This is a genomic window from Herbaspirillum frisingense GSF30, assembly GCF_000300975.2.
GTDB lineage: Bacteria > Pseudomonadota > Gammaproteobacteria > Burkholderiales > Burkholderiaceae_D > Herbaspirillum > Herbaspirillum frisingense.
This window is the reverse complement of record NZ_AEEC02000022.1, coordinates 1-57,671: the sequence shown is the minus strand read 5'-3', so window position 1 is coordinate 57,671 and position 57,671 is coordinate 1. Positions and strand designations below refer to the sequence as shown.

The following is a 57,671-nucleotide window of genomic DNA, read 5'->3' as shown; positions in this document are numbered from 1 at the left end:
CTGGAATCGCTTGTGCCGCGAGACCGGCGGCTTCGGGCGCATCTTCTATCGCCACCGCCGCCGCCGCGTCAAGCGCAAGAGCGGCAATCTGGACGACTTCTGCCGTCGCTGGGGTGCCGATTACCGCTACATGGTGGTGCTGGACGCCGACAGCGTCATGACCGGCGAATGCCTGACCAAGCTGACCCGCCTGATGGAAGCCCATCCCGGCGCCGGCATCATCCAGACCGCACCGCGCGCGGCCGGACGTGACACGCTGTATGCCCGCATCCAGCAGTTCTCGACCCGCGTCTATGGACCGCTGTTCACTGCCGGCCTGCATTACTGGCAACTGGGCGAGTCGCACTTCTGGGGGCACAACGCCATCATCCGTCTGCAGCCCTTCATGAAGTACTGCGCGCTGGCGCCGCTGCCGGGCAAGGGCAACCTGTCCGGGCCGATCATGTCGCACGACTTCGTCGAGGCCTCGCTGATGCGGCGCGCCGGCTGGTCGGTGTGGATCGCCTACGATCTCGACGGCAGCTACGAGGAAATGCCGCCCAACCTGCTCGACGAACTGAGCCGCGACCGTCGCTGGTGCCAGGGCAATCTGATGAACTTCCGCCTGTTCCTGGCGCGTGGCATGCACGTGGTGCACCGTGCCGTGTTCGTCACCGGTGTGATGGCCTATGTCTCGGCGCCGCTGTGGGGGCTGTTCCTGATCCTGTCCACGGTATTGCTGGCCGCGCATACGCTGATCGACCCGCAATACTTCACGGCGCCGCGCCAGCTGTTCCCGATCTGGCCCGAATGGCATCCGGAGAAGGCCCTGGCGCTGGTCTCGGCCACTGCCACCATCCTGTTCCTGCCCAAGATCCTGGCGGTATTGCTGTTCGCAGTGAAGGGCGCGCGTGGCTTCGGCGGCGCGCTGGCCCTGTTCCTGAGCATGGTGATCGAACTGCTGTTCTCGATGGCGCTGGCGCCGGTGCGCATGCTGTTCCACACCCGCTTCGTGCTGGGCGCCTTCCTGGGCTGGAATGCCGGCTGGAAGTCGCCGCCGCGCGCCGACAATGAAACCGGCTGGGGCGAGGCGCTGCGCCGCCATGGCTGGCATTCGTTGCTGGGCGTGGCCTGGGGCGCGCTGGTGTACTGGCTCAACCCGTCCTTCATCTGGTGGCTGATCCCGATCGCCGGTTCGCTGGCGGTGTCGGTGCCGGTGTCGGTGCTGTCCTCGCGGGTCAGCTTTGGCCGTGGCTTCCGTCGCGCCGGTCTGTTCAAGATTCCCGAAGAGACCTCGCCACCCTTCGAATTGCGCGAGACCGTGCGCCACCATGAAGAAACACCGGCGTTGCCGGGCTTCGTGGAAGCGGTGGTCGATCCCGCCTTCAATGCCCTGGTGTGTGCCACTGCGCATGCCCATCCGCAGGTGCCGCAACTGACGCAGCACCTGCGCGAGAAGCTGGTGCGCACCGCGCTCAAGGACGGGCCGGACGCGCTCAACGACAAGCAGAAGAACAGCATCCTGGAAGAGCCGGGTCTGCTGTCTCAGCTGCACCAGGCGGTCTGGAGCGGCGTCCCGGAAGTCCACCCGGACTGGCGCGTCGCCCTGGCCCGGCAGGACGCACCGATGCTGGCCGCCTGAGGGGGCGGACAGGACCGGAGACGGCCGATGAAATTCGGCCGTCATCATTTTCTGACATCATCTTTCGCGTTTGCCACGAGCGACCATGACCGAGCCGCAAGATCAACTGCCCCACGCCATCCCGACTTCGCACGCCCCTGCACGACAGAAGGCGTGGTGGAGCGGGCTGGCGCTGGTACTGGTGCTGGGCGGTGGTTACTGGCTGTATTCGCGCCAGCAGCCGCCGCCAGCGGCGCCCAAGCCGATTCCGGTCAAGCTGGAGACGGTCACCGTCGAACGGGCCGACCTGGAACAGGTAGTCAATGCCACCGGCAATGTGGTGGCGCAGGATTATGTGGATGTCGGCTCCAAGGTGGCTGGCCAGTTGTCGGATGTCGATGTGGTCATCGGTGAAGCCGTCAAGGCCGGTCGCCTGCTGGCCACGGTGGCACCGGCCGTGCAGAGCAGTCGCATCGAGAACAACCGCGCCACGCTGGCGCGCCTCAAGGCCGAGCTGGCCGGACAGAACGCCCAGCTGGACTTTGCCCAACTGCAGTTCCAGCGCCAGACCCAGCTCAAGGCCGAGAACGCCACCCGCGAGGAATCCTATGAATCCAGCCGCATGAACATGTATGCGGCGGCGGCCCGGGTGGACGCCACCAACGCGCAGATCCAGCAGACCGAGGCCTCCATCCGCGAGGATGAGGCGGTGCAGAAACAGACCCGCATCGAAGCGCCGGTCAGTGGCACCATCGTCACCCTCAACGCGCGGCCGGGCCAGATGGTGGGCGCCAACCAGGAAGCCCTGATGCGCATTGCCGACCTCTCGCGCATGACGGTGCAGGTGCCGGTATCGGAAGAAGACGTCACCCGCCTGCAAAAGGGCATGACCGCCTACTTCACCACCCCCGGTTATCCCGGCAAGCGCTGGAGCGGCAAGCTGCGCCAGATCATGCTGCTGCCCACCGACGACTCCGGGCGGCAGGGCAAGAAGGCCTTCTACACCGTGCTCTTCGATGTCGCCAATCCCAGCCGGGAACTGATGAGCGGCATGAGCGCCGATGTCTATTTCGTGCTGGCGCGGGCCGAGCGTGTGCCCACCATCCCACGCTCACTGGTGACCAAGCCCGGCATGGATGGCACCCAGACCGTGAAGGTGGTACTGGAGGACGGCAAGCTGGAGAGCCGCAAGATCAAGATCGGCATCCGCGATGGCGAGCGCGCCCAGGTGCTGTCGGGCCTGAAGGAAGGCGAGCAGGTGCTGTTGCCGGCCAATCCGCCGGCCCCTGCGGCCACCGCCGGCGCAGCGTCACGCTAGCCGCCAGGCATGTTGTACAGTAGAGGCTGCGCCGGGGAGGGCGGCCTCTTTTTCCTGTTTCGATGCACATGACCCATGAGATTGCCTAGCCCCACTCCGCCTGTTTCCGATCTGCTGCCCCGCCTGGCGCGGGTGGCGCTGGCCGTCTCGCTGGCGCTTGCCGTGGGGGCCTGCGTCACGCCCCAGGTGCAGACCGATCCCATCCTCGAAATGCAGGTGCCCGACAAGTGGGGCGGTGGTGCTTCCGCCGATGTGGCCCACGCAGAACAGCTGTGGCCCGATACCGACTGGTGGAAGCAGTTCGGCAGTGGCGAATTGTCCGAGCTGGTGCAGGAAGGCCAGCGCAACAACTACGAAATCGCCGCCGCCTTTTCCCGCATCAAGCAGGCCGAGGCCCAGGCCCGCATCGCCGGTGCGCCGCTGTTGCCCAATGTCAGCCTGAATGCCGGGGCCAGCCGTGAAATGCCGATCTCAGGCGGAACGCCGGCTAATGCCGCCAACGCCAGCCTGCAGATCAGCTACGAGATCGACTTCTGGGGCAAGAACCGCGCCGGGGTCGAAGCGGCCGAAGCCACCCTGCGGGCCAATCGCTATGACCGCGAGACGGTGGCCCTGACCGTCACCAGCGGCATCGTCTCCACCTATCTGCAAGTGCTGTCGCTGCGCGACCGGCTGGAGATTGCGCGCCAGAACGTCAACAACGCCGAACGCGTGCTGCGTCTGGTGGAAGCGCAAAGCCGCGCCGGCTCGGCCTCGCCGCTGGACCTGGCGCGCCAGCGTTCGGCCCTGGCCAACCAGCGACAGCTGATCCCCGACCTGCAACAGCAGGAGCAGGACGCCCAGACGGCGCTGGCCATTTTGCTGGGCCGTCCGCCCCAGAATTTCAAGGTCGAGGAAAAAGGCCTGGCCGGCATCCAGATGCCGCGCATCTCGGCCGGCCTGCCTTCCGAATTGCTGACCCGCCGGCCCGACATCCGTCGCGCCGAAGCCAACCTGGCGGCCGCCAATGCCAACGTCGCCGTGGCCCGGGCGTCGCTGTTCCCCAGCATCACGCTGACCGGCTCCACGGGCGCGCAGAGCAATGCCTTGCTGTCCCTGTTCGATGGTCCCAACCTGTTCGCCAACCTCGGCGCCGGCCTGATCGCGCCCATCTTCGATGGCGGCAACCTGCGCAACCAGCGCGCCCTGGCCGAGGCCCAGAAGGAAGAACTGGTGCAGGTCTACCGGCAGCGGGTGATCACCTCGCTGTCCGAGGTGGAAAAGGCCCTGGGCGCGATTCGCAGCCTGGAAGAGCGGTACCGCCTGAAGGTGGGGGAAGTGGACCAGGCCCGTTTCGCCTTCGAGCTGGCCGAGATTCGTTATCGTGCCGGTGCCGAAGACCTGCTGGTGGTGCTCGATACCCAGCGCACCCTCTCTGAAGCCCAGAACCAGCTGGGCCAGATCAAGCTGCAGCGGCTGCAGGCGACCGTCTCGCTGTACAAGGCCCTGGGCGGCGGCTGGCAGGACAAGCAGGTGCCGGGCGACACCGGTACCGCCACCGGCACCGTATCCTGAACGGAGTGGCTCAGGCCGTGGCCTGCCACTCCTGCACCAGCACCTGGACCAGCTCGGCCACGGTCAGCCCGTCGCGGATGAGCGCCGCAGCTTGTCCGGCCCAGTGGGCTCCGAATTCGTGCACATCCCTGGCCACAGCCATCGCATTGAGCTGCTTGCCGGCGTCGTAGGCGGCCGGATAGGCTGGAATCGGCGGCGCGCCGGGTGTATCGATTTCCTGCATGAAACGATTGACGATGCCGCGTGCGCGGCGGCCTGAAATGGCGGCCGTCACACGCGTGTGCTGGGCGCGCTCGCTCTTGAGCAGGGCCCGATAGGCGGCATTGGCGCCGGATTCGCGGGTGAGCAGGAAGGCGGTTCCCATCTGCACCGCCTGCGCGCCCAGTTGCAGGGCGGCGGCAATTCCCTTGCCATCCATGATGCCGCCGGCTGCGATCACCGGCAGGCAGCTATGCTGCGCCAGCAGGCGCACCAGGGCGAAGGTCCCGATTTCCTCATCCCTGTCCTGGTCGAAGATGCCGCGATGGCCACCGGCCTCGATGCCTTGCGCGACGATGGCGTCGATCCCGGCGGCCTCGATCTGGCGTGCCTCGTCCAGGCAGGTAGCGCTGGCCAACAGGAACACCCCGGCCTGCTTGAGGGACTGGATCACCGCAGCCGATGGCAGGCCGAAGTGGAAACTGACCACCTTGGGCGGCTGTTCCAGCATCAGTTGCTGCATCCCGGTATCGACCTTGAAACTCTGGTAGATCTCCTTCAAGGGCAGCGTGATGCTGCCGCCGAATTCATCCAGATGGCCTTGCAGGTGCTGCAGCCAGGCCGCATCCCGGGTCGCATCCAGCTGCGCCGGTTGATGGCAGAAGAAATTGACGTTGAAGGGCTTGGCCGTGAGCGCCTGCAACTGTGCCAGCGCCTCGCGGGCCTGCGCCACGCTGGAGGCGCCCAGCGCCAGTGAACCCAGGGCGCCGGCATTGGAGGCGGCAGCGGCCATGGCCACGGTGGAACTGCCAGCCATGGGGGCCTGGATGATGGGATGGGCCAGGCCCAGTCGTTGCAGCAGGGGGGTAGGCATGCATTTCTCCCGAAGCGCGCACCGGCCGGCGCACTGCCGGTGGCGGCATGCGCAGGTGGTTCAGACCGCCATGGGGGCGGTCAGGGGGGCGTGGTGCTGGTAGTTCTCCAGCGAGAAGTCGGATGGCTCGATCTGTTCCAGCCATTGCGGTGCGTACTCGCCGGTCTTGGCGAAGTCCGGTACGCGGTCGGAAATGAGCAGTTGCGGCAGCGGGTAGGGCTCGCGGGTCAACTGTTCCTTGACCATCTCGATATGGTTTTCGTAGATGTGGGCATCGCCCACGAAGTAGCTGAACCAGCGCGGCTTGTAGCCTGTCAGGCGCCCGACCAGATGCAGCAGTGCCGCCGCTTCGGCCAGGTTGAAGGGGGTACCCAGGCCGATGTCGTTGCTGCGCACGTACAGGCAGAGCGAGATTTCGCCGGTGTTCTGGTTGGGCAGGAACTGGTACAGCAGGTGGCAGGCGGGCAGGGCGATTTCGTCCAGCACCGCGCAATTCCAGCCATGGAACAGGATGCGGCGGCTGCCGGGGTTCTTGACGATGGTGTCCAGGCAGTCGCGCAGCTGGTCCACCGCCTTGTACAGCAGCACCTTGTCCACGCCGTCATCCTGCAGCGTGGAGACGATGCTGAAGCCCTTGCTGCGGGCCGCGTCGATCTGCGCGCTATGCGCGGCATCGATCAGCTTGTAGGCCGGCCACTGGCGCCATTGCACGCCATAGACCGGGCCCAGGTCGTCGGTGCCGGTACGGAAGGGATTGGCCAGCCAGTCGGCGTTTTCATTGGCGTTCTGGTCCCAGACCTTGCAGCCCAGGGCGCGGAAGTCGGCGGCGCTGCGCGTGGCGCGCAGGAAGCCGCACAGTTCGCCCACCACCGACTTGAATGCCAGGCGTTTGGTGGTCACCGCAGGGAAACCCTTCTGCAGGTCGAAGCGCATCATCGCGCCGGGGATGCTGAGGGTGCGGATGCCGGTGCGGTTGTCTTGCCAGGAGCCGTTCTCGAGGACGTCCTGGATGAGGTCTTGGTATTGTTTCATTGCAATTTTTCGGGTGCTGGCCACTGGCCGAGGGATGCGGGATTGTAGCGCATCGACAGGGCAAGCACCCGACCGGCGGGAAGCCTTGGCATGGGGTCAATGACGAAACGCCAAGGCCTGCCCGCTGCGGGCGGTGGCGCTCAGAAGCCGACGTTCTGGCCGCCCTTGAGTTTCAGCATGGCGCGGGCGTCGTCGGGGCTGGCCACTTCCAGGGAGAGCGCTTCGATGACGGTGCGGATGCGGCGGACCTGGTCGGCATTGCTCTTGGCCAGGTTGCCGGGGCCGTCCCAGAGCGAGTCTTCGAGACCCACGCGGGTGTGGCCGCCCATGGCCGCCGACATGGTGGCGATCGGGATCTGTCCGCGGCCGGCGCCCAGTACGGACCAGAAGTAGTCTTCGCCGAAGAGGCGGTCGGCGGTGCGCTTCATGTGCATCACGTCTTCGACGTCGTTGCCGATGCCGCCGCGCAGGCCGAAGACGGACTGGATCAGGAAGGGGGGCTTGATCAGGCCTCGGTCGATGAAGTGGGCGGCGGTGTAGAGGTGGCCGATGTCGTAGCACTCGATTTCGAAGCGGGTCTGGTTGGCGCTGCAGGATTCGAGGATGTAGGCGATGTCCTTGAAGGTGTTGCGGAAGATGCGGTCGTCGGAGCCTTCGAGGTAGGGGCGTTCCCAGTCGTATTTGAAGTCCTTGAAGCGGTTCAGCATTTCATACAGGCCGAAGTTCATGGAGCCCATGTTGAGGGAGGCGACTTCGGGTTTGAGCTGCAGTGCGGGTTGCAGGCGTTCTTCTACGCCCATGGTGGGGGCGCCGCCGGTGGTGAGGTTGATGACGACGTTGGAGCGGGCTTTGATCTGGGGGAGGAATTTGCGGAATTCGTCGGGGTCCTGGGTGGGTTTGCCGTTGTGTGGGTCGCGGGCGTGGAGGTGGACGATGGCGGCGCCGGCTTCGGCGGCGGCCAATGCTTCGTCGCGGATCTGCTCGGGGGTGATGGGCAGGTGGGGGGACATCGAGGGGGTGTGGATGGCGCCTGTGACTGCGCAGGTGATGATGACTTTCTTGGGCTTGGCCATGGGGTGTGCTCCTTTGATGTTGGTTGTGCTTTTGGGGGTGCTGTGCTGTCTTCTGTCTTGTTGCTTTGCTTCGTTTTGTGTTGTTTTGTTTTTTGGGTAGTCTGGTCTTGCTGACTATTTTCGCTCTAGCTTAATGCTTTTCTCTCTCCGGTCGCAGGGGAGCGCCGGGGGCGGCCCGGCAGCCGCTCACTTTCTTTGGCCCGCCAAAGAAAGTAAGCAAAGAAAACGGCCCCCAAGAGCCAGCCCTCCTGCGGAGGGTGCCCGCCGGAGTGAAGCAGCAAGTGGGAAAAATAGAGTCGCTTCGCTCCCACTATTTTTCTGATCCACTTGCCGCTTCACTCCGGCGGCTGGCTCCCAAGGGGGAAAGCGTGTCCGGCTCGCCTTCGGCCTCGCGGGGGGCTCGCCTTCGGCTTCGTGGTGCTCTTGCTTGCTTCGTTTTTGCCTTTGCTTTCCTTTTCTTTTCTTTTCTTTGCTTTGCTTTGCTTCTTTGTCGCTTCTTTGTTTGCTATTTCTGCTTGCGCTTGTGCGCAATCAGTCCCATCAGTCTGTTGTCGCGCCAGCGGGCGCGCTCGCCTAGCTGGTCTGCGGGTAAGGCGGCGCGTCGCTCTGCTTCAATGCGCTCCAGGGTCTCGCTGTTCCATTCATTGGGAGCTTGTGTCTTCGCTACGTCGCGGTAGGTGTGGCCGTAGCGGCGGGCATAGTCCAGTACGCCTTCGGGGGCGTTCAGGTCGATGGTTTCGAATGGGCCCATGAAGGACCAGCGCAGGCCGAGGCCGTCCTTCAAGACCTTGTCGAGATCGGCAGCAGTGGCGTAGCCGTTTTCGTAGAGGTTGAGGGCTTCGTTCAGTACCGCGCCCTGGATGCGGTTGAGCAGGAAGCCGGTGATTTCCTTGTTCAGGACCACCGGGGATTGGCCGGCGCGGGTGTAGATGTCGCGGGCGCGTTCGACCGTGGCGGCGGAGGTCCAGGGGGCCGGGGCGAGTTCGACCAGGGGGACCAGGTAGGGCGGGTTGACAGGGTGGGCGACCAGGATGCGGTCGCGTCCGGGCAGGTGCTCCGAGAAGGCGGAGGTGGGGATCCACGAGGTGGAGCTGGTGAGGATGGTCTGCGGGGCGGCCAGGCTGTCCATCTCGGCGAAGATGGCGCGTTTGACGTCTACCGTTTCCTTGACGTTTTCCTGGACCAGGATGGCATCCTGCAGGGCGGCGGCGAGGCTGTCTGCCGTGTGGATGCGGGCCAGTACGGTCTGCGGTGTTTCGTCGATCAGGCCATGACTGGCGAGGTCGGCCAGGTTGTCCTGCAGCAGTTGCCGGCAACCCTGCAGGGCTTGCGGGACGGCGTCCCACAGGTCCACCCGGTAGCCGGCGCGGGCAAAGACGATGGCCCAGGCGCGGCCGATCAGGCCGGCACCGATGACGGCGATCTTTTCACTCATGGTGGCTCCTCAGCTCAGTACTTCGACATTGCCACACACCGACAGGCTGCGTCCGCTGATGGAGGCGCCGGCCGGGGAGCAGATGAAGATGATCTGGTTGGCGATGTCTTGCGCCGTGACCATCTTGCGCAGCGAGACCTTGGAGAGCAGGCGCTGGCGCATTTCTTCATGTTCGATGCCATAGGCCTCTGCCTTGGCGGCGACGATGCGCTCCTGGCGGGCTCCTTCGACCACGCCCGGCAGCACGGCATTGACGCGGATGTTGGACGGCCCCAGTTCGATGGCCCAGGTTTCGGTCAGGCCGATGACGCCGTACTTGGAGGCCGAGTAGGGCGTGCGCAGGGCAAAGCCCAGGCGGCCAGCCACCGAGGAGATGTTGACGATGGAGCCGCCGCCGTTCTTCTTCAGCATCGGTACGGCGCGCCGGGTGCAGAGGAAGGGGCCGGTAAGGTTGACGGCAATGGTCTGGTCCCAGCCGGACAATTCGACGTCTTCCACCGGCAGGGTGGGGCCGGCGATGCCGGCGTTGTTGACCAGTACATCCAGTACACCGCCCCAGCGCTGGCTGAGGTCGGCGAACATGGCGTCGACCTGGGTCTCGCTGGTGACGTCGGTCAGGCTGTAGCTCACGGGGGCGCCGGCGAACTGGCTGCGGGCGCTGGCGAGGAAGTCTTCGCTGACGTCGCAGATGTGGACGTGGGCGCCGGCCTCGACGAAGGCGGCGGTGATGGCCAGGCCGATGCCCTGGGCGCCGGCGGTGACGATGACTTTCTGGTCTTTCAGATTCAGGTCCATGGTGCAGTGTCCTTGTTGCGGGAGGGAGAGTGCTGGCTCAGAGCCAGAGGATTTTCTTGCGATAGGTAAGATCGTTGAGCAGCGGTTCGGCCGGTCCGGTGTGGAAGACGGCGCCGCGCTCCAGGGCGAAGACGCGGTCGGCCAGGGCCAGCACCAGGTCCAGGTTGTGTTCGACGATGACGATGGAAACCTCGCGCCGCAACTGGTCGAAGACGGTGAACAATTCCTGCACCACGGCCGGGGCCAGGCCTTCGAAGGGTTCGTCCAGCAACAGCAGCTTGACGTTGCCCGACAGCGCCCGGGCTACCGCGACCATCTGCTGTTCACCACCGGAGAGGAAATCGGCATGGGTGTGCAGACGTTCCTTCAGGCGCGGGAAGTATTGCAAGATCTTTTCTTCACTCCAGGCCACGCCGTTGCTGCTGTCGTTCTTGCGCGCCAGTCGGCCCAGCGCCAGGTTCTCGGCCACTGTCATGCCGGCGAACAGGCCGCGCCCCTGCGGTACATAGCCGATGCCCAGGCGGGCGATATCGGGGGCGGACAGTCCGGCGATGTCGCGACCGTCATAGCGGATGGTGCCGGAGGCTGGGCGCAGCAGGCCGGTGAGGGTCTTGAGCAGGGTGGACTTGCCGGCGCCATTGCGGCCCAGCAGGGCAACGATCTCGCCCTGCCGTACCTCCAGGCTGGCGTCATTGAGGATGTGGCTCTTGCCGTAGTAGGCATTGACGCCCTCGAAGGCCAGCAACTGCGCCCGCTCCTGCGCATCGCCGCTGCTGCGGCCGGTGACCGGCGGGGTGCCGTGACCGGTGTAGATTTCCTGCACGCGCTGGTCGGCGCGGGCCTGTTCGGGTGTGCCGGCCATCAGCACGCTGCCCTGGTTCATCACGGTGACCTGCTGCGAGAAGCCCAGCACGCGGTCGATGTCGTGTTCCACGATCAGCACCGGGATGTTGGCGGCGATGATCTGCACCAGCCGCGAGACCCGTTCGCGTTCGGCAGCGGCCAGGCCGGCCAGAGGTTCGTCCATCAGCAGCACCTGGGGCTTGGAGCCCAGGGCGATACCCAGGTCCACCAGCCGTTGCCCGCCGTAGGAGAGGGCGCCGCCTTCGATGTCGTCGATGCCCTTGAGCCCGAGGAAGCGCATCAGTTCGGCGGTCTCGGCATGGATCTCGGGATAGCTGTCGATGTCGCGCCACATGTTGTAGCGCGCCGCATGCCGCGCCTGCAGAGAGAGCCGCAGGTTTTCGTAGATCGACAGGCCCTTGAAGAGATTGGTGATCTGGAACGAGCGCGCCAGGCCGCGCTGGCAAATCTCGCTGGGCGGCAGGCCGTGGATGGGCTGGCCGTTGAGCAGCACGCTGCCGCCATGCGGGGCGAACATGCCGGAGATCAGGTTGAAGGTGGTGGTCTTGCCGGCGCCGTTGGGGCCGATCAGGGCGTGGATTTCACCTGCATGCAATGCGATCTGCGCATTCTTGACCGCCTGGATGCCGCCGAAGCGGATTTCGATGTCGCGGGCTTCCAGTACCACGCCCTGCCGAGGGGGCGGTTGCAGGAAGTCCGGCAGCGGCAGGCCATCGACGATCTGGCGTGCGCTCATCGCGGCGCCCACTTCGGCCGGCGGCTTGAGGCGGCGCAGCAGCTGGCGCCAGATGCCGACCAGCCCGGTGGGCGAGAACAGGATGAAACCGACGAAGGCCAGGCCGAACCAGAGCAGCCAGTTCTCGGTCCAGATCGACAGGCATTCGCGGAACAGGATGTAGAACAGCGCACCCAGCGCCGGCCCGAGAAAGCTGCGCATGCCACCGATCACCACCATCGCCAGCAGTTCGCCGGAGAAGGCCACCGAGGTCGGCTCGGCCGAGGCGAAGCGGTGGTGGAAGGCCAGCAGAGCACCGGCCAGGCCGGTGACGGTGGCCGAGATGATGAACATCTGCAGTTTGTAGACGATGGTGGCGTAGCCCTGGAAGCGCGCCCGCTGCTCGTTCTCGCGGATGGCCACGATGGTGTGGCCGAACGGCGAGCGGATCAGCCGGTGCAGGCAGTAGAGCACGGCAAAGGCGATCAGGCTGACGAAGACCAGGTAGGCCAGCGACTGGTCCAGGTCGATGCCGGCGACCACCGGTCGCACGATGCCGCCCAGCCCCGATTCACCGCCGGTGAAGTCGGTCCAGCGGAAGGCCACCGCGAAGGTCAGCGCCGACAGGGCCAGCGTGAGCAGCGAGAAATACACGCCGCGCCGGCGCAGGATCAAAAAGCCCACCAGTGCCGCGCAAACCGCGATGAAAGCGATGGTGAACAGCAACGGCAGCACGATCTGGCCGGGGAACCAGTATTTCTGCGACAGCGCGGCGGCATAGGCGCCCACCCCGAACCACGCACCGTGACCGAACGATGTCAGGCCGGTATAGCCCACCAGCAGGTTCAAGCCCATGGCGGCAATGGCGTAGATGACCACGTCGGTGGCCGAGGTGGTGGTCAGGCCCAGCAATGGCAGCAGCAGGGGCGTGATGACCAGCGCGGCGGCGCCGATCCACAGGGATTGGTGTTTCGGATTCATGGAGAGCATAGGGTTCATGGCCGCGGTCTCATTCGAAGCGTTCGATGCGCTCGCCCAACAGGCCGCGCGGACGGAAGATCAATACCAGCAGCATCAGCAGGTACATCGAGGCCTCGCCGGCCGGGGCGTAGAACTGGATGGTGATGCCGCGTACCACGCCCACCAGCACGGCGGCCAGCACCACGCCCCAGAAGCTGCCCAGGCCGCCGATGACCACCACCACGAAGGCGGCCGTCATGATCTCGGCCCCCATGGCCGGCTGTACCCCCGAGATCGGCGCGAACAGCACCCCGGCCAGTGCGGCCAGGCCGACGCCCAGCATGACGATGGCCGTCATGTAGGGCTGCAGGCGGATGCCCAGTACCGCCACCATGTCGGGCTTCTGCACCCCGGCACGCACCACGCGGCCGAAGGAGGTCTTGTTGAGCAGCAGCCAGATCAGCGTCAGCGCCACGATTACGATGGCCAGCATCAGCAGGCGATAGCGCGAGTACATGAAGTCACCCACCATGATCTGGCCCTTGAAGGCCGCCGGGATCGAAGCCGGGAGTGGCGATGCGCCCCACAGGATACGGATCAGCTGTTCCGCCACCATCGACAGGCCGAAGGTCAGCAAGAGTCCCAGGATGGGATCGGCCGAATAGAAACGGCGCAGCAGGAAGCGTTCGAACAGGATGCCCAGCAGCGCCACCAGCAGCGGCGAGATGAAGACCGCCCCGGTAAATCCCAGATGCCTGGTGATCTCCACGGCGAGATAGGCGCCGATGGCATAGAAGGCGCCGTGCGCCAGGTTGACGATGCCGCCCAGGCTGAAGATCAGCGACAGCCCCAGCGCGATCAGCAGGTAATAGCCGCCGACCAGCAATCCGTTGAGGATTTGTTCCAGCAGGAAAACGATTTGCATTGCAACTCCGGCCCGAGGCCTTGCGAAAGTGAGGCGACTGGCGGCCACGCCCGGGTCTCAGGCATGGCCGCGTGGCGGTATGGTCCGGGGAAGTTCAGCTGAACTTGCAGGCGTTTTCCTGCATGGTCGGCGCGATCGAATCCAGCGGTGCGTTCGGTCCCGGCACGGCCGCGCCCAGTTGCAGGAAGTCCCACTGATCCTTGGCGCGCCCCTTGGGTTTGGGCGAGAGGGTGTACATCTCCTGCATCAGCTGGTGGTCCCAGTCGCGATAGACGCCCTTGCGGCCCTTGAGGATGTCGATCTGCGCACCTTTCTCGAAGTACTCGATCAGTTTCATGGTGTCCAGCGACTTGGTCTCGGCGATCGCCTGGGCGACCGAGCGGAAGCCCACGTATTCGCCCCAGGCCTGGTTCTCGGGCGGCTTGCCGTACTTCTTGATGAAGGCCGCCACGAAGGCCTTGGAGGAAGGACTGTCGACATCGTGGTGCCAGGTGGTGGGCCAGGTGCCGGCGAAGTTGTCTGCGCCCGCACCCCAGGCTGCCACCGTATCGAAGCCGAAGCCGGCGATGGGGAAGGGCAGGCCGAATTCGGAATACTGCTTGATGAAGTTGGTGATCTGGTTGCCAGCCAGGTTGGAGATCACCAGGTCCGGTTTGGCCTGGCGGATCTTGAGCAGGTAGGGGCTGAAGTCGGTGGCATCGGTGGGCACCAGTTCGTCGTTGGCAATCGTGCCGCCATTGGCGCCGACGAATACCTTGGCGGTGCGCAGCAGGTCATGGCCGAAGGCATAGTCGGCGGTCAGGGCATACAGCTTCTTGCCCTTGATCAGGCCGTTCTGCAGCAGTTGCTGGCCACAGGCCTTGACGTAGGTGGAGTTGGCCGCCTCGATGTGGAACATGAACTTGTTGCAGCTCTTGCCGCGCAATTCGTCGGAGTTGCAGCCGGTGTTCATGAAGAGCTTCTTGTTGCGCTGGGCGACCTGGGCGATGCCCAGCGCCGAGGCCGAGGAAATCTCGCCGATCAGCAGCGCCGCTCCATCGCGCTCCAGCAGGCGCTGTGCCTTGGAGGAGGCGGTGGGCGGATTGACCGAGTCTTCCGACAGCAGGGTGAGCTGGCGCCCCAGCAGGCCGCCGGCCTTGTTTTGTTCTTCCACGGCCAGGTTGATGCTCATGACCGCGTATTCGCCCATGGGACCGAGAAAGCCCGTGCGCGGCGTCAGGTGGCCGATGATGATCTTGTCGGACTGGGCGCGCACGATGGCCGGAAAGCCCATAGTCGAGGCGCCCGCGATGGCGGCAGCGCCGGCTTGCAGGATGCGGCGGCGGCGCGGGGAGGCGGGACTTGCAGTGCTGCTGGTGGTGCTGTCGCTGTTGTCGCTGTCGTGGTTGATGCCGTTGTTGCCGGACGTGCTCTGGTCTTGCTCCATGGTGCGATCCTCCTAAATATCCGGCGGGCGCCGGTGTCTCCTGGGAACTGCGTTCTTTGTATCGAGCAGGGTGACCGGGGCGGTGGACTGGGATGGCGGCCGTCGGTCGTGTTCGCAGCAACATGCGCAGCGGCCGGGTGGGCCAGCGCCGAGAACCGGAGATGGGCGAAGTGTGCAGCGGCGAGCGGGCAGGGCAGGCAAGCCTGTCCTCACGAGGGGGATAGATGACGCAGGCGCTGTTGTCTGCGCTGTGCATGCATCCGGTGCAACTGTCTCCTGGTGGCCGTCACCGCTGCGGGCCGACCACCGCCGCAAGACTGTTGGCTGTGGGATGGCGCCGCGCTGATCCGATTTTTGTTCTGCCGATGTCATTTATTTGACATGTGATCAAATGTATTCGATAGAATCGGTAGCGTCAACCGATCATGCAAGCAGCGAAATGGGTGACGGGATCAGGAACGGATAGCTGTCGTCCTCTTGCCAGTCGCCCCGTTAAGGTTGCATGCGCCCTGCCTTGAGCAGCATCGGTCAGCAATGTGGGGCGCGTCCGCAGCTTGTGCCGGAGTGCTCCTGGACAGTGCTCGCCGGAAGTGCTCCGCTATAATCCGCAAAAAATTTTCATCTATCGCCATGGACCAGACACTGATTGCCGACCTCTCCACCGTGCGCAAGATCCAGCACGCCACGCTGTCCGAGCGGGTCTATCAGGACCTGTGCGAACTGATCCAGGCCGGCCAGGTGCGGCCCGGCCAGAAGCTCACGCTCAAGGGGCTGGCCGATGCGCTGGGGACCAGCCCCATGCCGGTACGCGAGGCAGTGCGTCAACTGGCCGCAGAGGGGGCGCTGGAAATCCTGCCCAACCGCGCCATGCGCGTACCGCTGATGACCAAGGGCAAGTTCAGCGAACTGCTCAAGATACGGCTGGCGCTGGAGGGCCTGGCGGTGGAACACGCGGCCAGCCACATCCGACCGGACGAGCTCGATGAAGTCGCCCGTCTGCACGAAACCCTGTCGGTGGAAATGCAGCGCAAGAAGCCCAATGTCGATGTGATCATCCGCCTGAACAAGGAACTGCATTTCGCCGCCTACCAGGGTTCGGGCATGCCAACCCTGGTGGACCTGATCGCCGGCCTGTGGCTGCAGGTGGGCCCGGTGATCAACCTCGACCTGCGCGCCGGTTCGCGCCGCCTGGCTGAAGCGCCGGCCCTGAAGCATCATGCGATCCTGCTGGAAGGCCTGCGCGAGGCCTCGCCGCAAAAGGCGCGCGAGGGGCTGCAGGGTGACCTGTTGAGCGCAGCCGAGATGATCCTGGCCGGCGATGGCCTGCCGGATTGACGCACACCCGGGAAGCTGAGCGCAGCTAGCCAGCGTGCATGCGGCGCTGCGTCAAATTTGGCGGGGATGGCTCAGGCTGTTGGTACAATGCCCACTTTCCGCCACTTCCCTTGCAGGCCTTATGGATATTCTCTTGTTCCTGGTCGATTTCATCGTCCACATCGACCGTCACCTGGCCGAGCTGGCCGCTTCCTACGGACCCTGGTTGTTCCTGATCCTGTTCCTGATCATCTTCTGTGAAACCGGCCTGGTGGTCACCCCCATCCTGCCCGGCGATTCGCTGCTGTTCGTCACCGGCGCGCTGGCTGCTACCGGTGCCTACGATATCCACCTGATGCTGCTGACCCTGATCGTGGCCGCCATCCTGGGAGACAGCACCAACTACCAGATCGGCAAGATGCTGGGCATCAAGGTGTTCGACAAGCCCAATTCACGCATCTTCAAGAAGGAGTACCTGGACAAGACCCATGCCTTCTTCGAAAAGCACGGTGGCAAGGCCATCATCATTGCCCGCTTCGCACCCATCGTGCGCACCTTCGCGCCCTTCGTGGCCGGCGTGGGCGCGATGACCTATCCGCGCTTCTTCCTCTACAACGTCATCGGCGGCATCGCCTGGGTGGCCAGCTTTGGCTATGCCGGCTACTTCTTCGGCAACCTGCCCATCGTGAAGCAGAACCTGAGCCTGTTGATCGTGGTGATCGTGATCCTGTCCATCCTGCCGGGGATCATCGAATACATCCGTCACAAGCGTCGTCCGGGCTGATGGGTTGAGCCTGATCCGGAGCAGGCAGACCCTGCTACGGATTCCATGAAAAATGCTGCCCGGTCGACACCCGACCGGGCAGCATTTTTCTTTTTATCCACAGGAAATCTCAGTCGGCGTTGCGCCCGTACTGCACATCCGGTCGCAGCGGTGTCTTGCTGGAGGCGGCGCGCACGTATTGCGGCGGCCAGGCGATGTCTTCACGCAATTGCTGTGCCGCCTGCATGGGCCAGTAGGGGTCGCGCAGCAGTTCGCGCGCCAGCAGCACCAGGTCGGCCTGGCCGGTGCGCAGCACGTGTTCGGCCTGGATGGCGTCGGTGATCATGCCCACGGTACCGGTGGCGATACCGGCCTCGGCCTTGACGCGGGCGGCAAAGCCGGTCTGGTAACCGGGGCCGACCGGAATCGGCGCCGACGGCAGGTTGCCGCCACTGGAAACGTCCACCAGGTCCACACCCAACTCACGCAGGCGGGCTGCCAGGGCCACGGTGTCGTCCGGCGTCCAGCCGCCTTCGGCCCAGTCGGTGGCCGACAGGCGCACCAGCAGCGGCAGCTCGTCCGGCCAGACGGCACGGGTGGCGCGCACGGTTTCCAGCAGGAAGCGGATGCGGTTCTCGAAGGAGCCGCCATAGTGATCGCTGCGACGATTGCTCAGCGGGGACAGGAACTGGTGGCCCAGGTAGCCATGGGCGCCGTGCAGTTCGATCAGCTTGAAGCCGGCCGCATGGGCGCGTCGGGCGGCATCGGCGAAGGCCTGCACCAGGGCGGCGATGTCCTCGACGCTGAGTGCCTGCGGTTCGGTGTAGCTGGTGTCAAAGGGCAGCGCGGATGGGGCCCGCGGCAGCCAGCCGCCCTCGGCCACGGCGACACTGCCGGCCGGGCCGTCCCAGGGGCGCAGGGAGCTGGCCTTGCGGCCGGCGTGCGCCAGTTGCACGCCCGGCACCGCGCCTTGCTGTTCGATGAAGCGGGTGATGCGGCGCAGGGGGGCGATGTGCTCGTCCTTCCAGATACCGAGGTCGGCCGCGGTGATGCGGCCTTCGGGGACCACCGCCGTGGCCTCCATGATGACCAGGCCGGCGCCGCCCACGGCGCGGCTGCCCAGGTGCACCAGGTGCCAGTCGTTGACGAAGCCATCCTCGGCCGAATACTGGCACATCGGCGACACCGCGATGCGATTGGGCAAGGTGATGCCGCGCAGGCTCAGCGGCGAAAACAATTGGCTACTCATGCGGAACTCCTGTCATGTCGATGGCGAAGGAAATGCGCAGTCTAGGGGATTTCAGGATTTCGCGTCGGCCACCGCCCACTGGCTACTTCTGGGTCTCGAACTGCAGGGCCGCCAGGCTGGCGTAGAGACCGTCGCGGGCGACCAGTTCGGCATGGGTGCCGGTCTCGACGATACGGCCGTGCTCCAGCACGATGATGCGGTCAGCGCGCTGCACCGTGGCCAGGCGGTGCGCGATGACCAGGGTGGTGCGTCCCACCATGGCGGCTTCCAGCGCGCTTTGCACCAGTCGTTCGGATTCGGCGTCGAGGGCGCTGGTGGCCTCGTCCAGCAACAGCAGCGGCGGGTTCTTCAACAGTGCGCGTGCGATGGCGATACGCTGGCGCTGGCCACCGGACAGGCGCACGCCGCGTTCGCCCAGGAAGCACTCATAGCCCTGCGGCAGGCGTTCGATGAATTCGTGGGCGGCGGCCATCTGGGCGGCGGCAATCACTTCCGCATCGCTGGCACCGGGCCGGCCGAAGCGGATGTTTTCCATGGCATTGGCCGAGAAGATGACGGTGTCCTGCGGCACGATGCCGATGGCGTTGCGCAGGTCCTGCAGGGTCAGGTAGCGGATGTCCACGCCATCGAGGTGGATGCTGCCCTGTTGCGGATCGTAGAAGCGCAACAGCAACTGGAACAGCGTGGTCTTGCCCGCGCCGGAGGGGCCGACCACGGCGACCGTTTCGCCCGGGCGGACATCGAGCGAAAACCCTGCCAGCGAGGCATGCTCCGGGCGCGACGGATAGTGGAAGTCGAGCTCGGCGATGTGCAGCGCCGCGCCGTTGGCGGTGCGCGGTGGCAGTTTTTCCGGCAGCAGCACCGACTGCACCGGTGAGTGTGCGGCCAGCAGGTCGAGCAGGCGCTCGGTGGCGCCGGCGGCGCGCTGGGTGTCGCCCATCACTTCCGAGAGCGCGCCCAGGGAGCCCGCCACCAGCGAGGCATAGAGGATGAACTGGCCGAGTTCGCCGCCGCTCATGCCGCCGCGCATGACCGCATGCGCGCCCAGCCACAGCACGAAGACGATGGCGCCGAACACCAGCAGGATGGCCACCACCGTCAGCAGCGAGCGGGCGCGGATGCGCTCCATGGCGGTTTCGAAGGCGCGCTCCACCGATTGGCCGAAGCGGCGCGCTTCGATTTCCTCATGGGTGAAGGCCTGTACCGTGGGCATGGCGTTGAGGATTTCACCGGCCATGGCCGAGGCATCGGCCACGCGGTCCTGCGAAGCGCGCGAGAGCTTGCGCACGCGCCGGCCGTAGAACACGATGGGCAGGACCACGGCAGCCAGCATGACGATGATGATCGAGGTCAGCCGAGCGCTGGTGATGAAGAGCATGCTCATGCCACCCAGGAACAGCAGGATATTGCGCAGGGCCATCGAGATGCTGGTGCCGACCAGGGTCTGGATCAGGGTGGTGTCGGTGGTCAGGCGCGAGAGCACTTCACCGGTCTTGGTGGTTTCGAAGAACTCCGGGCTTTGCGTGACCACGTGCGCATAGACGGCGCTGCGCAGGTCGGCCGTAACGCGTTCACCCAGCCACGACACCATGTAGAAGCGCAGCGCGGTGGCCACCCCCAGCACGCAGGCCACGCCGAACAGGGCCAGGAAATAGAGGTTGATGTGGGCGGCGCTGCCGGCCGCGCCTGAGCCGGCCGCACCTGGGCCGGCCGCACCTGTGCCGGCCGCTCCGAAACCCAGATCGATCATCTGCTTGAAGGCGTAGGGCACCGCCAGGGTCGCCGCAGCGGCCACCAGCAAGGCCAGGCCGGCCAGCAGGAACTGTTTCTTGTAGGGAGCAAGAAAAGGCAGCAGGCCGCGCAGCGCCGCCAGTGCCGACTTGCGCGCCGTGGCGCTGGCCTGGCTGGTGTCTGGATCGGTGTCGGCGGACTGGGTCGGGTGTGCGGAATGGGTGAGCGAAGGCGGCGGCGTGGAAGACATGGACATGGATCAGGGTTTAGGGGCCAGCGCGCTGGAGGGATAACACGTGGGACCGTGGGCAACGATCCTGTTGCCATCGGGCTACGTCGGTGGGCGGGGCGAAAATCTCATTGCCGCGTTGAACCACCGCGCTGCGCCCTAGTCGGAACAGGCATCAGTATAAACAGTCCCGGGACAGCGCCGAGGATAGCCCCGGCAGCCCCGGACGATCTGACAAAGTGTATCGCAAAGTTGTCCGTCAGCCATTGCCTGACCGCCCCGGGCTGTTACAGTACCCAAGCCGGTAGCGCCCATCCGCAGAGAAGCAGCATCCACCCACCGTCATTGGCAAGGAGATACGCTTGGCCCAACCCGCACTGATCCCCACATGCTGGGATAGCTCCGATTCCGATTCCGATATTCGCGCCGACCACCGGCAGCCCCGTGCAGAAGCCAGTAGCGGGCACTGTAGCCAGCCCGGCGCCGAACTGGTGGCCGGGCTCAGCGCCCGTGAAGCGTACATCTCGCCGAAGTATTTCTACGATGCCCTGGGCAGCAAGCTGTTCGAAGCCATCTGCGATCTGCCCGAGTATTATCCGACCCGCACCGAGGCGGCCATCTATGCCACCCATCAGGACGCCATGGCGGCAGCAGTCGGTACCGGCTGCACCCTGATCGACCTGGGCGCCGGCAACTGCGCCAAGGCGGCGTCGCTGTTCGGGGCGCTGCAGCCACGGCAGTATGTACCGGTGGATATTTCCACCGACTTCCTGCATCAGTCGGTGCAGGGTTTGCAGCGTCGTTTCCCGGATATCCCGATGCAGCCGCTGGCGATGGATTTTTCCTCGACGCTGACACTGCCGCCGGAAGTGGATGCGCAACGGCGGCTGTTCTTCTATCCCGGGTCGTCGCTGGGCAATTTCGATCCACAGCAGGCGCTGGCCTTCCTGCGTCGTGTACGGTCGGCGCTGCCGAGCGGAGAGGGCGGCATCCTGATCGGGCTGGACCTGGTCAAGGATACGCATGTGCTGGAAGCCGCCTATGACGACGCCCTGGGCGTGACGGCGGCATTCAACCTGAACGTACTCAAGCACGTCAACGAGCTCATCGATGCCGATTTCAATGCACGGGACTGGCGCCATGTGGCTTTCTACAATGCCCGCTTCCAGCGCATCGAAATGCACCTGGAGGCCAGGCGCGACCTCATCGTCCGTTGGCCCGGTGCGCGCCGTACCTTCCGTCAGGGCGAGCGTATCCATACCGAGTACAGCCACAAGTTCAGCGAGCAGGACATCCTGGGCCTGCTGGAGCAGTCCGGTTTCGGCGGCTGCCGGATGTGGTTCGATGCGCGGCGCTGGTTTGCGGTGTGTTACGCCCAGGCGCGCTGAAGAGCGCGTTGAGCCCTATCCCTTGAATTTCAGGTTTTTTGCAGGAGAGCGGATGCCCTCAGTCCTTACTACCCTGGACCAGTCCATGCGGCAGCTTGCCCCGGAATCCGCGGCGGCGGCCACCGCCGCCACCATCGATGCCGTGATTGACGCTGCCGTCCAGCAACTCAACCATCGCCCGCGCGAAAAGCTGGGCGACCGCTACCGTCGCCTGCGCCGTCAGTCGCAGCTGATCGCCGAGCCCCTGTCGGCCGAGGATTGCTGCGTGCAGGCCATGCCCGACGCCAGTCCGATCAAGTGGCATCTGGCGCATACCACCTGGTTCTTCGAGACCTTTTTGCTGGAGCGTTTCCAGTCCGGTTTTGCGCCATTCCATCCGCAGTTCCGCATGCTCTTCAATTCCTACTACGAGGGCGTGGGCGCAAAATTCCCGCGCCCACAGCGTGGACTCTTGACCCGGCCGGCGCTGGAGGAAGTGATGGCCTATCGGGCCCAGGTGGACGAACGCATGCTGTTGCTGATCGATGCGCTGGAGGCCGATGGCGCCGATCCCGACACGGGGCCGCAGCAGGCCCAGCTGAAGGATTTCCTGGCCCTGCTGGAGCTGGGCATGCAGCATGAGCAGCAGCACCAGGAGCTGATGCTGACCGACATCAAGGTGCTGTTGTCGATCAATCCGCTGCAGCCGGCCTACCAGCCACTGCCGGCCAGCATGCAGTTGAACGATCCGGTTGAGCTGGAATTGCAATGGCACCGCATCGACGCCGGCGTGGTGGAGATCGGTCATGCCGGCAGCGGCTTCTGCTTCGATAACGAGACGCCGCGCCATCGCCAGTTCGTCGAGGCTTATCAGTGCGCTTCGCGGCTGGTCAACAATGCCGAATACCTGGCCTTTGTCGAGGCCGGCGGCTATGAGGACGCCAGCTTGTGGCTGTCCGAGGGTTGGGAGTGGAAGAAGCAGCAGGACCTGAACCATCCGCTCTATTGGCGGCCCGCCGGAAACGGGCGATGGCGTGAGTTCACCGAGTATGGTCTGCAGCCGCTGCAACCGCATCGTGCCGTCGTGCACCTGTCGTATTACGAAGCCGACGCCTATGCCCGCTGGGCCGGGGCGCGTTTGCTGACCGAAGCCGAGTGGGAGCACGCGGCGGCCCGTCTGCAAGGCCAGGGACGTGAGTTCTTCGGCGTGGCCTGGCAGTGGACCAGTAGCAGCTATGCCCCGTATCCCGGCTTTGCTGCGGCGCCGGGCGCGGTGGGCGAGTACAACGGCAAGTTCATGGTCAACCAGTACGTGCTGCGGGGATCGTCATCGGCCACGCCGCTCAATCATGCCCGGCTGACCTACCGCAACTTCTTTCCCGCCACGGCGCGCTGGCAGGTCAGCGGCATCAGGCTGGCACGCCAGGCCTGATACCGCGCTCGGCGGCGGATTTAGAAGGTCTCCCACTCGTCCGACTTTTCCTCCTTGTGGCTGGCGGGCAGGGCCGGCCGGGCGGTGGGCGCCGCTGATGGCGCCGGACGTGCCGGCAAAGCCTTGGCCGGGCTTGCAGCGGCTGCCACCGCTACCGGCGGCGCCTTGCGCACGGCAGTGGCCTGAATACTGCGCGGGACACTGCTTATTTCCGGTGCTGCCCCCTTCTCGTCCAGACGGAACACACTGACCAGTTCCAGCAGACGCTGGGCCTGATCCTGCAGCGCCTGTGCCGCTGCGGCGGCTTCTTCCACCAGGGCGGCGTTCTGCTGCGTGGTGTTGTCCATTTGCATGATGGCCTGGTTGACCTGTTCGATGCCGTCGCTCTGTTCCCGCGTGGCCGCTGAAATCTCTCCGACGATGTGGCTGACCTGTTCGATGCTGTGGACCACCTCATCCATGGTACTGCCGGCCTGTGCCACCAACTCGGTCCCGGAGGAGACCTGGCTGACCGAGTCGTTGATCAGCTCCTTGATTTCCTTGGCGGCGGTGGCTGAACGCTGCGCCAGTCCGCGCACTTCGGAGGCCACCACGGCAAAGCCACGGCCCTGTTCGCCGGCGCGTGCCGCTTCCACGGCGGCATTGAGCGCCAGGATGTTGGTCTGGAAGGCAATGCCGTCGATGACCGAGATGATGTCGACGATCTTGCGCGAGGAATCATTGATGGCGCCCATGGTCTGCACCACCTGCTTGACAGCCTGGCCGCCCTGGTTGGCCACTTGCGTGGCGGTGCCGGCGAGCTCGCTGGATTTGCGGGTGTGGTCGGCGTTCTGCTTGACGCTGGAGGTCAGTTGTTCCAGCGAAGAGGCCGTCTCTTCCAGAGCGCTGGCCTGTTCCTCGGTGCGCGAAGAGAGGTCCAGGTTGCCAGTGGCGATCTGGGTCGAGGCGGTGACCATGGAGTCTGTGCCGCGTCGCACTTCGAGCACGATGGCCTTGAGCTTCTGGTTCATCGCCGCCAGTGCGTGCAGCAGGCGGCCGGTCTCGTCGGTGGAGCGGGAGTCGATCACGGCGGTCAGGTCACCGGCGGCGACGGTCTCGGCCACTTCGACGGCACGGCTGAGCGGCCGGGTGATGCTGCGCGAAATGGTCCAGGCGATGAAGGCGGCGAACAGGGCTGAGACTAGGCCGGAGGACAGCATGATCAGGCGCGTGGTGTTGTAGGCGGCTTCGGCGTCGGTGACCGACTGGTCCATCATCTTTTGCTGGGTGTCGGCCAGGTTGTCCAGTTCACCGAAGTAGGCTTTCTGCAACGCGCCGACTTTGGTGATGAGCAGTTCGACAGCAGCATCGCGCTGGCCCTTGGCATTGAGTGCCTCGACTTCCCTGCGCTGGGCGGCATATTCATCGCGCGCCTTCATGACCTTGGCCAGTTGCGCGCGGGCCGCGGGATTGACCAGCATCTCGTCGAGGTCCTTCAGGTGTGCCGTGACCTGCAGCGAGAGATCGTTCACGACCGCCTGTTCCCGCGTCGCCTGCTCGGGACTATTGGTCAGCAACTGGTTACGCACGGCGATGGCGACGTCGTCGATCTTGCCGGAGATGGTGTTGATAAGGGCGATCTTCTTGTAGCGGTCGTTGACCACCAGATCGAGTGCCTTGTTGATGTCTCCCAGGCGGATCAGGCCCAGGGTGACGATGGCGGCGATCACCAGGATCAGGACCGAAAAGGCGAAGGCCAGGCGTGTGGCAATGCTGAGATTACTGAAGCGCATTATTTTCCCCCCGAAAAATGTGATTGCGACTTGTCTGCTAAAGCAAAAGAACTGGTGTGATGACCAGCCATCGATGATAAGCCAGTTACGTGTAACGAGAACCTTCCCATCACGTAAATTCCTGACGGAATATCTATCCTCACGGCAATATTGGCTGGCCGACAAATCAAGCTGCAAGGCCGTGCGGGGGGACGCGGTCTTGCGGCGATAGGTGTCGCTGACCTCAGGCAGCGCGCGGCTGACTCAGGACAGCCGCGTAGCGTAGCACGAACAGCAGGAAGGCCAGCGACCAGCAGGCAGCAGAGATCGTCAGGAGCAAGTTGCCGGAGATAAACGTTGCTGCAATGCGACATCCAGCTGCCGCGCTGATGGCCGTATAGATGGCGACGGTGCTGCGATCGGCGCGCAGGGCACGGCCGGTATGCCCCAGCGATACCCGCGTCATCACCCCCAGCACCATGCTGCCCATGGCACCGGCTGTGAGCGCGTGGATGGCGCCGATTTCCAGCGTCGGTAGCGCCACCAGGCTCAGGCCCAACAGGGCTACGCCGGCGATCAGCCACAGATAGGCCAGGTGCAGCACGGCCAGCAGGGGTTCGGCCAGGGTGGCATGGCCGCGCCAGCCCAGCAGCCTGGCCAGGTTCAGCGCCGCCGCCAGTAACAGCAGGGCACCTACGGCAGTGGCGCGGGGCAGGCAGGCCCAGGCCAGCAGCGTGGCGTGCAGGCTGGCGGTGGCGGCCATGTCGAGCCAGCGATGGCTGGTGACTTGAAGCGGGCTGCGTTGTGCCGTGAGCCAGTTGCGCGTGAAGGCCGGGATGATGCGCGCGCCGATCACTGACATCAGGATGCAGACCGCCACCAGTGCCAGGCGCCAGTCCAGGCCCGGGGGCAGATCCACGCCGCCGACGCGCAGGTACATCAGCAGGTCGGCCACGCCCAGCAGGGCCACGGGGAGTGGCATGGGCAGGTTGCGGCGGTTGCGGGCGGCGATGATGTCGCTCCAGGCTACGGTGCACAGGGCCAGCGGAAACAGTAGTTCAGCCAGCGCTGCCAGCCACAGTGGCAGCAGCGCGGAAACGGTGCCGACCACGCGGCCCAGCAGCCACAGGCCGGCCAATACCGCGAGCAGGGTGCCACGTACCGGAGTGCGGCCGGTCCAGTTGGGGATGGCAGTGAGCAGGAAGCCGGCGATGGCGGCCATGATCCAGCCAAACAGCATTTCGTGGATGTGCCAGCTCAGGGCATCGAAATGGGTGGGCAAGACCACGTGACCGTGCAGGATGCCGATCCACAGCACTATGCACAGGGCCGCCCACAGGCTGCCGGCCAGGAAGAAGGGCCGAAATCCCAGCGAGAACAGGGGCGGAGGGGTGTTTGCAGGACCAAGCTTGGACGATGTGGGTGCCGACGAGCGGACGCTGATCTGGGTCATGGGATGTCCCGAGGTTGGCGGCCGACGGCATGGGAGTGCGGCGGCCTGAGCGGGGCATTCTAGGTCGGCAGCCGGGACTTGCCTTTGCGATGAAACAAAGGGGGGATGCTTTGCCACGGCAATGTGCCGTGCGCGGAGAGAACGCGGGTGGGATGGGGAGGGAGAAACCTGAAAAGGGAGACCGCACGAAACAACGCCGACCTGTAGGTCGGCGCTGGAAGCGTTACGCTCACGGAAACAGGCCGGGATCGCCGGCGCTGTTCCGTTTTCAGGCAGCCTTGGCTTGCGAGGAGCCGGCCTGGTTGGCGCTCTCGCTGATGGCGATCTGGCGGTTCACGGCAGACAGCACGGCCTTGAAGGAAGCGGTGACGATGTTGGCGTCGATGCCCACGCCGAAGCCGGTCGGGGCTTCGTTCAGGCGCAGTTCGATGTAGCTGGCGGCCTTGGCGTCGGCACCGGCGCCGATGGCGTGTTCATGGAAGTCCATCAGCTTGATGTCCAGGCCCAGGGCATGCACGAAGGCATCGATGGGACCGTTGCCGCTGCCGCGCACGGTGACTGGCTGGCCATTGCGCACGATGTCGACTTCGATGTTGATCGACTCGGCCTTGGCCGTGTCTTCCGACATGCGGTGGGCGCGGTAGACATAGGGCTCGCTGCGCTCCAGGTATTCGCGCTGGAAGATGGCGTGGATGTCGGAGGCAGCGATTTCCTTGCCGGTGGCATCGGCCTCGCGCTGGATGGCGCGCGAGAATTCGATCTGCAGGCGGCGCGGCAGGGCCAGGCCGTATTCCTGTTCCAGCAGGTAGGCCATGCCGCCCTTGCCGGACTGGCTGTTGACGCGGATGACCGCATCGTAGCTGCGGCCCAGGTCGGCCGGGTCGATCGGCAGGTAGGGCACTTCCCAGATGGCGTCGGGCTGCTGCTTGGCGAAGCCCTTCTTGATGGCATCCTGGTGCGAGCCGGAGAAGGCGGTGAAGACCAGGTCGCCCACATACGGGTGACGCGGGTGCACCGGGATCTGGTTGCACTCTTCCACCACCTGGCGTACTACGTCGATGTCGGAGAAGTCCAGACCCGGGTTCACACCCTGGGTGTACAGGTTCAGAGCCAGGGTGACCAGGTCGACGTTGCCGGTGCGCTCGCCGTTGCCGAACAGGCAGCCTTCGACGCGGTCGGCGCCGGCCATCACGGCCAGTTCGGCCGAGGCCACGGCGGTGCCGCGATCATTGTGCGGGTGCACCGAGATGATGGCGCTGTCGCGGTGCTTCAGGTTGCGGCACATCCACTCGATCTGGTCGGCGTAGACGTTGGGAGTGGCGCACTCGACGGTGGAGGGCAGGTTCAGGATGATCTTGCGATTGGGCGTGGCACCCCAGGTTTCGCAGACGGCGTCGCAGATGTCCTTGGAGAAGTCCAGTTCGGTGGTGCTGAAGGATTCCGGCGAATACTCGAAGCGCCACTCGGTGCCGGGACGCGCATCGGTCAGTTCCTTGACCAGCCTGGTGCCGGTGACGGCGATGTTCTTGATCTCGTCGCGCGACATGTTGAAGACGATCTTGCGGAAGGCCGGTGCCACCGAGTTATACAGGTGGACGATGGCCTTCTTGGCTCCTTCCAGCGATTCCACGGTGCGGCGGATCAGCTCTTCACGCGACTGGGTCAGCACGATGATGGTGACGTCGTCGGGGATGCGGTTTTCGACGATGAGCTTGCGCACGAAGTCGAAGTCGGTCTGCGAGGCCGAGGGGAAGCCGACTTCGATTTCCTTCAGGCCGGTCTTCAACAGCAGTTCGAAGAAGCGCAGCTTGCGCTCGGCGTTCATCGGTTCGATCAGGGCCTGGTTGCCATCGCGCAGGTCGGTGCTCATCCAGATCGGCGGGGTGTCGATCACCTTGCTGGGCCAGGTGCGATCCGGCAGGTCGATGGCGGGGAAGGGGCGGTATTTGGCGGCGGGGTTGTTCAACATCATGATGGACCTCTAAGTCTGAAGAATGCGTGGAATGCGGAAATGCTTCAATGCGTCAGATGTGGCGGATCGGGTTGCCTGGCTGCCACGGGCGCGTGGCCAGACAACCCGTCATAGAGCCAGAGGCGGCATCTCCTGCCGCGCGCAGCTCGGCTGGCATGCTTGCCGGCGCGGAGTGTGGATGGTCCTGGTGTTCGAATGCATGATCGCTTCGCCTGATGCGGCTGCGACGTCGGCTCGGTACAGCTTGCGCGTCACTGCCTGGTTTTACTGCCGGTATTGCTGGATTTGATTGGGTTTGCCGGATCGCGTGACATCAGCGGGAACGGCAGGAACTGCGGATTTTAGCGCGAGGCTAGTAGTAGCGACACCGATAGCAACGCTAGCAGGGCGCTGGCGCTGTTGTGGCGTAGGGAGAAGTTTGCTGCGGAAGTCATCTGAGCAATGTAGAAGATTGGCCGCAAGCTTGTCAAGCGCTATCTGCCAGAGCAGAGGAAAAGCCAGGTAAATCCCTGCCGGAGTGAAATAAATTTGTTGCTACAATCGTCTGATAAATGACCCGAAGGTCATTTATATTGACGCGGCGGGCCGCAAACGGTGGTGCGGATGGAACGCCGCTGCCTGATTGCGCTCCAACGCAAGCCCTGCAATGGCGCCACCATGCCCGTCAGCTGCCCTTGCAGAAACCATAACAACAGCACCCGCCCGCGGGACCATCCTCATCCATGCAGAAACGCCCGGACCTGATCGTTTGCGAAGAATGCGACGCCGTCTACCAGCGCATGCCGCTCGGGGAGCGCGAGATCGCCCGTTGCCTGCGCTGCGGCGCCGAGCTTGAGCGCGATACCGGCAAGCGCCTGCAGCACCTGCTGCCGCTGACGGTGGGCGCGCTGATCCTGTTCGTGATCGCCAATGTCTTCCCTATCGTGACCATCGAACTGCAGGGCCTGTCCAGCCAGACCACCCTGATCGGCGCGGTGGTCGCGCTCACCCGTGATGGCATGTCGGAAGTGGCGCTGCTGGTGCTGGCCACGACCCTGCTGTTCCCGCTGATCCAGCTGGGCGTGCTGCTTTACCTGTTGCTGCCGGCGGCGCGTGCGACCCGGCCGCCCGGTTTCGTGCTGCTGCTGCGGCTGATGCAGGCAGCGCGGCCGTGGGGCATGATCGAAGTTTTCATGCTGGGCATCCTGGTGGCGCTGATCAAGCTGTCCAACATGGCCGAGGTGATTCCCGGTCCGGCGCTGTGGTCCTTCGGCGGCCTGACGGTGCTGCTGACGGTGGTGGTGTCGTTCAATCCGCGCTATCTGTGGCATCTGTGGGAGCAGCAGCAGGCCGAGCAGTTCGGTGACCAGGGAGCAGGCGCATGAGCCGCGCCCATGAACCGGCCAGCGCCACCCTGGCCGAAGATGAAGACCTGCAGGTGGCGGACGCCGCCTCGCAGGGCGTCATCGGCTGCCACCACTGCGGCACGGTCTGGCAAGGCGCCACCGAGCACGAGCACTGCGGCGTCTGCCACGCGCCGTTGCACGTGCGCAAGATCGACAGTCTCACCCGCACCTGGGCGCTGCTGATCGCGGCCTGCATCATGTACATCCCGGCCAACATGATGCCGGTGATGGTCACCAGTACGCTGCTCGATGAACAGCGCGACACCATCCTCTCCGGCGTCATCTATTTCTGGACCTCGGGCGAATGGGGGCTGGCGCTGGTGGTCTTCGTGGCCAGTTTCCTGGTGCCGCTGTTCAAGCTGGTGGCGCTGGGCATCCTGGTCATCTCGGCGCGCCGCCGCAGCCGCTGGCAGCGCCTGCAACGGGCCAAGCTGTATCGCCTGGTCGAAGCCATCGGACGCTGGTCCATGCTGGACGTGTTCGTGGTCTCGGTGCTGACCGGGCTGGTCAAGATCCACGGTTTTGCCAACGTCCACGCCGGCATCGGCATTGCCGCCTTCGGTGCGGTGGTGGTGCTGACCATGCTGGCCTCGCTCTCCTTCGATCCTCGCCTGATCTGGGACGATGCCACCCCGATTTCAACTGTCAACAAGAAACAGGAACCCGCATGACCCCACCTGACACCCCCCAGGACAAACCGGCGCTGCTGCAGCCCCGGCGCACGCGCCAGCGCAACTGGCTGCCCTCGCTGGTCTGGTTCATTCCCATCATCGCGGCCATCGTCGGGCTGACGCTGGTGGCCAAGATCCTGGTCGAGCGTGGCCCGGTGGTCACGGTCAGCTTCCGCTCGGCCGAGGGCCTGGAAGCCGGCAAGACCAAGGTCAAGTACAAGGATGTGGAAATCGGCCAGGTGCAGACCCTGAAGCTGGCCGCCGACCGCTCGCACGTGCTGGTGGGTATCCAGCTCAACCAGGAGGCCTCCGGCTTCAATGCCGAAGACACGCGTTTCTGGGTGGTGCGCCCGCGCATCGCCGCCTCGGGCATCTCGGGGCTGGGCACCTTGCTCTCGGGCGCCTATATCGGTGCCGATGCCGGTGTCTCGGAAGAGACCAAGAAGGAATTCGTCGGTCTGGAGCAGCCGCCCATCGTCACGCGGGATGCCTCGGGTCGCCAGTTCGTGCTGCATACGGACGACCTGGGCTCGCTCGATATCGGCTCCCCCATCTTCTACCGGCGTATCAAGGTGGGTCAGGTGGTGGCCTATGATCTCGATTCGGATGGACGTGGCGTGACCCTGCGCATCTTCGTCAATGCCCCCTACGACAAGTTCGTCACCCAGGCTTCGCGCTTCTGGCATGCCAGCGGCTTCAACATGGAACTCAATGCCAGCGGCTTCAAGCTGCATACCCAGGCGCTGTCGACGGTGGTGCTGGGGGGCATCGCCTTCCGTGACCGCGATGAAGATCGCGTCAGTGCCCCGGCCAAGGAAGGTTCTGAATATCCGTTGGTCGAAGACGAAAGCGCTGCCATGAAGGAGCCCGATGGCGTGCCGCAGACGGCCTTGTTGTATTTCGACCAGTCCCTGCGTGGCCTGCAGCCGGGCGCGACCGTCGATTTCCGTGGCGTGGTGCTGGGCGAGGTCAAGAGCATCGGCGTCGAGTACGACCGCGAGCGCCGCGAATTCCGCATGCCGGTGCTGGTGCAGATCTATCCGGACCGCCTGGGTCGCCGCTTCCACGAAGAGACCGGCGAGGAGCGCCGCTCCAATGCGCAACTGCTGCGCCTGCTGGTCAAGCGCGGCCTGCGCGCCCAGCTGCGCAACGGCAATCTCCTGACCGGCCAGTTGTACGTGGCGCTCGACTTCTTCCCCAAGGCCAAACCGGCACAGATCGATACTGAGAAAGTGCCGCTGGAGTTGCCGACCATTCCGGGCAGCCTGGACGCATTGCAGCAGCAGCTCTCGGATATCGCCGGCAAGCTCTCCAAGGTACCGTTCGACGAGATCGGTCGCGATCTGCAGACCACCCTGAAGACCTTGAACAAGACCTTGTCGACCGCCGAGCAGACCGCTGCGCGCATCAACAACGACATCGCACCCGAGATGCAGGCCGCCATGAAGGATGCCCGCAAGACCCTCAATGCGGCCGAGCGCACCTTGTCCGACGACGCACCCCTGCAGCAGGACATTCGCCAGACCATGCAGGAACTGTCCAAGGCCGCGGCCTCGATCCGCGTCTTGACCGATTACCTGCAACAGCATCCGGAATCGCTGATCCGGGGCAAACAGGAGCCATGATGCACAACAGGAACAGCCTCTCTCCCAAGACCCTGGCCGCCGCCCTGGTGGCGTCACTGCTGGCCGCTTGCGGCAGTTCGCCGCCCGCGACGTTCTACACCCTGGCCAGCCCGGCCGACAGCACGCCGGCGGTACGCACCGCCAGCCAGGGGCCGCAGACCTTCATCGAGGTGATGCCGGTGGCGGTACCCGACCGCCTGGCCCGTCCGCAACTGGTGGTGCGCAGCGATGCCACCCGATTGGAGGTGCTGGAACAGGACCGCTGGTCCTCGCCCTTCAACAATGAGTTGCGCGATGCCCTGGCCGCCGGCGTGGCCGCGCGCCTGGGCGCCATCGACGTCTCGCGGGGTGGTCGCCCGGCTGACCAGGCCAGCTATCGGATCAATGTCGAGCTACGCGACTTCGATGCCGCCCGCGGTGGACGCGTCCAGGCCGCCTTCGGCTGGACCATCACCCGCTCCGACGACCGCCGCAGCGGCGCCTGTCGGCTGACGGTCGTGGAGCCGGTCAGCGGTGGCGCCAATGCCGACGTGGTCGCCGCCACCCAGAAGGCCGTCGCGCAGGCAGCGCAGGCGATTGCCGATGGCGTACGCGCTTTGCAGGCGGGGCAGGGTGGGCAGTGTTCGGGGTGAGATCGTCCGGATCGATCAAGCACCCAAGAAAAAGCCGCTTCCTCGGAAGCGGCTTTTCAACATCTCAAGACCGGTCAGTGATCAGTAGCGATCAACGATCACCGTAGGAGCGACGCGGGCCGTCGGCGCGGAAGCCGCCACCGTTGTTACCCTTGTAGCCACCGCCAGCACCGCCTTCGCGACGCGGACCACCGGCCGGCTTGGCGCCGCCGAAGCTGCGACCTTCGCGGTTGCCGCTGTAGCCGCCGGCTTCGCGATTGCCACCGAAGCCACCTTCACGGTTGCCGCCTTCGCGATGACCACCGAAACCACCTTCGCGATGACCACCGCCTTCACGATTGCCGGCGCCGTAGCGCGGGCCGCTGTTGCTGCGGCCGTCGCCCGGACGCCAGCCACCCGGCTTGCGCGGGCTGCGCGGTGCAGCCGACTTCTTCGGTTCGAAACCTTCCACCACATCGACCGGGATGGTCTGCTTGGTGAAGCGCTCGATGCGCTTGACCTGCATGCCTTCAGCGTGATTGACCAGCGAGATGGCCACGCCATTGCGGCCGGCACGACCGGTACGACCGATACGGTGCACGTAGTCTTCGGCGAACTTGGGCAGGTCGTAGTTGAACACGTGGGTGATGCCCGGCACGTCGATGCCGCGGGCGGCCACGTCGGTGGCCACCAGCATGCGCACCTGACCACGGCGCAGGCTGTTCAGGGTGCGGTTACGGGCGCCCTGGTGCATGTCACCATGCAGTGCGGCGGCAGCGAAACCGGCGATGTTCAGGCGATCGGCGATGGTGTCGGCGTCACGCTTGGTGGCGGTGAAGATCACGGCCTGGTCGATACTGGTGTCGCGCAGCAGGTGATCCAGCAGGCGGTTCTTGTGCGACAGGTCATCCACGAAGTGGACGCGCTGCATGATGTTTTCATGACGGGTCGACGAGCTGGCGATCTGGATGGTCAGCGGGTTATTGGTGATGCGCTTGGCCATGTTGCCGACGACGCCGTCCAGCGTGGCCGAGAACAGCATGGTCTGGCGGGTGGTCGGGGTAGCGGCGACGATCTTTTCGATGTCGTCGATGAAACCCATGTCCAGCATGCGGTCAGCTTCGTCCAGCACCAGGATCTGCAGCTGCGAGAAATCGATCTTGCCCGATTCCATGTGGTCGATCAGACGACCCGGGGTGGCCACCAGGATTTCAGGATTGCGCGACAGCAGTTGCATCTGCTTCGGGTAGGGCATGCCGCCCAGGATCGACACCACGCGCACACGGCGCATGTAGGAGCCGTACTTGTCGGTGGCGGTGGTCACTTGCAGGGCCAGTTCGCGGGTCGGGGTCAGCACTAGCATCTTCGGCTGTGCCGGCTGGTAACGCGGACGCTCGCCACGGGCACGGGTGGCCTGGCGTTCCTGGTTGGGCGTACGGGCGGCCTGCGGCGCCTGCGGCAGGTCTGCCAGCTGGTGCAGCGAGGGCAGCATGAAAGCGGCGGTCTTGCCCGAACCGGTCTGCGAGGACACCAGCAGATCCTGGCCGCTGATGGCGGCGGGGATGGCTTTTTCCTGGACCGGGGTCGGGGAGGTATAGCCTGCTTCGGTCAGGGCTTTGATGATCGAAGGGTTCAGGCCGAGTGCTTCAAAAGTCATAATCTCTTTCGTGAATGTGATACGCCAGGCACGAGACGGGCGCACGCAAGCGCGCCGGACATCGAGTGTCTGAACGAAAAAAAGCAACGCCAACCGACGAAATGACTATGAAAAATACAAAGAAATTTCGGCACAAAAGCTTTGCGCCGGGACGGCATCATCAAGGGATGCCAGGGGCGGGGGGCTTTTACGGGGAACTTGTCGTTATGACAGGTAAGGCTTGCGAAGCTGCTTGGGCGAATCTGGCTGGAAATCCTGGAAGCCAGGGTTCACGTCCGATTCGCCTGTGCATCGGTTATTGCAATGCACAAGGCGAATCATACAGTAAAACATCGAAATTAGCACCAAAGGTTTTCGATAACTGTCTTTTATTTGCGGATGAGGCTTGCTTATTCTGCCATTCCGCCAACTACGCGCGAAAAGCCGCCGTCCACGTAGGTGATTTCACCGGTAATGCCCGAGGCCAGGTCGGAGAGCAGGAAGGCCGAGGCATTGCCGACGTCTTCGATGGTCACGTTGCGGCGCAGCGGGGCAGTGGCAGCCACGGCACCCAGGATCTTGCCGAAGCCCTTGATGCCGCTGGCGGCCAGGGTCTTGATCGGACCGGCGGAGACGCCGTTGACGCGCACGCCTTTGGGACCAAGCGATTCGGCCAGGTAGCGCACCGACGCCTCCAGCGAGGCCTTGGCCAGGCCCATGGTGTTGTAGTTGGGGACCACGCGCTCCGAACCCAGGTAGGTCAGGGTCAGCAGGGCGGCGTTGGGCGACAGCAGCGGCAGGGCGGCCTTGGCCATGGCCGGGAAGCTGTAGGCCGAGATGTCGTGGGCGATCTTGAAGCCTTCGCGCGAGAAGCCTTCCAGGAAGTCGCCGGCGATGGCGTCGGCCGGGGCGAAGCCGATGGCGTGGACCAGGCCGTCCAGCTGGCTCCAGGACTTGCCCAGGTCGGCGAACAAGGCATTGATCTGCTCATCGCTGCCGACGTCGCAGTCGAAGACCAGCTTGCTGTCGAACTCTTCGGCGAACTTGGTGATGCGGTCCTTGAAGCGTTCACCGACGTAGGTGAAGGCCAGTTCGGCGCCTTCGCGCTTGCACGCCTGGGCGATGCCGTAGGCGATGGAACGGTTGGACAGCAAGCCGGTGATCAGAATTTTTTTGCCTTGCAGAAATGCCATGATGACTCCGTATGGTCCGCCGCGTCCTGCGTAGGGCCGCCTGGCAGGCGGGCGCGCGGGGCGGCCGATGGTGATGGCGACGGTCGCATCGTGCGGCCACCGCGCTGGAACAGACCCGGATTGTAGGGGCTAGCGGCAGGCGCGGCAACCTTTGCGGCCCGTTCGCATTGCGCAGTCAAGCTATGAACTTAGTTGCTTTAATTGCTTCCCTGTAATCGTTCCTCTATTTACAATGCCCCGGAACAAAATCGTTTCCAGGCCGGTGGGCACGGGACTTGCCTGCCCCCAGACATCAACGCCCGCGACAGCGCAGACAGACAACCGCATGGTCAAGCCCCTGAAGACATCCCGGATTTTCCTTTCCTCCCTGCTGGCCGCCACGCTGGCTTACGCCGCTCCAGCCCACGCCGAGCATGCCTTTTCGCTGTACGACACGCCCAAGTATCCGGCCGGCTTCAGCCATTTCGACTACGTCAATGCAGATGCGCCACGTCGCGGCACGCTCTATCTGGCCAACCCCGACCGCCGCACCAGCTTCGACAAGTTCAATCCCTTGTCCTTGAAGGGCGTGGCCGCCGCCGGGCTGGACCAGCTGATGTTCGAAACCCTGGCCGTGTCTTCCGCCGACGAGGTCGCGACCGTCTATGGCTTGCTGGCCGACGACATGAAGCTGGCGCCGGACCGCATGTCCATGACCTTCCACTTGAATCCCAAGGCGCGCTTCAACAATGGCGACAAGGTCACGGCCGAGGATGTGAAGTATTCCTATGACACCATCCTGGCCAAGGGTGCGCCGCAATTCAAATCTGTCTTTGCCGATGTGAAGGATTGCGTAGTGGTCGATGCGGCGACGGTGCGCTTCGACTTCGCCAGCAGCAACCATGAACTGCCGCTGATCGTAGGCAGCGTGCCGGTGTTCTCCAGGAAATGGGCGCAGGGCACCCCCTTCGACCAGATCCAGCTGACCCCGCCCATCAGCACCGGCCCCTACCTGATCGAGAGCTACGACACCGGCCGCAGCATCACCTACCGCCGCAATCCCGACTACTGGGGCAAGGAGGTGCCGGCCCGGCGCGGCATGTTCAACTTCGAGCGTATCGTCTACCGTTTCTACAAGGATGACCTGGCGCGGCTGGAGGCCTTCAAGGCCGGCGAGTTCGACGTGGTGGTGGAGTACAGCGCCAAGAACTGGGCGCGCAGCTATACCGGCCCGCAGTTCCGCGACGGCCGCATCATCAAGAAGGAATTCAAGCATTCCAATGGTGCCGGCATGCAGGGTTTCGTGATGAATCTGCGGCGCGACCAGTTCAAGGATGTGCGCGTGCGCCAGGCCATCGGGCTGGCGCTGGACTATGAATGGATGAACCGCCAGCTGTTCTACGGCCAGTACACCCGCATCTACTCCTTCTTCAACAACAGTCAGCTGGCCGCCACCGGCGAGCCGCAGGGTGACGAGCTGGCCTTGCTGAAGTCGCTGCAGGCCAAGGGCCTGAAGATCGATCCGGCGGTGTTCGGCCCGGCACCCGTCCCGCCCTCGACCAATCCACCCGCCTCGCTGCGCGCCAATCTGCGCCAGGCCCGCGAACTGCTGGCCCAGGCCGGCTGGGTCTACCGCGATGGCGCGGTACGCAATGCCCAGGGCGTGGCGCTGTCCTTCGAGATCCTGGATGACCAGAGCTCCATGTCGCGCGTCATCAGCGTGTTTGCGCGCAACCTGCGCACGCTGGGCATCGATGTGGTCCAGCGCAGCGCCGACTACGCGCTGGTGGCCAAGCGCATGGAAGATTTCGACTTCGACATGACCAGCATCCGCTTCCCCGACACCAGCAGCCCGGGTAATGAGCTGTTCGACATGTTCGGTTCCAAGGCGGCCGATGAAAAGGGCTCCAACAATGCCTGGGGTCTGAAGGACCCGGTGGTGGACCAACTGGTGCAGGCGGTGGTGGCGGCCGATACCCGGGTCCGGCTGACTGCCGCGGCGCGGGCGCTGGACCGGGTGCTGCTGCACAAGTACATCGTGGTGCCGCACTGGTATTCGTCCACTCATCGCATCGCCTACCAGAACCGCTTCGGCATTCCGCAGGTGGCGCCGCTGTATTACCAGGCCGATCCCTATGTGATCAGCACCTGGTGGGAAGAGAAGGGGCGTTGAAGATGAAGCACGCAACGATGTCCGGCCAGGCCGGTCTTGAACGAGGATGCCTGCAGTCATGAATATCTGGTCCTACATTTTGAAGCGGGTGCTGTTGATGATCCCCACGCTCTTCGGCGTGGTCGCCATCACCTTTGCCGTGATCCAGTTCGTACCGGGTGGCCCGGTGGAACAGGCCATGCTGGAGATGAAAGGCCGTGGCGGCGGCGGTGAGGCCTCCGGCGGTGGCGCCGCCAGCGGTGCCTCGGCCTATCGCGGCCGGCAGGGCATCGACGAACAACGCATCGAGGAAATCAAGAAACTCTACGGCTTCGACAAGCCCCCGGTAGAGCGCTTCTGGAGCATGCTCAAGGGCTTCCTCACCTTCGACCTGGGCAAGAGCTTCTACCACCATGGCGATGTCTGGACCCTGGTCAAATCCAAGCTGCCGGTCTCCATCAGCATCGGCCTGTGGACCTTCTTCCTGAGTTACCTGATCTCGGTGCCGCTGGGTATCGCCAAGGCGGTGCGCGAGGGCAGCCGTTTCGATGTCGCCACTACCGGCCTGGTGCTGGTCGGCTATTCCATTCCCGGCTTCGTGCTGGGGGTGTTCCTGCTGGTGGTGTTCGCCGGCGGCAGTTTCGTGCAGTGGTTCCCGCTGCGGGGGCTGACCTCGGACAACTGGGCCAGCCTGTCGCTGGTGGGCAAGGTCACCGACTATCTCTGGCATATCACGCTGCCGGTGGCGGCCTCGGTGATCGGCGCCTTTGCGGTCATCACCATGCTGACCCGCAATACCTTCCTCGAAGAAATCCGCAAGCAGTACGTCCTGACCGCACGGGCCAAGGGACTCTCCGAGCGCAAGGTGCTCTACAAGCACGTCTTCCGCAACGCGCTGATCCCGCTGGTGACCGGTTTCCCCTCGGCCTTCATCGCTTCCTTCTTCGCCGGCAGCCTCCTGATCGAGACCCTGTTCTCGCTGGACGGCATGGGTCTGCTGGCCTATGAATCGGCGATCCGGCGAGACTATCCGGTGGTGATGGGCACGCTCTATCTGTTTACGCTCATCGGCCTGGTGGTCAAGCTGCTGGGCGACCTCTGCTATGTGTGGGCCGACCCGCGCGTTCAATTCGAAAGCCTGGCGAAATGAGCATGACCCCTTCCTTGGCCCCGTCCATCTCGCCCAGCCGCCGCATCTGGCTGCGCTTTTGCGCCGACCGTACCGGTTACTGGAGCCTGGTGCTGTTTTCCATCCTGTTCGTGCTGAGCCTGGGCGCGGAACTGATCTCCAACGACAAGCCGCTGGTGGCCAGCTACCAGGGCAAGCTGATGTTCCCGATGCTGCAGGATTATTCGGACAAGAGCTTCGGCGGCGATTTCGATTCTCCGGCCGACTATCTCGATCCCTTCATCGAGCAGCAATTCCACAAGGACGGCAACTGGGTCATCTACCCGCCCAATCGCTATAGCTACAACACGCTGAACTACTTCGCAAAGCAGCCCAACCCGGCCGAACCCTCCGGCGAGAACTGGCTGGGTACCGATGATCGCGGACGCGATGTGTTTGCCCGTCTGCTCTACGGCTTCCGGGTGTCGGTACTGTTCGGCATGGCGCTGACCTTCATCGGCGTGGTGCTGGGTGTGGCCGCAGGTGCCGTGCAGGGCTACTTCGCCGGGCGCACCGACCTGATCACCCAGCGCCTGCTGGAAATCTGGGGCTCCATGCCGGAGCTCTACCTGCTGATCATCTTTTCCTCGATCTTCCAGCCCAGCCTGGGGCTGCTGCTGGTGTTGCTGTCGCTGTTCGGCTGGATGAGCCTGTCGGATTACGTGCGCGCCGATTTCCTGCGCAACCGCAATCTCGAATATGTGCAAGCTGCCCGCGCCCTGGGGTTGCCGGACCGCCTGATCATCTGGCGTCACGTCCTGCCCAATAGCATGACGACAGTGGTGACCTTCCTGCCCTTCCGCATGAGCGCGGCCATCCTGGCACTGACCAGCCTGGACTTCCTCGGCCTGGGCGTGCCACCTTCCACACCCAGCCTGGGCGAGCTGCTGGCGCAGGGCAAGAACAATCTCGATGCGTGGTGGATCGCGCTGTCCACCTTCGTGGTGCTGACCGTGACCCTGCTGCTGCTGACCAATATCGGCAATGCCCTGCGCAATGCCCTGGATGTGCGGAGGAAGGCATGAGCGGCCCCCTGCTGGAAGTGAAGGACCTGACGGTGCGCTTCGGCGACGCCGTGGTGGTGGACCGCGTCAGTTTTTCCATTGCCCCTGGCGAGAAGTTCGCGCTGGTGGGGGAGTCGGGTTCCGGCAAGACCGTCTCCTCGCTGGCGGTGCTGCAACTGAACCAGGATGCGCGCTATGAGGGCAGCATCCTGCTCGACGGCCAGGACGTGCTGCAGAAGAGCGAGCGCCAGATGCAACAGGTGCGCGGCAACGATGTGGCGATGATCTTCCAGGAGCCGATGACGGCCCTGAACCCGCTCTTCACCATCGGCAACCAGATCGCCGAGGTGTTGATGCACCACGAAGCCATCGACGCCCGCGAGGCCGCCCGGCGTGCCGTAGCCTTGCTGGAAAAGACCGGTATCCCGGAGCCGGCGCGCCGGGCGCTGTCCTATCCGCATGAGCTCTCGGGCGGCCAGCGCCAGCGCGCCATGATCGCCATGGCCCTGGCCTGCAAGCCCAAGCTGCTCATTGCCGATGAACCGACCACGGCACTGGATGTGACCATCCAGGTGCAGATCCTGGCCCTGCTGAACCAGTTGCAGCGCGAGGAAAACATGGCCGTGCTGATCATTTCGCACGATCTGAACCTGGTGCGCCATTTCGCCGACCGCGTCGGCGTGATGGAGAAAGGCAAGCTGGTGGAAAGTGCCAGCGTGCCCGAACTGTTCGCCAACCCCCAGCAACCGTACACGCGCAAGCTGCTGCAAAGCCGGCCGCAGCGCAATGCCGCCGATGTCCCCGGGGACGCGCCGGTGGTATTGCAGGCCGAGAAATTGCGCTGCACCTACCAGATCAAGCAGGGCTGGTTCGCCAAGCGCGCCTTCCATGCGGTCGACGGCATCGACCTGCAATTGCGGCGCGGCGAGACCCTCGGCATCGTCGGGGAATCCGGTTCCGGCAAGTCCACGCTGGGCATGGCCCTGCTGCGGCTGTCGCCGGCCAGCGTGGCGGGCAGCATCCGCTTCGACGGCGTGCCTATCTCCGAGCGCAGCAGTCGCGACCTGCGGCCCTTGCGCGCGCGCATGCAGGTGGTGTTCCAGGACCCGTTCGCCTCGCTCTCGCCTCGTCGTACCGTGGAGCAGATCGTCGGAGAAGGCCTGGCCCTGCATCATCCCGGCCAGAGCCTCGAACAGCAGCGCCAGGCGATCGTCGCCGCGCTGGAAGAGGTGGGTCTGACGGCGGCCGTGCTGGAACGTTATCCCCACGAATTCTCCGGCGGCCAGCGCCAGCGCATCGCCATTGCCCGCGCGCTGGTGCTGCAGCCGGAACTGCTGCTGCTGGATGAACCGACCTCGGCGCTGGACGTGACCGTGCAGCAGCAGGTCTTGCAATTGCTGGCCGACCTGCAGCGCCGGCATGGCCTGGCCTACCTCTTCATCACCCATGATCTGGCGGTGGTGCAGGCCATGGCGCATCAGGTGATCGTGATGAAGGACGGCAAGGTGGTCGAGAGTGGTGATACCGCCGAGGTACTGCAACGACCGCAGCAGGAATACACGCGTCGCCTGGTGGCGGCCGCCACCTACGCCGAAGCGGCGGGCTGACGCGCGATCGCTCCCCAAAAAGAAAACCCGAAGTCCGGATCAGCTCCGGGGCTTCGGGTTCATACGGGCTACCGTTGTTTTTCTTTTCTCGTGCTTGAGGCGCGATTTTTTTTTAATGGGCGGTCAAGCCGCCCGGGTCTCCTCCGGCATCCTCCGGATCATTGCTTGCGTGCGCCGTTGCCCGAGGCCAGGGTGAGCGGCTTGCCGGCCACCTTGCGGGCTGGCGCCGGGGCGGCCTTGCGTACCGGTGCCTTGGCGGCAGCGACCTGGCGGCGCACCGGTGCAGCACGATGATTGGCGGCGACCCGTGTGGGCGCGGCATGCGCGGCCACATTGGGGACGTGCAACTGCAGGCTCTGGCCGGCGGCCAGGGTGTCGCGCTTCAAGCCATTCCATTCCTTGATCTGTGCCACGCTCACACGATAGCGACCGGCGATGCCGGCCAGGGTGTCGCGCTTGCCGGCCTTGACGTAGATGCGGCGGGTTTCCGGCGCATCCGGAGCAATGGCCAGGCGGGCGTTGTCGGCGATTTCCGGGGTCAGGTCGGTATCGAGCGCAGCGGTTTCCTCGGTCTTGGGCACGAGGATGGTGGAGCCGGCCTTGAGAACCATGCGCGGCGGAATCTGGTTGACGCTGCGGATCACTTCAGGGGTCGTGCCGAACTTGCTGGCGATGGTCTCGATGCGCTCGCGGGCGCTGGAGACGGTGTGTGCGGTCCAGGTCGAGAAGGCCTGGGTCCACTTGGACATGTTGGCCTTGAACTTCTCGGCATTGCTTTCCGGCAGGAGGATCTTGGTGTCTTCGCCGCCGATGATGACCGGGCGGTTGAACTGCGGATTGAGCGCCTTGAATTCGTCCAGCGACAGCTCGGCCAGTTGCGCTGCAACCTTGACGTCGATGTTGCGGGTCTTGCCGATGGTCACGAAGTAGGGCTGGTTATCGACCTTGGGCAGGGCGATATCGAAGCTGGCCGGGTTGGCGATGATGTTCTTGACCGCCTGCAGCTTGGGCACGTAGTTGCGGGTCTCATTGGGCATCTGCGCCGACAGTGTGTTGAAGTCGATCGGCAGGCCGGCGGCCAGGTTGCGGTTCACGGCGCGCTGCACCGAGCCTTCGCCCCAGTTATAGGCGGCCAGCGCCAGTTGCCAGTCGCCAAACATGCCGTAGAGCTTCTGCAGGTAGGTCAGCGCCGCATCGGTCGAGGCCAGCACGTCGCGGCGCTCGTCGGTAAACATGTTCTGCTTGAGGTTGTAGTCGCGCCCGGTGGAGGGGATGAACTGCCACATGCCAGCCGCCTTGGCGGTAGACAGTGCCTCCGGATTGAAGGCCGATTCGATGAAGGGCAGCAGCGCCAGTTCGGTCGGCATGCCGCGCTTTTCCAGCTCCTGCACCACATGGAACAGATAGCGAGAAGCGCGCACCGTGGTGCGCTGGATGTAGTCGGGACGGGAGCTGTACCACTGGGTCTGGCTCTCCACCAGCGCATTGTCCAGATCAGGAATTCCGAAGCCCTTGCGAATGCGTGTCCAGATGTCGATGTCGTTCATCCCCGGCAGGGCATTGCCGGCCAGTTCGGGATTGATCGCATTGAAGGGAGCGGGGTAGATCGAGATATCGTTGGCGTAGGAGAGCAGCGGGGTGCCAGCGCAGAACAGGGCGGCAATGGCAAGTTGTTTCAAAGTACGCTGCATGTGGGCGATATCCTGTGCCAGAGGCAAAAGTTTGCGTGCGGCGCTTCCGTTGCAGAGCTGTGATTGAAGCTCGACACCTCCTGCCGGCGGGATCCGGATCAGTCCGATCACGGTCGCGTGCAGGTTGACGGTAATGCAAGGTCGGAAGCTGCGAGTTTCCCCGGCGTGGTGCAGGGAGGACACCGGTTCGTAAAAAATCGTAAAAACGCTGGTGCCCAAATTGGGGAATTGGAGGAGTGTACGGAAGACCCTTTTTCGCAGTCAAGTAAAAATTGGTCCCTGTTACAAAGCCAAGTCCTTGATTTGCAGGGAATTGCGCCCTAATTTTCCCCCAACGTCGGTCTATCTGTAGGTATTTTTCCATTCGCGCAGCGCCGCAAAGCTGCTAACTTCGTCTAACTGCGCCAAACGGCCCGCCTTCTGCAAGGAATGCTGGATTTCCGGCGAGCTCGCCCGCAGGAAAGGATTGGTCTCGCGCTCCAGCCCGATGGTGCTGGGCACGGTAGGCAGTCCTTGCTCACGGCGGGCGCGCTCACGCACGATGCGCGCCGCCAGCTCGGCATTGCCCGGTTCTACCTCGGCGGCGAACTTCAGGTTCGACAGGGTGTACTCGTGGGCGCAGTAGACCTGGGTCGTGGCGGGCAGGTCGGCCAGTTTCCCGAGGGAATCCAGCATCTGCTGCGGACTGCCCTCGAACAGCCGGCCGCATCCGCCGGCAAAGAGCGTATCGCCGCAGAAGAGCATCTGCTGCTGCGCGGTGTAGTAGGCGATGTGACCCAGGGTATGACCCGGCACCTCGATGACCTCCAGTTGCAAGCCCAGTGCGGCAATGTTGACCTGTTCGTTCCCGTGCAGCGGGACGGTGATCCCCTTGATGCGGGATTGTTCACGCGCCGGACCATAGACCGGAACGACAGGGAAGTCGTCGCTCACCGCCTGCCTCGCCAGCTCGACCACGCCGCCGACATGGTCAGCATGATGATGAGTCAGTAGAATAGCGGCCAACGTCAGGCCTTCGGCCTGCAATGCGGCCAGTACGGGCGTGGCATCGCCGGGATCGACCACGGCGGCGTAGCGCCCGTCGTGGATGATCCACAGGTAGTTGTCGTCGAACGCCGGTACGGCCAGGACGTCCAATGAAGTTTTCTGATCTGCTTGAGCTGGCTTGGCTGGCTGGGTCATGAGGCGCGAAAGAAGAGATGGCTGACAAGGCTGAACATGCCCACAATGCTGGCAATCCCGAAATTATAGACCTGGCCACCTGGTTGCAGACGCCCATTGGCAATTACCTGCGGCAGTGGGAGCAGCACCATCTCAATGCCTTGACGGCCGACATCTTCGGTTTCAACGCGGTGCAGATCGGCTCTCCGCAGATCCACGCCCTGCAGGCCAACCGCATGCCGTATCGCTGGCTGGCCGACAAGCACATGCCGGTGGAAGGTCAATCCGAGCTGGAAGTGCCGCAGGTCGTCACACCCGACTTCGGCGAACTGCCCTTCGCCAGCCAGAGCCTGGACCTGGTGGTGCTGCCGCACGTACTGGAGTTCGCCGCCGAGCCGCACCAGGTGTTGCGCGAGGTGGAGCGCGTGCTGATTCCGGAAGGGCAGGTCATCATCTGCGGCTTCAACCCCAGCAGCCTGTGGGGCATGCGCCAGGCAGCGGGGCGCCTGACCGGCGCGCACTTCCTGCCGCAGGACGGCGAATTCATCCGCCTGCCGCGCCTGAAGGACTGGCTCAAGCTGCTGAACATGGAAGTCAACCGCGGCCACTTTGGTTGCTACGCCCCGCCTTGCGAGACCAGCCAGTGGCTGGAGCGCTTCGGCTTCATGGAAAAGGCGGGCGACCGCTGGTGGCCTTACTTCGGTGCGGTCTATATCGTGCAGGCGATCAAGCGCGTCCCCGGCATGCGCCTGATCGGCCCGGCCCTGCAGCGGCAGAAACTGAAGGCGCCGCGTGGCGTGCCGGTGACCAATCGCATTCACAAGACCGACTGACACCGACAAAACCGGCTGGTGCTGCGCGATCAGGTATCATCGCGACCCGCCCACCCGAGCAAATAGATGGAAGAGCATGGACAAAGTAGAGATTTATTCCGATGGCGCCTGCAAGGGCAATCCTGGTCGTGGCGGCTGGGGCGCGTTGCTGGTGGCTGGTGGACAGGAGAAGGAAATCTTTGGTGGCGAGCCCAATACCACCAATAACCGCATGGAGCTGATGGCGGTGATTCAGGCGCTCAATGCCTTGAAGCGCCCCTGCGAAGTCGTGGTGCATACCGACAGCCAGTACGTGCAGAAGGGCATCAGCGAGTGGATCCACGGCTGGAAGGCTCGCGGCTGGAAGACCGCCAGCAAGGAACCGGTCAAGAACGCCGACCTGTGGCAGGCGCTGGATGCCGCCCAGCAGCAGCACCAGGTGGAATGGCGCTGGGTACGCGGCCACAACGGCCATGCCGGCAATGAGCGCGCCGACCAGCTGGCCAACCGCGGTGCGGACAGCATCCGGTAGGCGACCCTCCTTCGATTTTCAGTACATTCGTATCAGCATCAACACCAGCAGGAGCAAGCATGCGTCAGATCATTCTCGATACCGAAACCACGGGCCTTTCGCCGCGCAACGGCAACCGCATCCTGGAAATCGGTTGCGTGGAAGTGCTCAACCGTCAGTTGTCGGGCAAGAACCTGCACTTCTACATCAACCCCGAGCGTGACTCCGAAGAAGGTGCGCTGGCCGTCCACGGCCTGACCACCGAATTCCTGGCCGACAAGCCGACCTTCAAGCAGATCGCCGCCGAGTTCCTGGACTACGTGCGCGGTGCCCAGATCATCATCCACAACGCTCCCTTCGACGTCGGCTTCCTGGATGCCGAACTGGCCCTGCTGGGCCTGCCGCCCTTCAAGGAGCACATCGCCGACGTGGTGGACTCGCTGCAGATGGCCAAGGAGCTGCACCCTGGCCGTCGCAATTCACTCGATGCGCTGTGTGACCGTTATGGCATTTCCAACGCTCACCGCGTTCTGCACGGCGCCTTGCTGGATGCGGAATTGCTGGCCGAGGTCTACCTCTCCATGACGCGAGGCCAGAACTCGCTGACCATGGACCTGGGCACCGAGGAAGAAGTCAGCGCCGGTGACGGCAAGCTGGAACTGGCTCCGCTGTCCGAAGTGATCGTGCTGGCCGCCAGCGAAGACGAACTGGCCCTGCACGAAGATGTGCTCAACCAGCTGGACAAGGAAGCCCGCGGCAGTTGCGTCTGGCGCTTCGAACCGCCGCCACCCGAGGCCGCCGCCGAAGCAGCCTGAACAGGCGAATCTGGCCAAAGAATGTGGCCGGACTGCCCGCAGGATTTTGCATGGCGATAAAAATGAAGAATTATTTACCAAGCGCTTGCGCACCGTGAAAAAGATTGGCATAATCTTGTCTCTCGATTGGCGCTGCAGCAAAAAGCCGGTCAGGTACGGAAGGTTAGCTCAGTGGTAGAGCACTGCATTCACACTGCAGGGGTCGCAAGTTCAAACCTTGCACTTTCCACCAAATTCAGAAAAGCCCGCCTAGTGCGGGCTTTTCGCTTTCCTGCTTCCGTTTTCCATTTTCCCTTCATCGCCCCCATTCGCTATCCGTTAAGCTAGCGGGCATTCGGAAAGCACAAGGAAACGAACCCTCATGCACGACATCATCTGCCCCCACTGCGGCAAAGCCTTCAAGATCGACGAAGCCGGTTACGCCGACATCCTCAAGCAGGTCCGTGACAGCGCCTTCGAGCAGCAATTGCATGAACGGCTGGAACTGGCCGAGCAGGACAAGCGCAACGCCATTGAACTGGCCCGCGCCCGCGCCGAGGGCGAGCTGCAGAAGGCCGCCGCCGCCCGTGATGCCGAAATCCAGGAATTGAAGGCCCGCCTGGAGGCTGGTGAACTCGCCCAGAAGATGGCCGTGTCCGAAGCCATGGCCAATGTAGAAAGAGAACGTGACCGGCTGGCCCATGACCTGGAGCAGGCAAAAAAGGAAAAGCTGTCCGACCTGCAACTGGCCGAGGCCCGCCTGGCCCAGCAACTGCAGCAGACCGTCAGCGAAAAGGATGCCGAGATCCAGGCGCTCAAAGCCAGGATGGAATCCATTGCCATCACCCAGAAACTGGCCGTCAACGAAGCGGTCGGCGTGGTGGAAAAAGAGCGTGATGAACTCAAGAGCAGCCTGGTGCGCGCCGAACTGGAAAAGCAGCTGGCCGAGAAATCATTGAAGGACAAGTACGAAACCCAGATCAAGGACCGCGAAGACATGATCGAGCGCCTGCGTGACATGAAGGCGCGGCTCTCCACCAAGATGGTCGGTGAAACCCTGGAGCAGCACTGCGAGACCGAGTTCAATCGTATCCGTGCCACTGCCTTCCCGCGCGCCTACTTCGAGAAGGACAACGATGCCCGCAGCGGCAGCAAGGGCGACTACATCTTCCGCGATACGGACGAGGCGGGTACCGAGATCGTCTCTATCATGTTCGAGATGAAGAACGAGAGCGATCGTACCGCCACCAAGAACCGCAACGAGGATTTCCTCAAGGAACTGGACAAGGACCGCCAGGAAAAAGGCTGCGAATACGCCGTCCTGGTCTCTCTGCTGGAACCCGAGAGCGAGCTGTACAACACCGGCATCGTCGATGTCTTCCACCGCTACCCGAAGATGTACGTGGTTCGCCCGCAGTTCTTCATTCCCATCATCACCCTGCTCAGGAATGCTGCACTCAATTCCTTGAAGTACAAGACCGAGCTGGCGCTGGTGAAGGCACAGAACATCGACATTACCAACTTCGAATCCGAACTCGATACCTTCAAGGCCGCCTTCGCCAAGAACTACGAACTGGCGTCGCGTCGCTTCCAGACTGCGATAGAGGAAATCGACAAGTCCATCGACCACCTGCAGAAGACCAAGGAAGCCCTGCTCGGCACCGACCGCAACCTGCGCTTGGCCAACGACAAGGCGCAGGATGTCACGATCAAGCGGCTCACGCGGGGCAATCCGACTATGGCGGGGAAGTTTGCCGATCTCAAGAAAGAGACGCCTGACGGGCAGTGATGTAGCCGGCTTCAAGGACATCGTGGTCAAGTCCTGTTGCCTTGTCCTCTCTCGATCATCGATGTGGCGAGGACTCCCCGTAACGGGCGGGAAGTCCGTGCGTGTCGTGGCAGGACGAAGCACCACCCGGCACGCTTTGTTTCTTCCTTGCCAGCTTTCTTAGAGCGAGGAAATCAATGTCGCACCACATGCAGTTGCGTCACCGTGATAGGCGACCTGCTTGCCGTGGTGCTTGCGCGTGCTGTTGCTGGGCTGGATGGCGAATTGCCCCTTGCACTTGGGACAGGTCGTCATATCGCCTTCAAGCGCGACCGCCTTGCCCATGGCCTTGAGTGTATCGTTGGCAGATATCACTTCACCGCCGTGAGAGGTCTTGTCACCCAGACGGATGACGGCTCTGCCTTGTTCATCTTTCATGAGGGGCTTTCGTTGGGTGATGGATGGTTGGTGGAGTGTCTTCGGCCCAAAGCAAGGCATTCAGCGCGGGGTCAGCTTCGCCTTGCCAATCTTTGATTTCCATTTTCGGATCGTCAGGATAATCGCCTCGCTGCCTGGCAAGCACGGTTTCACCCCAGCCGATTGGAGTATTCCCGCGGGGCTCATCGTAGGGGTCGTCAGGCTCAATGACGCTGACGTCCATGACTGCTTGCGGCCAGACAGGATCACGGCAAGTCCAGAGCGCTAGCAAGCGGTAGCCGGTCATGAGCAAGATGTACGGCATCATCGCGACGCGGTAGCGAACACTCGCCTGCATGCCTAAGTCGTACAGGCAGAAGAGGAAGCTTTCTCGCGTGTTCTCGCGCTCGCTAAAAAACAGGGGCGGCTTAGGTAATTCTGCCGGTCCGTGGTTCATGTACCAGCACCAGTAATTCCATTGAGATAGCAGTCCTTGCAGGTTCTCGTGCTCCTCCCATTTTCGGCCGATGGCAAAAGCACGCAGGACGTTACCGTCTTCATCCACTTCGTAATGGCGGATGTGATAGACCGGGCGGTGTTCGGCATATCCTCTGTGGACGCAGAAGATGGAATTTTTGCTCCAGGGAATTTCCCAGGTGACATCGCCATCCCCTGATTTTGCAAAAAATCTTCGGCGACGAATGAAATAGAGCTTCTTTTCTTTACGATTGAATCGGATAGGGCGTCGTTTCAACGCAAAGAACTCGTCACGTCCGTATTTGAACGCTACATATGCGAAACCGGAAATTGCACCGATCACAAGAAGAAGCATCGTGATCAAGTAGCTGTCGATCGTGTTATTTGGGTTTTGTATGACGCTGTTACCACAGTAAATTGATCCAATGATTCCCAAGCAGCAGATGATCACTCCGCCCCCTACCCACTGCCGGTCCTTATAGGGCTGGTCCGTCACATCCATGTAGGTGGAATTGATTCTGAAGACGGTAGCGGTGTCCTTGCACTCAGAGCTGACGGGTTTGTCGAGTGGCAAACGATGTTGCCAGTCCCAGTCTGGAATAGGGCGTCCAGCTTTGAATTGAAATATGCGTTCATCCATTTTTAACTTAAACGATTCTTTAGCTCCGTATGACGCTACGCGAGGCGGACCTATTTGTTCGGCCTTAAATCTTGGGAGGTATGTCTTTCGCCCAGAGCAGAGCATTGGCGCAAGGGTCTTTTGCACCAGACCAGTTTTCCATTTCCTTTTTGTCGCCTTCCGGATATTCATTTCGACCAATTGAATGCACTGTTTCCGCCCATCCTACGGGGGTGCTTCCTGAGGGTTCATCGAAAGGATCATCTGGATCGACGACACTGACCTTGTCCACCGCATCTGGCCATATCGGATCACGGCAAGTCCACAACGCCAGCAGGCGGTGGCAGGTCAGCAGCACAATGAGCGGCATCAGCGCGATGCGATGGGCTGAACTGGCACGCATGCCGAAGCAATATAGACAGAATAGAAAACTCTCCAAGACGTTCTCCTTCTCCTTGAAGAACAAGAGCGGCTTGGGAAGATCTACCGGACCGTGATCCATATACCAGCACCAGTAGTTCCACTGTGAGAGTAGGTCTGCGAGACCGTCCTCTTCCTCCCATTTCCTGCCGATCGCGAATGCACGTATGACGTTGCCATCCAGATCGACCTGATAGTGTCGAATATGGAACACGTGCCTACGTTCAACAACTCGGCGATGGACGCAAAAGATGGCGCTGTTGTCCCACGGAATTTCCCAGGTGATATCGCCCTGACCGGGCTTGGCAAAGAATCGGCGGCGACGAATCGCGTAGATTTTTTTCTCTTTACGGTTGAAGCGAATGGTACGACGTCTCAGTGAGAAGAATTCGTCCCGTCCATATTTTAACGCTTTACGCCCATAACTGATGCTTGATGCGATACCTACGAAATAGATAAAAATTGTCGCGAGATCCATTGTTAGTGATGGCAGTACTGTAATTTTGGCCAAGGCTGCCAACACTACTGTTGATATAAAGACTGCGATCAGAACCGCTGTAGCCAGCAATTGCCGGTCTTTGTAGGGCTGATCTGTTACGTCCATATAGGTAGAGTTGATTCTGAAAATAGCGCCGCTGTCTTTGCACTCCGAGCTCACTGGCTTGTTGATGGGTAGTCGATGTCGCAGATCCCATTCTGGAATGGGGCGACCTATTTCGAGCGGAAACATGCGTTCATCCATTTTCAGCCTCCCACGGCATCGTGATATCCCTTCAACTGGGCATCGAAGGAGGCATATTTCTCCCCAGCTGAAAACTCGCAGCGTGATATCCACGTCTTAAGTTGGCTGTTATTAATAAGCGCTATCGCGATTCCGATGCCGAAGGAGATCAGAAGTAGTGGCCAGAAAAGAGCGCCCAGTGAAAAAAATGTGGCCGCAGCTATTCGTGATGCCAGAATTCCACTTACTAAATATAGTCCGGCTAGGGCCTTGTTCCCCTCTCTGTAAGCCTTTGGCATATTGGTAAATATGTCGTAGCTTGCAGCGCCAATACCGGCAAGCGATCCCACTGCGCGAGCACCTAAAGTAATCATTGTCATATATCTTTGTCTCACGACCCATTGGTTCCGAATAAATGCAGCTAGAGGATGTTCCACGGATTTTTCCACAGTGACCGCAACCGTCTCGACGATGGTCGCGCCTAAGCTGAGGATCGCCACGGTAGCCTTGATTGTTGTTTCCTCCTCGTTGAACTGGTCATTGTTGGCGAGGTCCTTCATGGCAAAATTCAGTGCCACCAACTGTATAAGGATGGTTACTATGCCTAGCCTGAATTCCGGTGGTGACGATGAACCCAACCATCTCCGCGCCACCGCAACGCCCGGAATACCGATGCCCTTAATGCTTCCCGGCGCGATACGTCCCTCCCTCTCCAGCTTGGCGATGTCTAGCTCGTAAATGTCGATACTAGGGTTTGCTTTCGCGTAGTTCACTGCGCGACGAGCTTCCGTACGGGCATCGGCCCTGGTTTGCTGCCGCTGGCTGTCAAGTTTGACGCCCTGCTCTTTTGCTTGAGCGATAGCCCATTTCGCCAAGTCGAAGCGTGTCATTTTTTCGACCCTGACTTTGCCGTCAGCCAGGAGGTACAGATAAGCCTTAGCCAGTACGTTATGGCTGGTTTCGGAAAGGGATTTGCCAATGACATTGGCCGTGGTCAGTGCGAGCCGATCAATCAACTGTTCCTTCTGCATCGGATCCTGAAGCCGGGCGAGTGCCCCCTTGTAGATGTTGAGAACGTTTTCGAACTGAATGTCACTACCCTTCAGATGCGGCTCCGTCGCAGCGATGATGTCGGCCTGGTTGTATAGCAATGCACGGCCGTACAGGTTGCGAGGACTTTTCAGATCCCCGTCCGAGATCCAGCTGGTAAGCTGGTCGATGCAAGGCTGGGTGCAGACAGCATGGCCGATGCATTGCGATACCGATTCGTTGTAGGCATAGCCGCTGCGGATACCCTTCTTGGCTCTGAGGTTGATCCAGTCGCGGGTGCTGATGATGTCCACTACCTTTTGCGCGAGGATTTCCATGCTGTCGTTCTGTGCCTGGATTTGCACCCGTCCGCTGGCGGCGATGAGTTTCAGGCCCATGCGGTAGGCCAGCAGCGAGATCTTTTCTGCGGCACTGGCAAAGAAGGACTTGCCGGCCGCCAGCGAGACATGGCTGCCGGCGGTCACGGCGGCGTGCTCGGCACTGGCCAGATGGGTGGAGGCGCCGGAGCTGGCTTCGATACCGCTGGGGCTGGCCAGCAGCAGATGCGGTTCGCTCAATTCGGCAGGGCGGCCATCCTCGCTGCTGCCCTGGATGGCGTCGTTCTGCGCCTGGAGGGCGGCGGCAACTTGCTGCTGGTCGCCATCCTTGTCCTGGGCCTGGTGTTCCTGGGCCAACCGGGAGAGGCTGTCCACGGTGCTGCGCGCCTGCGTCAACCGGGTCACGGTCTCGCCCAGACCGGTCACATGTCCATGCGCCTTGGGTCGTGCCTCGCTGGTGAGCAGCAGTCCCTGGGCGGCGCGGATGACGCCGTGCGCGTCGGAACGTAGCTCGAATCCCTGGCCGCGGGCGTCCCGGCGTCCCTCCCGTTGTTCGATGCGGGTGATGTGGCCCAGGGAGAGTTGACTGTCGAAGGCGTCACTGCGCATCTGTGTCTGGATGGCCCCGTGCGTGTCATCGAAGAGCAGGTGACCGGAGCGGCCCACCGGGGTATTGCCCTGCCTGGGCGTGAGCTCACGGCTGCGCATGCCGGACAGGGCCACCTGCGAGGGTAGGGCCCAGGGTGGCATGTTGATCTGGTTGACCACGGAACCGGTGATGATGGGCCGATCCGGATCGCCACCCAGCCATTGCACGATCACCAGCTGCCCGATGCGCGGCACGGCGATGCATCCCTGTGTGCCGCCGGTCCAATGACTGGCCACCCTGATCCAGGCCGAACTGCCGGCGTCGTTCTTGCCGATCCGGTCCCAGTGGAATTGCACCCGCACCCGGCCATATTCGTCGACGAAGTGATTTTCGCCGGAGGGGCCGACCACGGTGGCCGTCTGGATGCCGTTGAGCAGGGTCGGCTGGCTGTGGTGACCCCGGCCTGGGCGCCAGGGGATGCGTCGGCGCAGGCAGGTGATCCGGTTGGTGTAGATGGGAGGTGCGTCGGCGCCCTGCAGGTAATTGTTGGTGGCGCTGTGCTCGACGCTGATGATCAGGAACTTCTGGTCTTCGTCACGACTGCTCCTGTCGGGCTTCCTTGATCCTTGCTCCGAGAAATGGCCGGTCATGCGGAAGGTGCGGCCCGGCTGCAGATAACGGCAATTGCCGGCGCCCTCGAAGATCTTGGCTTGGGCTTCGAATTCTTCTATCCGGATGCGGCTTTTCCGGTCGCCCTCTTCCCGGCTGCCAAAACCATAGGCGCCTGTGTATTCGTAATGTTCGACCGGCAGGGCCGAACCCTGCTTGTTCAGCGTCGGTACATTGACCGCAAGAGTGCCGGCCATCTTGAAATCGTAGCTGGTGAGGGCAACGCTAGCGGGCTGGAAGCGACGCGCTGCAGACCAGCTGGCAATGCCGTCTTCTTCGATGGCGCCGCCATGGCGCTGGAAGGGGACTTCCTCGTCGCCGTCGATGGGCTGGGCGTAGGTGGAGTCATCCGACAGTATCAGGTGATGGCCCTGGGCGTCGTGCTCATAGTGGTAATGCCATCCGGCGTCTTCCCATCGACGATGCAGCATATTGCTGTCGCTTTCGTCGAACTGGAACATCTGGGTCCGGACCGGATCGGTTTTTCTGCGCTGAAGGTCCCATTTCGCGTGCAGGCGATAGTCACGGAAGATCGTCGCACTCAGGTCTTCCAGCGAAAGACGGTGGAAGATGCGGTTGTTCTTGCGTGATTTCAGGAAGGCCAACCAGGGGACCAGCCGGGCTTCATAGAAGGCGATGCCACCATCGCTACGCAGGAGAGTGAAGCGATCGACATAGCCGGTGAAGTAGCGCTGCGTGCCATCGGCGCGGGTCAGGGCTGCGCACAGCAGCTTGCCCATCATGGTTTTGAGCTCGATGCCGGCATCGTTGCTCAGCAGTTCCAGCGAGTAGTAAAAATCGCGGCTCAAGGCCTCGCTGGCCTCCAGCCGATTGATCAGCAATTCGGCGTCGGGGCCGTCCTCATGGACGAAGGAGAGTTGCAGGATGCGATTGTGCTGGCGCTGGCGGGTCAGCATTTCCCAGCGCTTGGGGTCTCGTTGCATGCGGGTCTTTCTGCGGGAAGGGGTGGTTTCCCGGAGAAAGCGGATGCGCTACTAGCAGGCCAGATCGGGAAAGCGCAGATGGTTGCATGGCGCTAGCACGAAGTCTGTTGAAATGCTTCGAGAAATGAGGTGTTTTCGCCGCTGGCGATGATGTGGAAAAGGCTGACCGGAGAGGGCGTCCGGTGACGCTCAGTGGTGTAATTTCGTGCTGCCTTTTCGGATATCAGGTCCGGGAGAATCGGCTGAATTCCTCCGCCAGACTGGCGTAGAGACGCCGATACTGCGCCAGCCTGCGCATCAGTTGTTCCTGCCTTTCGGAGTCGGGACGATAGGTCTCCAGAATCTCCGGCGCCACGCAGACTTTCGCCACCTCCTCCCCCCTATGCGCCAGGCGCCCCAAGCGCGCTGCCCCCAGTGCTGCGCCGACTTCCGCCCCCGCATGTCGCCGCAAGGGAATCCCCAGCGCCGTGGCACACAACTCCCCCCAGAACGCACTGCGCGATCCCCCGCCGACGAGGGCGGCGCTCTGCAGCACGGTACCCGCCGACTGCAGCGCTGCATATCCGTCCGCCATGGCAAAGGCCACACCCTCCATCACGGCATAAGCCAGGTGGGCGGCGTCGTGCGCCGGTGTCATGCCGAACAGCACCCCCTTGGCGCTGGCATCGTTGTGTGGGGTGCGTTCGCCGTTGAGATAGGGCAGGAAGATCGGCGCCTGGGCCTGTTGCGTCGCGCTCAGGTGTTCGGCGCCGGCCACCAGCTCGGCCACCTCGCGACCGACCACGCCGGACAGCCAATGCAGGCTGGCGGCGGCGGACAGGATCACGCTCATCTGGTGCCATTGCCCGGGCAGGCAGTGGCAGAAGGCATGCACGCCCTGTTGCGGGTTGGGGGCGTGCCGCGCCGTGGCGGCAAACAGGACACCCGAACTACCCAGCGAGAGGAAGGCGTCGCCGGCCTGGATCACGCCGATGCCCACGGCGCTGGCGGCATTGTCACCGGCGCCGCCGGCCACCACCACCGGGCCGTCGATGCCCCATTCGCGGCGCAATTCCTCGCGTAGCGGGCCGGCCACGGCGCTGCCTTCCACCAGGCGCGGCATGTGGCTGCGGTCCAGACCGGTCGCCGCGAGCATGCGCTCGGACCAGTCGCGTCGTGCCACGTCCAGCCAGAGCGTGCCGGCCGCGTCCGACATCTCGGAGACAAACTCGCCGGTCAGCTTCCAGCCCAGGTAATCCTTGGGCAGCAAGACCTTGTCGATGGCACGGTAGACCGCCGGTTCGTACTTCGACAGCCACAGCAGCTTGGGCGCGGTAAAGCCGGGCATGGCGCGATTGCCGGTGATGAGGGCGGCGTCTGGCACCAGTGCTTCCAGCTCCACGCACTCGGCGTGGGCGCGCATGTCGTTCCACAGGATGGCCGGGCGCAGTACGTTGCCGTTGCGGTCCAGCAGGGTGGCGCCATGCATCTGGCCGGAGATGCCAATGCCGCGCAGCGCCGAGAAGGCCTGTGGGGCCTCGGTGCGCAGCGCGGCGATGGCGTCCTGCGCGGCGTTCCACCACGATTGCGGCGCCTGTTCTGACCACAGCGGGTGCGGGTTGTCCACGCGCAGCCTGGCACCGGTGGTGGCGATGACGCGGGAGTCGTCGTCGGTGAGGACGAGCTTCACTTCGGAAGTGCCGAGGTCGATGCCCAGATAGCTCAAATCAATTTCCTTTGCTTGCGGAGTAGGGGTCAGGCCACTGCCCGGACGTCGTCATTGAGCCGGTGCAGCGAGCGGAAACGCGAGGGCGGCATGCCCTTGCAGGCCAGGAACTGGCGATTGAAATTGGACAGGTTGTTGAAGCCCACCCGGTAGCACACCTCGGTCACGCTCAGTTCGGTGCACATCAGCAGTTCGCAGGCTTCGTTCAGGCGCAGGCCGTTCTGGTACTGGATGAAGGTGCAGCCGGTATGGCGCTTGAAGAAGCGGGTAAAACTGCTCACGCTCATGCCGGCCAGGTCGGCCACATCTGTCTCGCGCAGGTTGCCACCCAGATTCTGGCGGATATAGGACAACACCTGGTTGATGGTGGATGACATGTGGCGCTGGGCATTGAGGTCGTAACCCGGGCCGGCCAGCGGCCTGCGCTCTGGGCAGGACGCCAGTTGTTCCAGCACCGACATCATCAGCACCACGCGCCGCGCACCACCGGCCTGTGCCAGTTCCTGCATCAGCGGCGTGATCGATATCCCCAACGCATCGGGAAACTGCAGACCACGCGCTGCGCCATCGAGCAGTTCCTGCAAGGGGGCCAGTTCGGGAATGGCGCCCACCATGCGCTCGACGAAGGGGCGCGAGAACTGCAGCACCAGATCGCGCCCCGCCAGGTGATGGTCCGGCCCCAGGTTGCTGACCCAGTTGTGCGGCAGGTTGGGGCCGGTCAGCACCAGGTTGCCGGGGCCGAAATCGTCGATGCAGTCACCCACGAAGAACTTGCCGCTGGAGGCGGTAATGACGTGGATTTCATATTCGGGATGGAAGTGCCATTTGGCCACCGTGTGCGGGTAGTCATGCACCCAGGCCCTGAACGATTCGTCCTGGCGGGTATGCACCAGTTCCAGATCCGGACTCATGCTTGGTCTCCTTGCCATGCGGGCCGTCGTCATGCCAGGGGGCCGGCAGGGCGCCCGCGGGCAGCGACAGGTTCTCTCCGCTTGCTACATCGAACACATGCAGGTCATGCTGATCGAAGGCCAGTGTCAGCGGCGCGCCCGTTTGCGGCAGGCGCTCGGCAGGGACCAGCGCGGTCAGCGTCTCTTCGCCGCAACGGGTGGTCAGCAGTGCGTCGGCACCGAGAATCTCGACCAGTTCCACGCTGACCGGGCAGGTCAGGCTGGCGGCTGTGTCCCGCTGGCCGGCAATGCGGACGTAGTCGGGACGTATCGCCAACTTTACCGCCATTCCATGGCGCAGGCGTGAAAACCTTTCACCTTTGAGTGTCCAGCGCTGACGGGCCGTGTCGATGACCACGTCCTGTTCTTGCCGCTGCACCACGCCCGAGAGGAAGTTCATCGCCGGGGTGCCGATGAAGCCGGCCGCAAACAGGTTGCGCGGGTAGCGGTAGAGCTCGGCCGGGCTGCCGGCCTGGACGATGCGGCCCTCCTGCATCAGGACCACGCGATCGGCCAGGGTCATCGCCTCCAGCTGGTCGTGGGTGACGTAGACAGTGGTGGTGCGCAGGCGCTGGTGCAGGCGCTTGATGTCGCCACGCAACTGGGCACGCAGCTTGGCATCCAGGTTCGACAGCGGTTCGTCGAACAGGAACACCGAGGGCGTCTTGATGATCGCTCGGGCAATCGCAGCGCGCTGCTGCTGGCCGCCGGACATGGCGCGGGGCTTGCGTTCCAGCAGGGTGTCCAGGTTCAGCATGGCGGCGACCTCGCGCACCCGGCGGTCGATCTCGGCGGCCGGTCGCTTGAGCCGCCGCAGGCCGAAGGCGATGTTGTCATAGACATTCATGTGCGGGTAGAGCGCATAGTTCTGGAACACCATGGCCACGTTGCGATCCCGCGCCGGCAGCGCGTTGACTACCTGGCCGCCGATAGCGAGGGTGCCGCCGGAGATGTCTTCCAGGCCGGCGATCATGCGCAGCATGGTGGATTTGCCG

At 63.4% G+C, this 57,671-nt stretch carries 43 protein-coding genes and 1 tRNA gene (1 of these 44 running past the window's edge); 20 read left to right on the top strand and 24 right to left on the bottom strand.

Annotated elements, in window-relative coordinates; all coding sequences use genetic code 11:
• From mdoH to HFRIS_RS15630, 3 genes are all read left to right on the top strand, one after another.
• Positions 1–1,621, top strand: partial view of a glucans biosynthesis glucosyltransferase MdoH gene (gene mdoH, locus HFRIS_RS15640; RefSeq protein WP_006464373.1) — the 3' portion only. The gene continues 1,028 nt to the left of window position 1, outside the view; the window shows 1,621 of its 2,649 coding nt (coding positions 1,029–2,649); the start codon falls outside the window, past its left edge; it ends in the stop codon at positions 1,619–1,621.
• 85 nt (positions 1,622–1,706) lie between these two features.
• Positions 1,707–2,918 carry an efflux RND transporter periplasmic adaptor subunit gene (locus tag HFRIS_RS15635; RefSeq protein WP_006464372.1) on the top strand — a complete coding sequence of 404 codons (1,212 nt, stop codon included), beginning with the start codon at positions 1,707–1,709 and terminating at the stop codon, positions 2,916–2,918.
• 75 nt (positions 2,919–2,993) lie between these two features.
• Positions 2,994–4,472, top strand: a complete 1,479-nt coding sequence (locus HFRIS_RS15630; RefSeq protein WP_039876010.1) for an efflux transporter outer membrane subunit — start codon at positions 2,994–2,996, stop codon at positions 4,470–4,472.
• A 10-nt stretch (positions 4,473–4,482) separates the two neighbouring features.
• On the opposite strand, the gene HFRIS_RS15625 is transcribed toward HFRIS_RS15630, so the two are convergent.
• The 8 genes from HFRIS_RS15625 to HFRIS_RS15590 all read right to left on the bottom strand — a co-directional run bounded on the left by HFRIS_RS15625 (position 4,483) and on the right by HFRIS_RS15590 (position 14,769).
• The gene (locus HFRIS_RS15625; RefSeq protein ID WP_006464370.1) at positions 4,483–5,544 is read right to left on the bottom strand and encodes an NAD(P)H-dependent flavin oxidoreductase; all 1,062 of its coding nucleotides are present in this window, start codon (positions 5,542–5,544) and stop codon (positions 4,483–4,485) included.
• Between the two features lie 60 nt (positions 5,545–5,604).
• Positions 5,605–6,576 carry a thymidylate synthase gene (locus HFRIS_RS15620; RefSeq protein WP_006464369.1) on the bottom strand — a complete coding sequence of 324 codons (972 nt, stop codon included), beginning with the start codon at positions 6,574–6,576 and terminating at the stop codon, positions 5,605–5,607.
• Between the two features lie 140 nt (positions 6,577–6,716).
• Positions 6,717–7,649, bottom strand: coding sequence for a 3,5-dioxohexanoate:acetyl-CoA acetone transferase (gene kce, locus HFRIS_RS15615; RefSeq protein WP_006464368.1), 933 nt, complete (start codon positions 7,647–7,649; stop codon positions 6,717–6,719).
• 505 nt (positions 7,650–8,154) lie between these two features.
• Positions 8,155–9,084: a 3-hydroxyacyl-CoA dehydrogenase gene (locus HFRIS_RS15610; protein WP_006464367.1), complete on the bottom strand. Its 930-nt coding sequence runs from the start codon at positions 9,082–9,084 to the stop codon at positions 8,155–8,157.
• Positions 9,085–9,093: 9 nt separating this feature from the next.
• Positions 9,094–9,879: an SDR family oxidoreductase gene (locus tag HFRIS_RS15605; RefSeq protein ID WP_006464366.1), complete on the bottom strand. Its 786-nt coding sequence runs from the start codon at positions 9,877–9,879 to the stop codon at positions 9,094–9,096.
• 37 nt (positions 9,880–9,916) lie between these two features.
• Complete coding sequence (locus HFRIS_RS15600; RefSeq protein WP_039876036.1) at positions 9,917–12,439, bottom strand: branched-chain amino acid ABC transporter ATP-binding protein/permease; 2,523 nt, start codon at positions 12,437–12,439, stop codon at positions 9,917–9,919.
• 28 nt (positions 12,440–12,467) lie between these two features.
• Complete coding sequence (locus HFRIS_RS15595; RefSeq protein WP_006464364.1) at positions 12,468–13,343, bottom strand: branched-chain amino acid ABC transporter permease; 876 nt, start codon at positions 13,341–13,343, stop codon at positions 12,468–12,470.
• Between the two features lie 94 nt (positions 13,344–13,437).
• A complete protein-coding gene (locus tag HFRIS_RS15590) occupies positions 13,438–14,769 on the bottom strand; it encodes an ABC transporter substrate-binding protein (RefSeq protein ID WP_006464363.1) in 1,332 nt (443 codons plus the stop codon).
• Between the two features lie 630 nt (positions 14,770–15,399).
• Between HFRIS_RS15590 and HFRIS_RS15585 the strand changes: the two genes are divergently transcribed.
• Positions 15,400–16,104 (top strand): GntR family transcriptional regulator, encoded by a 705-nt coding sequence (locus HFRIS_RS15585; protein ID WP_006464362.1) that lies wholly within the window; start codon positions 15,400–15,402, stop codon positions 16,102–16,104.
• Between the two features lie 121 nt (positions 16,105–16,225).
• Positions 16,226–16,867: a DedA family protein gene (locus HFRIS_RS15580; protein ID WP_039876006.1), complete on the top strand. Its 642-nt coding sequence runs from the start codon at positions 16,226–16,228 to the stop codon at positions 16,865–16,867.
• Between the two features lie 109 nt (positions 16,868–16,976).
• Here HFRIS_RS15580 and HFRIS_RS15575 read toward each other — a convergent pair whose 3' ends face one another.
• Complete coding sequence (locus tag HFRIS_RS15575; protein ID WP_006464360.1) at positions 16,977–18,095, bottom strand: NADH:flavin oxidoreductase/NADH oxidase; 1,119 nt, start codon at positions 18,093–18,095, stop codon at positions 16,977–16,979.
• A gap of 82 nt (positions 18,096–18,177) precedes the next feature.
• Positions 18,178–20,082 carry an ABC transporter transmembrane domain-containing protein gene (locus HFRIS_RS15570; RefSeq protein ID WP_006464359.1) on the bottom strand — a complete coding sequence of 635 codons (1,905 nt, stop codon included), beginning with the start codon at positions 20,080–20,082 and terminating at the stop codon, positions 18,178–18,180.
• A gap of 335 nt (positions 20,083–20,417) precedes the next feature.
• On the opposite strand from HFRIS_RS15570, the gene egtD reads away from it, so the two are divergent.
• Positions 20,418–21,443, top strand: coding sequence for an L-histidine N(alpha)-methyltransferase (egtD, locus tag HFRIS_RS15565; RefSeq protein WP_006464358.1), 1,026 nt, complete (start codon positions 20,418–20,420; stop codon positions 21,441–21,443).
• An 85-nt stretch (positions 21,444–21,528) separates the two neighbouring features.
• Entirely contained in the window at positions 21,529–22,854 is a 1,326-nt protein-coding gene (gene egtB, locus HFRIS_RS15560; RefSeq protein WP_006464357.1) for an ergothioneine biosynthesis protein EgtB, read from the top strand.
• A gap of 20 nt (positions 22,855–22,874) precedes the next feature.
• Here egtB and HFRIS_RS15555 read toward each other — a convergent pair whose 3' ends face one another.
• From HFRIS_RS15555 to leuA, 3 genes are all read right to left on the bottom strand, one after another.
• Complete coding sequence (locus HFRIS_RS15555) at positions 22,875–24,626, bottom strand: methyl-accepting chemotaxis protein (RefSeq protein WP_006464356.1); 1,752 nt, start codon at positions 24,624–24,626, stop codon at positions 22,875–22,877.
• 223 nt (positions 24,627–24,849) lie between these two features.
• Complete coding sequence (locus HFRIS_RS15550) at positions 24,850–26,058, bottom strand: NnrS family protein (RefSeq protein WP_006464355.1); 1,209 nt, start codon at positions 26,056–26,058, stop codon at positions 24,850–24,852.
• A gap of 268 nt (positions 26,059–26,326) precedes the next feature.
• Positions 26,327–28,030, bottom strand: coding sequence for a 2-isopropylmalate synthase (leuA, locus tag HFRIS_RS15545; protein ID WP_039876004.1), 1,704 nt, complete (start codon positions 28,028–28,030; stop codon positions 26,327–26,329).
• 722 nt (positions 28,031–28,752) lie between these two features.
• Here leuA and HFRIS_RS15540 point away from each other — a divergent pair.
• From HFRIS_RS15540 to HFRIS_RS15525, 4 genes are read left to right on the top strand one after another with little or no spacing between them, the layout of a single operon-like run.
• Positions 28,753–29,394, top strand: coding sequence for a paraquat-inducible protein A (locus tag HFRIS_RS15540; RefSeq protein ID WP_006464353.1), 642 nt, complete (start codon positions 28,753–28,755; stop codon positions 29,392–29,394).
• Positions 29,391–30,086, top strand: a complete 696-nt coding sequence (locus HFRIS_RS15535; protein WP_006464352.1) for a paraquat-inducible protein A — start codon at positions 29,391–29,393, stop codon at positions 30,084–30,086. Before HFRIS_RS15540 ends, HFRIS_RS15535 begins: the two co-directional genes overlap by 4 nt.
• Positions 30,083–31,711 carry a PqiB family protein gene (locus HFRIS_RS15530; protein ID WP_006464351.1) on the top strand — a complete coding sequence of 543 codons (1,629 nt, stop codon included), beginning with the start codon at positions 30,083–30,085 and terminating at the stop codon, positions 31,709–31,711. Before HFRIS_RS15535 ends, HFRIS_RS15530 begins: the two co-directional genes overlap by 4 nt.
• The gene (locus tag HFRIS_RS15525; protein WP_039876001.1) at positions 31,708–32,343 is read left to right on the top strand and encodes a PqiC family protein; all 636 of its coding nucleotides are present in this window, start codon (positions 31,708–31,710) and stop codon (positions 32,341–32,343) included. Before HFRIS_RS15530 ends, HFRIS_RS15525 begins: the two co-directional genes overlap by 4 nt.
• Before the next feature lie 91 nt (positions 32,344–32,434).
• Here the strand turns inward: HFRIS_RS15525 and HFRIS_RS15520 are convergent, their stop codons facing one another.
• Both HFRIS_RS15520 and fabI read right to left on the bottom strand, forming a co-directional pair.
• Positions 32,435–33,979, bottom strand: a complete 1,545-nt coding sequence (locus HFRIS_RS15520) for a DEAD/DEAH box helicase (protein WP_006464349.1) — start codon at positions 33,977–33,979, stop codon at positions 32,435–32,437.
• Positions 33,980–34,368: 389 nt separating this feature from the next.
• Positions 34,369–35,151, bottom strand: a complete 783-nt coding sequence (fabI, locus tag HFRIS_RS15515) for an enoyl-ACP reductase FabI (protein ID WP_006464348.1) — start codon at positions 35,149–35,151, stop codon at positions 34,369–34,371.
• Positions 35,152–35,476: 325 nt separating this feature from the next.
• On the opposite strand from fabI, the gene HFRIS_RS15510 reads away from it, so the two are divergent.
• The 4 genes from HFRIS_RS15510 to HFRIS_RS15495 are packed head-to-tail and all read left to right on the top strand — an operon-like array spanning position 35,477 to position 41,061.
• Positions 35,477–37,303, top strand: coding sequence for an extracellular solute-binding protein (locus tag HFRIS_RS15510; RefSeq protein WP_006464347.1), 1,827 nt, complete (start codon positions 35,477–35,479; stop codon positions 37,301–37,303).
• Positions 37,304–37,361: 58 nt separating this feature from the next.
• Positions 37,362–38,432, top strand: coding sequence for a microcin C ABC transporter permease YejB (locus HFRIS_RS15505; protein WP_006464346.1), 1,071 nt, complete (start codon positions 37,362–37,364; stop codon positions 38,430–38,432).
• A complete protein-coding gene (locus HFRIS_RS15500; protein WP_039875999.1) occupies positions 38,429–39,475 on the top strand; it encodes an ABC transporter permease in 1,047 nt (348 codons plus the stop codon). The genes HFRIS_RS15505 and HFRIS_RS15500 overlap by 4 nt, the downstream gene beginning before the upstream one ends.
• A complete protein-coding gene (locus HFRIS_RS15495) occupies positions 39,472–41,061 on the top strand; it encodes an ABC transporter ATP-binding protein (protein WP_006464344.1) in 1,590 nt (529 codons plus the stop codon). The genes HFRIS_RS15500 and HFRIS_RS15495 overlap by 4 nt, the downstream gene beginning before the upstream one ends.
• 158 nt (positions 41,062–41,219) lie before the next feature.
• On the opposite strand, the gene HFRIS_RS15490 is transcribed toward HFRIS_RS15495, so the two are convergent.
• Together HFRIS_RS15490 and gloB are read right to left on the bottom strand one after the other, a co-directional pair.
• On the bottom strand, positions 41,220–42,752 hold the full coding sequence (locus HFRIS_RS15490) for a transglycosylase SLT domain-containing protein (RefSeq protein ID WP_006464343.1): 1,533 nt from the start codon (positions 42,750–42,752) through the stop codon (positions 41,220–41,222).
• Positions 42,753–43,094: 342 nt separating this feature from the next.
• The gene (gene gloB / locus HFRIS_RS15485) at positions 43,095–43,889 is read right to left on the bottom strand and encodes a hydroxyacylglutathione hydrolase (RefSeq protein WP_006464342.1); all 795 of its coding nucleotides are present in this window, start codon (positions 43,887–43,889) and stop codon (positions 43,095–43,097) included.
• A 62-nt stretch (positions 43,890–43,951) separates the two neighbouring features.
• On the opposite strand from gloB, the gene HFRIS_RS15480 reads away from it, so the two are divergent.
• The 5 genes from HFRIS_RS15480 to HFRIS_RS15460 all read left to right on the top strand — a co-directional run bounded on the left by HFRIS_RS15480 (position 43,952) and on the right by HFRIS_RS15460 (position 47,819).
• Positions 43,952–44,746 (top strand): class I SAM-dependent methyltransferase, encoded by a 795-nt coding sequence (locus HFRIS_RS15480; protein ID WP_006464341.1) that lies wholly within the window; start codon positions 43,952–43,954, stop codon positions 44,744–44,746.
• Between the two features lie 76 nt (positions 44,747–44,822).
• On the top strand, positions 44,823–45,257 hold the full coding sequence (rnhA, locus tag HFRIS_RS15475; RefSeq protein WP_006464340.1) for a ribonuclease HI: 435 nt from the start codon (positions 44,823–44,825) through the stop codon (positions 45,255–45,257).
• 59 nt (positions 45,258–45,316) lie between these two features.
• Positions 45,317–46,051 (top strand): DNA polymerase III subunit epsilon, encoded by a 735-nt coding sequence (dnaQ, locus tag HFRIS_RS15470; RefSeq protein WP_006464339.1) that lies wholly within the window; start codon positions 45,317–45,319, stop codon positions 46,049–46,051.
• Positions 46,052–46,208: 157 nt separating this feature from the next.
• Positions 46,209–46,283: transfer RNA gene (locus tag HFRIS_RS15465), tRNA-Val, on the top strand.
• A gap of 129 nt (positions 46,284–46,412) precedes the next feature.
• Entirely contained in the window at positions 46,413–47,819 is a 1,407-nt protein-coding gene (locus HFRIS_RS15460) for a DUF2130 domain-containing protein (protein ID WP_006464338.1), read from the top strand.
• A gap of 159 nt (positions 47,820–47,978) precedes the next feature.
• Here HFRIS_RS15460 and HFRIS_RS15455 read toward each other — a convergent pair whose 3' ends face one another.
• The 7 genes from HFRIS_RS15455 to HFRIS_RS15425 all read right to left on the bottom strand — a co-directional run.
• Entirely contained in the window at positions 47,979–48,236 is a 258-nt protein-coding gene (locus tag HFRIS_RS15455; RefSeq protein WP_006464337.1) for a PAAR domain-containing protein, read from the bottom strand.
• Positions 48,226–49,332, bottom strand: coding sequence for a DUF6708 domain-containing protein (locus HFRIS_RS15450; RefSeq protein WP_039875997.1), 1,107 nt, complete (start codon positions 49,330–49,332; stop codon positions 48,226–48,228). Before HFRIS_RS15450 ends, HFRIS_RS15455 begins: the two co-directional genes overlap by 11 nt.
• Positions 49,333–49,396: 64 nt before the next feature.
• Positions 49,397–50,473 (bottom strand): DUF6708 domain-containing protein, encoded by a 1,077-nt coding sequence (locus tag HFRIS_RS15445; protein WP_039875995.1) that lies wholly within the window; start codon positions 50,471–50,473, stop codon positions 49,397–49,399.
• A 2-nt stretch (positions 50,474–50,475) separates the two neighbouring features.
• The gene (tssI, locus tag HFRIS_RS24920) at positions 50,476–54,021 is read right to left on the bottom strand and encodes a type VI secretion system Vgr family protein (RefSeq protein WP_006464334.1); all 3,546 of its coding nucleotides are present in this window, start codon (positions 54,019–54,021) and stop codon (positions 50,476–50,478) included.
• A gap of 223 nt (positions 54,022–54,244) precedes the next feature.
• Positions 54,245–55,726 (bottom strand): xylulokinase, encoded by a 1,482-nt coding sequence (gene xylB / locus HFRIS_RS15435; protein WP_006464333.1) that lies wholly within the window; start codon positions 55,724–55,726, stop codon positions 54,245–54,247.
• 29 nt (positions 55,727–55,755) lie between these two features.
• Positions 55,756–56,637 carry an AraC family transcriptional regulator gene (locus tag HFRIS_RS15430; protein ID WP_006464332.1) on the bottom strand — a complete coding sequence of 294 codons (882 nt, stop codon included), beginning with the start codon at positions 56,635–56,637 and terminating at the stop codon, positions 55,756–55,758.
• Positions 56,573–57,671: ABC transporter ATP-binding protein (locus tag HFRIS_RS15425; protein ID WP_006464331.1), on the bottom strand; the 1,099-nt coding region annotated here is incomplete at its 5' end. The genes HFRIS_RS15425 and HFRIS_RS15430, both read right to left, overlap by 65 nt.

Excerpts from the sequence above, each read along its gene's own strand:
- HFRIS_RS15605 (WP_006464366.1), bottom strand. The coding sequence starts at position 9,879 with ATGGACCTGAATCTGAAAGACCAGAAAGTCATCGTCACCGCCGGCGCC.
- HFRIS_RS15630 (WP_039876010.1), top strand. The coding sequence starts at position 2,994 with ATGAGATTGCCTAGCCCCACTCCGCCTGTTTCCGATCTGCTGCCCCGC.
- HFRIS_RS15500 (WP_039875999.1), top strand. The coding sequence starts at position 38,429 with ATGAGCATGACCCCTTCCTTGGCCCCGTCCATCTCGCCCAGCCGCCGC.
- HFRIS_RS15480 (WP_006464341.1), top strand. The coding sequence starts at position 43,952 with ATGGCTGACAAGGCTGAACATGCCCACAATGCTGGCAATCCCGAAATT.
- egtB (WP_006464357.1), top strand. The coding sequence starts at position 21,529 with ATGCGGCAGCTTGCCCCGGAATCCGCGGCGGCGGCCACCGCCGCCACC.
- HFRIS_RS15490 (WP_006464343.1), bottom strand. The coding sequence starts at position 42,752 with ATGCAGCGTACTTTGAAACAACTTGCCATTGCCGCCCTGTTCTGCGCT.
- HFRIS_RS15625 (WP_006464370.1), bottom strand. The coding sequence starts at position 5,544 with ATGCCTACCCCCCTGCTGCAACGACTGGGCCTGGCCCATCCCATCATC.
- HFRIS_RS15595 (WP_006464364.1), bottom strand. The coding sequence starts at position 13,343 with ATGCAAATCGTTTTCCTGCTGGAACAAATCCTCAACGGATTGCTGGTC.
- HFRIS_RS15590 (WP_006464363.1), bottom strand. The coding sequence starts at position 14,769 with ATGGAGCAAGACCAGAGCACGTCCGGCAACAACGGCATCAACCACGAC.
- HFRIS_RS15495 (WP_006464344.1), top strand. The coding sequence starts at position 39,472 with ATGAGCGGCCCCCTGCTGGAAGTGAAGGACCTGACGGTGCGCTTCGGC.
- HFRIS_RS15445 (WP_039875995.1), bottom strand. The coding sequence starts at position 50,473 with ATGGATGAACGCATGTTTCCGCTCGAAATAGGTCGCCCCATTCCAGAA.
- rnhA (WP_006464340.1), top strand. The coding sequence starts at position 44,823 with ATGGACAAAGTAGAGATTTATTCCGATGGCGCCTGCAAGGGCAATCCT.
- HFRIS_RS15530 (WP_006464351.1), top strand. The coding sequence starts at position 30,083 with ATGACCCCACCTGACACCCCCCAGGACAAACCGGCGCTGCTGCAGCCC.
- HFRIS_RS15505 (WP_006464346.1), top strand. The coding sequence starts at position 37,362 with ATGAATATCTGGTCCTACATTTTGAAGCGGGTGCTGTTGATGATCCCC.
- HFRIS_RS15535 (WP_006464352.1), top strand. The coding sequence starts at position 29,391 with ATGAGCCGCGCCCATGAACCGGCCAGCGCCACCCTGGCCGAAGATGAA.
- HFRIS_RS15620 (WP_006464369.1), bottom strand. The coding sequence starts at position 6,576 with ATGAAACAATACCAAGACCTCATCCAGGACGTCCTCGAGAACGGCTCC.
- HFRIS_RS15585 (WP_006464362.1), top strand. The coding sequence starts at position 15,400 with ATGGACCAGACACTGATTGCCGACCTCTCCACCGTGCGCAAGATCCAG.
- leuA (WP_039876004.1), bottom strand. The coding sequence starts at position 28,030 with ATGATGTTGAACAACCCCGCCGCCAAATACCGCCCCTTCCCCGCCATC.
- HFRIS_RS15510 (WP_006464347.1), top strand. The coding sequence starts at position 35,477 with ATGGTCAAGCCCCTGAAGACATCCCGGATTTTCCTTTCCTCCCTGCTG.
- HFRIS_RS15540 (WP_006464353.1), top strand. The coding sequence starts at position 28,753 with ATGCAGAAACGCCCGGACCTGATCGTTTGCGAAGAATGCGACGCCGTC.
- HFRIS_RS15520 (WP_006464349.1), bottom strand. The coding sequence starts at position 33,979 with ATGACTTTTGAAGCACTCGGCCTGAACCCTTCGATCATCAAAGCCCTG.
- HFRIS_RS15525 (WP_039876001.1), top strand. The coding sequence starts at position 31,708 with ATGATGCACAACAGGAACAGCCTCTCTCCCAAGACCCTGGCCGCCGCC.
- HFRIS_RS15550 (WP_006464355.1), bottom strand. The coding sequence starts at position 26,058 with ATGACCCAGATCAGCGTCCGCTCGTCGGCACCCACATCGTCCAAGCTT.
- HFRIS_RS15635 (WP_006464372.1), top strand. The coding sequence starts at position 1,707 with ATGACCGAGCCGCAAGATCAACTGCCCCACGCCATCCCGACTTCGCAC.
- kce (WP_006464368.1), bottom strand. The coding sequence starts at position 7,649 with ATGGCCAAGCCCAAGAAAGTCATCATCACCTGCGCAGTCACAGGCGCC.
- HFRIS_RS15610 (WP_006464367.1), bottom strand. The coding sequence starts at position 9,084 with ATGAGTGAAAAGATCGCCGTCATCGGTGCCGGCCTGATCGGCCGCGCC.
- HFRIS_RS15460 (WP_006464338.1), top strand. The coding sequence starts at position 46,413 with ATGCACGACATCATCTGCCCCCACTGCGGCAAAGCCTTCAAGATCGAC.
- tssI (WP_006464334.1), bottom strand. The coding sequence starts at position 54,021 with ATGCAACGAGACCCCAAGCGCTGGGAAATGCTGACCCGCCAGCGCCAG.
- HFRIS_RS15570 (WP_006464359.1), bottom strand. The coding sequence starts at position 20,082 with ATGTCCATGTCTTCCACGCCGCCGCCTTCGCTCACCCATTCCGCACAC.
- fabI (WP_006464348.1), bottom strand. The coding sequence starts at position 35,151 with ATGGCATTTCTGCAAGGCAAAAAAATTCTGATCACCGGCTTGCTGTCC.
- HFRIS_RS15580 (WP_039876006.1), top strand. The coding sequence starts at position 16,226 with ATGGATATTCTCTTGTTCCTGGTCGATTTCATCGTCCACATCGACCGT.
- HFRIS_RS15575 (WP_006464360.1), bottom strand. The coding sequence starts at position 18,095 with ATGAGTAGCCAATTGTTTTCGCCGCTGAGCCTGCGCGGCATCACCTTG.
- HFRIS_RS15555 (WP_006464356.1), bottom strand. The coding sequence starts at position 24,626 with ATGCGCTTCAGTAATCTCAGCATTGCCACACGCCTGGCCTTCGCCTTT.
- dnaQ (WP_006464339.1), top strand. The coding sequence starts at position 45,317 with ATGCGTCAGATCATTCTCGATACCGAAACCACGGGCCTTTCGCCGCGC.
- HFRIS_RS15450 (WP_039875997.1), bottom strand. The coding sequence starts at position 49,332 with ATGGATGAACGCATATTTCAATTCAAAGCTGGACGCCCTATTCCAGAC.
- HFRIS_RS15430 (WP_006464332.1), bottom strand. The coding sequence starts at position 56,637 with ATGAGTCCGGATCTGGAACTGGTGCATACCCGCCAGGACGAATCGTTC.
- HFRIS_RS15600 (WP_039876036.1), bottom strand. The coding sequence starts at position 12,439 with ATGAATCCGAAACACCAATCCCTGTGGATCGGCGCCGCCGCGCTGGTC.
- HFRIS_RS15455 (WP_006464337.1), bottom strand. The coding sequence starts at position 48,236 with ATGAAAGATGAACAAGGCAGAGCCGTCATCCGTCTGGGTGACAAGACC.